The sequence below is a fragment of the Alteromonas sp. ABV4_150 genome, assembly GCF_056311745.1.
The window spans coordinates 3171418-3229088 of record NZ_CM149971.1 but is presented as its reverse complement, the minus strand read 5'-3'; the positions used below and the strand labels follow the sequence as shown (position 1 = coordinate 3229088).

At 44.3% G+C, this 57671-nt stretch carries 48 protein-coding genes, 9 tRNA genes and 1 pseudogene (2 of these 58 only partly in view); 32 read left to right on the top strand and 26 right to left on the bottom strand.

What is annotated here, in order from left to right; genetic code table 11:
• The 3 genes from ispE to ACYX4M_RS14045 all read left to right on the top strand — a co-directional run.
• Nucleotides 1–388: the end of a 4-(cytidine 5'-diphospho)-2-C-methyl-D-erythritol kinase gene (gene ispE, locus ACYX4M_RS14055; RefSeq protein WP_476080561.1), read on the top strand. 497 nt of this gene lie to the left of the window's left edge; only the last 388 of its 885 coding nucleotides appear in the window; its start codon lies off the left edge, out of view; it ends in the stop codon at nucleotides 386–388.
• Between the two features lie 33 nt (nucleotides 389–421).
• Nucleotides 422–497 (top strand) — tRNA-Gln (locus ACYX4M_RS14050).
• 33 nt (nucleotides 498–530) lie between these two features.
• Entirely contained in the window at nucleotides 531–1478 is a 948-nt protein-coding gene (locus ACYX4M_RS14045; protein ID WP_476080560.1) for a ribose-phosphate pyrophosphokinase, read from the top strand.
• Nucleotides 1479–1553: 75 nt separating this feature from the next.
• On the opposite strand, the gene ACYX4M_RS14040 is transcribed toward ACYX4M_RS14045, so the two are convergent.
• Nucleotides 1554–1862, bottom strand: a complete 309-nt coding sequence (locus ACYX4M_RS14040; protein ID WP_476080559.1) for a hypothetical protein — start codon at nucleotides 1860–1862, stop codon at nucleotides 1554–1556.
• Nucleotides 1863–2461: 599 nt separating this feature from the next.
• On the opposite strand from ACYX4M_RS14040, the gene ACYX4M_RS14035 reads away from it, so the two are divergent.
• From ACYX4M_RS14035 to ACYX4M_RS13965, 15 genes are all read left to right on the top strand, one after another.
• Nucleotides 2462–2917 carry a ribose-phosphate pyrophosphokinase gene (locus tag ACYX4M_RS14035; RefSeq protein ID WP_334059233.1) on the top strand — a complete coding sequence of 152 codons (456 nt, stop codon included), beginning with the start codon at nucleotides 2462–2464 and terminating at the stop codon, nucleotides 2915–2917.
• Between the two features lie 129 nt (nucleotides 2918–3046).
• A complete protein-coding gene (ahr, locus tag ACYX4M_RS14030; RefSeq protein ID WP_476080558.1) occupies nucleotides 3047–4048 on the top strand; it encodes an NADPH-dependent aldehyde reductase Ahr in 1002 nt (333 codons plus the stop codon).
• 333 nt (nucleotides 4049–4381) lie between these two features.
• On the top strand, nucleotides 4382–5014 hold the full coding sequence (locus ACYX4M_RS14025) for a 50S ribosomal protein L25/general stress protein Ctc (protein ID WP_476080557.1): 633 nt from the start codon (nucleotides 4382–4384) through the stop codon (nucleotides 5012–5014).
• Nucleotides 5015–5019: 5 nt separating this feature from the next.
• On the top strand, nucleotides 5020–5601 hold the full coding sequence (pth, locus tag ACYX4M_RS14020) for an aminoacyl-tRNA hydrolase (protein WP_025254772.1): 582 nt from the start codon (nucleotides 5020–5022) through the stop codon (nucleotides 5599–5601).
• A 41-nt stretch (nucleotides 5602–5642) separates the two neighbouring features.
• Nucleotides 5643–6734, top strand: coding sequence for a redox-regulated ATPase YchF (gene ychF / locus ACYX4M_RS14015; protein ID WP_118489665.1), 1092 nt, complete (start codon nucleotides 5643–5645; stop codon nucleotides 6732–6734).
• Between the two features lie 124 nt (nucleotides 6735–6858).
• Entirely contained in the window at nucleotides 6859–7872 is a 1014-nt protein-coding gene (locus tag ACYX4M_RS14010) for a peptidylprolyl isomerase (RefSeq protein ID WP_476080556.1), read from the top strand.
• 171 nt (nucleotides 7873–8043) lie between these two features.
• Nucleotides 8044–8120: transfer RNA gene (locus ACYX4M_RS14005), tRNA-Met, on the top strand.
• A gap of 35 nt (nucleotides 8121–8155) precedes the next feature.
• Nucleotides 8156–8240 (top strand) — tRNA-Leu (locus tag ACYX4M_RS14000).
• A gap of 4 nt (nucleotides 8241–8244) precedes the next feature.
• Nucleotides 8245–8320 (top strand) — tRNA-Gln (locus tag ACYX4M_RS13995).
• Between the two features lie 35 nt (nucleotides 8321–8355).
• Nucleotides 8356–8440: transfer RNA gene (locus tag ACYX4M_RS13990), tRNA-Leu, on the top strand.
• Nucleotides 8441–8442: 2 nt separating this feature from the next.
• A tRNA-Gln gene (locus ACYX4M_RS13985) sits at nucleotides 8443–8518 on the top strand.
• A gap of 52 nt (nucleotides 8519–8570) precedes the next feature.
• Nucleotides 8571–8647: transfer RNA gene (locus ACYX4M_RS13980), tRNA-Met, on the top strand.
• A gap of 32 nt (nucleotides 8648–8679) precedes the next feature.
• Nucleotides 8680–8764: transfer RNA gene (locus tag ACYX4M_RS13975), tRNA-Leu, on the top strand.
• A 4-nt stretch (nucleotides 8765–8768) separates the two neighbouring features.
• Nucleotides 8769–8844, top strand: a tRNA-Gln gene (locus ACYX4M_RS13970).
• A gap of 343 nt (nucleotides 8845–9187) precedes the next feature.
• The gene (locus ACYX4M_RS13965) at nucleotides 9188–10594 is read left to right on the top strand and encodes an alanine/glycine:cation symporter family protein (RefSeq protein WP_476080555.1); all 1407 of its coding nucleotides are present in this window, start codon (nucleotides 9188–9190) and stop codon (nucleotides 10592–10594) included.
• A 65-nt stretch (nucleotides 10595–10659) separates the two neighbouring features.
• On the opposite strand, the gene ACYX4M_RS13960 is transcribed toward ACYX4M_RS13965, so the two are convergent.
• From ACYX4M_RS13960 to ACYX4M_RS13950, 3 genes are all read right to left on the bottom strand, one after another.
• Entirely contained in the window at nucleotides 10660–13236 is a 2577-nt protein-coding gene (locus ACYX4M_RS13960; protein ID WP_476080554.1) for a hypothetical protein, read from the bottom strand.
• Between the two features lie 216 nt (nucleotides 13237–13452).
• Nucleotides 13453–14109 carry a cupin domain-containing protein gene (locus ACYX4M_RS13955; protein ID WP_476080553.1) on the bottom strand — a complete coding sequence of 219 codons (657 nt, stop codon included), beginning with the start codon at nucleotides 14107–14109 and terminating at the stop codon, nucleotides 13453–13455.
• 49 nt (nucleotides 14110–14158) lie between these two features.
• Nucleotides 14159–14779: a flavin reductase family protein gene (locus ACYX4M_RS13950; RefSeq protein ID WP_476080552.1), complete on the bottom strand. Its 621-nt coding sequence runs from the start codon at nucleotides 14777–14779 to the stop codon at nucleotides 14159–14161.
• Nucleotides 14780–14871: 92 nt separating this feature from the next.
• Between ACYX4M_RS13950 and ACYX4M_RS13945 the strand changes: the two genes are divergently transcribed.
• The gene (locus ACYX4M_RS13945; RefSeq protein WP_105932030.1) at nucleotides 14872–15465 is read left to right on the top strand and encodes an acyl-CoA thioesterase; all 594 of its coding nucleotides are present in this window, start codon (nucleotides 14872–14874) and stop codon (nucleotides 15463–15465) included.
• Between the two features lie 115 nt (nucleotides 15466–15580).
• Here the strand turns inward: ACYX4M_RS13945 and ACYX4M_RS13940 are convergent, their stop codons facing one another.
• Both ACYX4M_RS13940 and ACYX4M_RS13935 read right to left on the bottom strand, forming a co-directional pair.
• The gene (locus ACYX4M_RS13940) at nucleotides 15581–15892 is read right to left on the bottom strand and encodes an Lrp/AsnC ligand binding domain-containing protein (protein WP_476080551.1); all 312 of its coding nucleotides are present in this window, start codon (nucleotides 15890–15892) and stop codon (nucleotides 15581–15583) included.
• 39 nt (nucleotides 15893–15931) lie between these two features.
• A pseudogene (locus ACYX4M_RS13935) lies at nucleotides 15932–16063 on the bottom strand (Lrp/AsnC family transcriptional regulator); the annotation flags it as partial.
• A gap of 152 nt (nucleotides 16064–16215) precedes the next feature.
• Between ACYX4M_RS13935 and ACYX4M_RS13930 the strand changes: the two are divergent.
• The 3 genes from ACYX4M_RS13930 to ACYX4M_RS13920 all read left to right on the top strand — a co-directional run bounded on the left by ACYX4M_RS13930 (nucleotide 16216) and on the right by ACYX4M_RS13920 (nucleotide 20321).
• Nucleotides 16216–17559, top strand: coding sequence for a purine-cytosine permease family protein (locus ACYX4M_RS13930; RefSeq protein ID WP_476080550.1), 1344 nt, complete (start codon nucleotides 16216–16218; stop codon nucleotides 17557–17559).
• 73 nt (nucleotides 17560–17632) lie between these two features.
• Nucleotides 17633–19216, top strand: coding sequence for an ROK family protein (locus ACYX4M_RS13925; protein ID WP_476080549.1), 1584 nt, complete (start codon nucleotides 17633–17635; stop codon nucleotides 19214–19216).
• Nucleotide 19217: 1 nt separating this feature from the next.
• Nucleotides 19218–20321 carry a DUF917 domain-containing protein gene (locus ACYX4M_RS13920; RefSeq protein ID WP_476080548.1) on the top strand — a complete coding sequence of 368 codons (1104 nt, stop codon included), beginning with the start codon at nucleotides 19218–19220 and terminating at the stop codon, nucleotides 20319–20321.
• 100 nt (nucleotides 20322–20421) lie between these two features.
• On the opposite strand, the gene ACYX4M_RS13915 is transcribed toward ACYX4M_RS13920, so the two are convergent.
• A complete protein-coding gene (locus tag ACYX4M_RS13915) occupies nucleotides 20422–22983 on the bottom strand; it encodes a TonB-dependent receptor plug domain-containing protein (protein ID WP_476080547.1) in 2562 nt (853 codons plus the stop codon).
• Between the two features lie 494 nt (nucleotides 22984–23477).
• Complete coding sequence (locus tag ACYX4M_RS13910; protein WP_474872593.1) at nucleotides 23478–23648, bottom strand: hypothetical protein; 171 nt, start codon at nucleotides 23646–23648, stop codon at nucleotides 23478–23480.
• A 184-nt stretch (nucleotides 23649–23832) separates the two neighbouring features.
• Here ACYX4M_RS13910 and ACYX4M_RS13905 point away from each other — a divergent pair, with 184 nt between their 5' ends.
• Both ACYX4M_RS13905 and ACYX4M_RS13900 read left to right on the top strand, forming a co-directional pair.
• Nucleotides 23833–24015: a hypothetical protein gene (locus ACYX4M_RS13905; RefSeq protein ID WP_476080546.1), complete on the top strand. Its 183-nt coding sequence runs from the start codon at nucleotides 23833–23835 to the stop codon at nucleotides 24013–24015.
• A gap of 14 nt (nucleotides 24016–24029) precedes the next feature.
• Nucleotides 24030–24437, top strand: coding sequence for a hypothetical protein (locus ACYX4M_RS13900; protein ID WP_476080545.1), 408 nt, complete (start codon nucleotides 24030–24032; stop codon nucleotides 24435–24437).
• 182 nt (nucleotides 24438–24619) lie between these two features.
• On the opposite strand, the gene ACYX4M_RS13895 is transcribed toward ACYX4M_RS13900, so the two are convergent.
• The gene (locus ACYX4M_RS13895; RefSeq protein ID WP_476080544.1) at nucleotides 24620–25171 is read right to left on the bottom strand and encodes a carboxymuconolactone decarboxylase family protein; all 552 of its coding nucleotides are present in this window, start codon (nucleotides 25169–25171) and stop codon (nucleotides 24620–24622) included.
• A gap of 152 nt (nucleotides 25172–25323) precedes the next feature.
• Here ACYX4M_RS13895 and ACYX4M_RS13890 point away from each other — a divergent pair, with 152 nt between their 5' ends.
• On the top strand, nucleotides 25324–25914 hold the full coding sequence (locus ACYX4M_RS13890) for a TetR/AcrR family transcriptional regulator (protein WP_476080543.1): 591 nt from the start codon (nucleotides 25324–25326) through the stop codon (nucleotides 25912–25914).
• Between the two features lie 77 nt (nucleotides 25915–25991).
• Here the strand turns inward: ACYX4M_RS13890 and ACYX4M_RS13885 are convergent, their stop codons facing one another.
• The 3 genes from ACYX4M_RS13885 to ACYX4M_RS13875 form a co-directional block, all read right to left on the bottom strand.
• Entirely contained in the window at nucleotides 25992–26474 is a 483-nt protein-coding gene (locus ACYX4M_RS13885; RefSeq protein ID WP_476080542.1) for a hypothetical protein, read from the bottom strand.
• 81 nt (nucleotides 26475–26555) lie between these two features.
• Entirely contained in the window at nucleotides 26556–26732 is a 177-nt protein-coding gene (locus tag ACYX4M_RS13880; protein WP_014948996.1) for a hypothetical protein, read from the bottom strand.
• Entirely contained in the window at nucleotides 26732–27931 is a 1200-nt protein-coding gene (locus ACYX4M_RS13875; protein WP_476080541.1) for an FAD-dependent monooxygenase, read from the bottom strand. The genes ACYX4M_RS13880 and ACYX4M_RS13875 overlap by 1 nt, the downstream gene beginning before the upstream one ends.
• Nucleotides 27932–28236: 305 nt before the next feature.
• Here ACYX4M_RS13875 and miaB point away from each other — a divergent pair, with 305 nt between their 5' ends.
• The 5 genes from miaB to lnt all read left to right on the top strand — a co-directional run bounded on the left by miaB (nucleotide 28237) and on the right by lnt (nucleotide 33846).
• On the top strand, nucleotides 28237–29670 hold the full coding sequence (miaB, locus tag ACYX4M_RS13870) for a tRNA (N6-isopentenyl adenosine(37)-C2)-methylthiotransferase MiaB (protein ID WP_156078169.1): 1434 nt from the start codon (nucleotides 28237–28239) through the stop codon (nucleotides 29668–29670).
• A 29-nt stretch (nucleotides 29671–29699) separates the two neighbouring features.
• Nucleotides 29700–30782 carry a PhoH family protein gene (locus ACYX4M_RS13865; protein ID WP_476080540.1) on the top strand — a complete coding sequence of 361 codons (1083 nt, stop codon included), beginning with the start codon at nucleotides 29700–29702 and terminating at the stop codon, nucleotides 30780–30782.
• Nucleotides 30779–31255 (top strand): rRNA maturation RNase YbeY, encoded by a 477-nt coding sequence (ybeY, locus tag ACYX4M_RS13860; RefSeq protein WP_476080539.1) that lies wholly within the window; start codon nucleotides 30779–30781, stop codon nucleotides 31253–31255. The genes ACYX4M_RS13865 and ybeY overlap by 4 nt, the downstream gene beginning before the upstream one ends.
• Nucleotides 31256–31371: 116 nt before the next feature.
• Nucleotides 31372–32229, top strand: coding sequence for a CNNM family magnesium/cobalt transport protein CorC (gene corC / locus ACYX4M_RS13855; RefSeq protein WP_334059216.1), 858 nt, complete (start codon nucleotides 31372–31374; stop codon nucleotides 32227–32229).
• A gap of 102 nt (nucleotides 32230–32331) precedes the next feature.
• Nucleotides 32332–33846, top strand: coding sequence for an apolipoprotein N-acyltransferase (lnt, locus tag ACYX4M_RS13850; protein ID WP_476082884.1), 1515 nt, complete (start codon nucleotides 32332–32334; stop codon nucleotides 33844–33846).
• Nucleotides 33847–33922: 76 nt separating this feature from the next.
• Here the strand turns inward: lnt and pta are convergent, their stop codons facing one another.
• Both pta and ACYX4M_RS13840 read right to left on the bottom strand, forming a co-directional pair.
• A complete protein-coding gene (pta, locus tag ACYX4M_RS13845) occupies nucleotides 33923–36064 on the bottom strand; it encodes a phosphate acetyltransferase (RefSeq protein ID WP_476080538.1) in 2142 nt (713 codons plus the stop codon).
• A 50-nt stretch (nucleotides 36065–36114) separates the two neighbouring features.
• Entirely contained in the window at nucleotides 36115–37296 is a 1182-nt protein-coding gene (locus ACYX4M_RS13840; RefSeq protein WP_476080537.1) for an acetate kinase, read from the bottom strand.
• A 390-nt stretch (nucleotides 37297–37686) separates the two neighbouring features.
• Here ACYX4M_RS13840 and ACYX4M_RS13835 point away from each other — a divergent pair, with 390 nt between their 5' ends.
• Complete coding sequence (locus tag ACYX4M_RS13835) at nucleotides 37687–38136, top strand: Hsp20 family protein (protein WP_476080536.1); 450 nt, start codon at nucleotides 37687–37689, stop codon at nucleotides 38134–38136.
• A 127-nt stretch (nucleotides 38137–38263) separates the two neighbouring features.
• Here the strand turns inward: ACYX4M_RS13835 and ACYX4M_RS13830 are convergent, their stop codons facing one another.
• From ACYX4M_RS13830 to dapB, 7 genes are all read right to left on the bottom strand, one after another.
• Nucleotides 38264–38656: a DUF3224 domain-containing protein gene (locus tag ACYX4M_RS13830; protein ID WP_476080535.1), complete on the bottom strand. Its 393-nt coding sequence runs from the start codon at nucleotides 38654–38656 to the stop codon at nucleotides 38264–38266.
• 93 nt (nucleotides 38657–38749) lie between these two features.
• Nucleotides 38750–39289 (bottom strand): NUDIX domain-containing protein, encoded by a 540-nt coding sequence (locus ACYX4M_RS13825; protein WP_476080534.1) that lies wholly within the window; start codon nucleotides 39287–39289, stop codon nucleotides 38750–38752.
• 72 nt (nucleotides 39290–39361) lie between these two features.
• The gene (locus tag ACYX4M_RS13820) at nucleotides 39362–41347 is read right to left on the bottom strand and encodes a methyl-accepting chemotaxis protein (RefSeq protein ID WP_476080533.1); all 1986 of its coding nucleotides are present in this window, start codon (nucleotides 41345–41347) and stop codon (nucleotides 39362–39364) included.
• Between the two features lie 362 nt (nucleotides 41348–41709).
• Complete coding sequence (gene greA / locus ACYX4M_RS13815) at nucleotides 41710–42186, bottom strand: transcription elongation factor GreA (protein WP_014948981.1); 477 nt, start codon at nucleotides 42184–42186, stop codon at nucleotides 41710–41712.
• A gap of 117 nt (nucleotides 42187–42303) precedes the next feature.
• Nucleotides 42304–45525 (bottom strand): carbamoyl-phosphate synthase large subunit, encoded by a 3222-nt coding sequence (gene carB / locus ACYX4M_RS13810; protein ID WP_476080532.1) that lies wholly within the window; start codon nucleotides 45523–45525, stop codon nucleotides 42304–42306.
• Between the two features lie 13 nt (nucleotides 45526–45538).
• On the bottom strand, nucleotides 45539–46669 hold the full coding sequence (gene carA, locus ACYX4M_RS13805; RefSeq protein WP_039230462.1) for a glutamine-hydrolyzing carbamoyl-phosphate synthase small subunit: 1131 nt from the start codon (nucleotides 46667–46669) through the stop codon (nucleotides 45539–45541).
• A gap of 372 nt (nucleotides 46670–47041) precedes the next feature.
• Entirely contained in the window at nucleotides 47042–47845 is an 804-nt protein-coding gene (gene dapB / locus ACYX4M_RS13800; protein ID WP_476080531.1) for a 4-hydroxy-tetrahydrodipicolinate reductase, read from the bottom strand.
• Between the two features lie 392 nt (nucleotides 47846–48237).
• Here dapB and ACYX4M_RS13795 point away from each other — a divergent pair, with 392 nt between their 5' ends.
• Entirely contained in the window at nucleotides 48238–48933 is a 696-nt protein-coding gene (locus tag ACYX4M_RS13795; RefSeq protein WP_476082883.1) for a cytochrome b/b6 domain-containing protein, read from the top strand.
• A 148-nt stretch (nucleotides 48934–49081) separates the two neighbouring features.
• On the opposite strand, the gene ACYX4M_RS13790 is transcribed toward ACYX4M_RS13795, so the two are convergent.
• From ACYX4M_RS13790 to dnaK, 5 genes are all read right to left on the bottom strand, one after another.
• Nucleotides 49082–50986 (bottom strand): propionyl-CoA synthetase, encoded by a 1905-nt coding sequence (locus ACYX4M_RS13790; protein ID WP_476080530.1) that lies wholly within the window; start codon nucleotides 50984–50986, stop codon nucleotides 49082–49084.
• 207 nt (nucleotides 50987–51193) lie between these two features.
• A complete protein-coding gene (locus ACYX4M_RS13785; RefSeq protein WP_476080529.1) occupies nucleotides 51194–53194 on the bottom strand; it encodes a GGDEF domain-containing phosphodiesterase in 2001 nt (666 codons plus the stop codon).
• A gap of 1027 nt (nucleotides 53195–54221) precedes the next feature.
• A complete protein-coding gene (locus tag ACYX4M_RS13780; RefSeq protein WP_476080528.1) occupies nucleotides 54222–54704 on the bottom strand; it encodes a c-type cytochrome in 483 nt (160 codons plus the stop codon).
• A gap of 426 nt (nucleotides 54705–55130) precedes the next feature.
• Nucleotides 55131–56264, bottom strand: a complete 1134-nt coding sequence (gene dnaJ / locus ACYX4M_RS13775; protein ID WP_015066791.1) for a molecular chaperone DnaJ — start codon at nucleotides 56262–56264, stop codon at nucleotides 55131–55133.
• A gap of 219 nt (nucleotides 56265–56483) precedes the next feature.
• On the bottom strand, nucleotides 56484–57671 hold the 3' portion of the coding sequence (gene dnaK / locus ACYX4M_RS13770) for a molecular chaperone DnaK (RefSeq protein ID WP_461851163.1). It continues 741 nt past the right edge of the window; 1188 of the gene's 1929 nt are visible here — the last part of the coding sequence; its start codon lies off the right edge, out of view; its stop codon occupies nucleotides 56484–56486.

Below are 57671 nucleotides of genomic sequence, written 5' to 3'. Positions count from 1 at the left end.
GGACATAACCCCAGCTCCCCAAAAAGAACAGTACTTTCTTGTGGCAAACCCTAATGTTCATGTCAGCACAGCCGAAGTGTTTACTTCACCCGATTTGCCCAGAAATACACCTGCGATACGTTGGGAAGACTATAAATTTGAAAAAACTTGGAATGATTGTCAGCAATTAGTCGCGAATCGCTATCCTGAAGTTGCAAAATTATTACAGTGGTTGGTACACTACGCACCGTCGCGAATGACGGGCACAGGTGCTTGCGTATTTGCCACTTTTTCTGACTACACTTTAGCCGAACAGGTTAGGGCTAAAATGCCTGAAGCCTGGCAGAGTTTTGTCGCAAAAGGTGTGAATCGCTCACCACTATTAGACAAATTAGAACAACAAAAATAGCGTGTACGCCACATCGGACAAGAACTTAAAAATTGGGGTATAGCCAAGTTGGTAAGGCAGCGGGTTTTGATCCCGCCATTCGTAGGTTCGAGTCCTGCTACCCCAGCCAAACCTCTTTTATCAACGCACTGAGGAACCACTTGTGCCAGATATGAAGCTCTTTGCAGGTAATGCCGTACCAGAACTTGCCCAGAAAGTTGCCGATCGCCTCTACACCAAACTTGGAAATGCCAAAGTTGGCCGTTTCAGTGACGGTGAAATCAGCGTAGAAATTCATGAAAACGTCCGTGGCTCGGACGTTTTTATTATCCAGTCTACGTGCGCACCTACTAACGATAACCTTATGGAACTTATTGTGATGATCGACGCACTACGTCGCGCATCAGCTGGTCGTATTACAGCAGTAATTCCTTACTTTGGTTATGCACGCCAAGACCGTCGTGTTCGTTCAGCTAGGGTGCCAATTACTGCGAAAGTAGTGGCTGACTTCCTGTCTAACGTTGGTGTTGACCGCGTACTTACTATCGACCTACACGCCGAACAGATTCAAGGTTTCTTTGATGTTCCGGTGGATAACGCATTCGGTACTCCTATCCTTCTTGCTGACATGGTAAGACGTGATTTTGCCGACCCTGTCGTAGTTTCTCCCGACATTGGCGGTGTTGTACGTGCACGTGCTACTGCGAAACTACTTAACGACACCGACCTTGCGATTATCGATAAGCGTCGCCCTAAAGCGAATGTGGCTCAGGTAATGAACATCATTGGTGACGTGAAAGACAGAGATTGCATCATTGTCGATGACATGATTGACACAGGCGGTACACTTGCAAAAGCAGCAGAAGCGCTAAAAGCGCATGGCGCACGCCGTGTTTATGCTTACGCGACTCACGCCATCTTTTCAGGTAACGCTGCAAACAATCTTAAAGAGTCTGTTATTGACGAAATTATCGTTACCGACTCTATCCCATTAAGTGCAGAGATGAAGAAAATTGGAAAAGTAAAACAGCTTACTTTATCTGAGATGCTTGCTGAAACTATTCGTCGCATCAGCAACGAAGAGTCTATTTCAGCAATGTTTGAGTACTAGCTCGCACTAAAAAGCGAGTGAGACAATGTCTTTCAATAGCATTGTTTCACTCGCTTCTTTTATACGAAGTATTGATTAATTATCAATTTCGTCTTCTTCATCGTCTTCAGGCATGTCTACGTCAACTACAGGTACTTCGACTTCTTTAGTCTCTGTTTTTACGTCTACATCCATCGTATCGACGTCATACTCAGGCATTTTACCGCCTTCAACGTCAACGTCTGGCATTTGACCATCATCGGTTTTCTTTACTTCATATTCAGGAAGCTCGCCAGACTCAACGTCAACATCAGGCATTTCGCCATCTTCAGTTTTGTTCACGTCGCACGCACTTGCCGCTAGTGCCAGACTCGATACTGCAAAAATTTTAGTTAAGTGCTTCATTTTCTCTCCTTAAAAACGTTGCTTTTGATAATCCCCAATTAACGTAATGGAGATTATGCTAGCTGCGTAATACATTGCCTTTTGACTTAATCTCGGGCGCTGTTATTACATAAGTCAATGGTTATAAAGCAGGGTCTGTGCCAACCATCCTATAAAGTTCTGCACAGCAAAATGTCCGAACCTAAAATGCGGCCTATTTCGCTCTTAGTAATAAAAAGAAATCTATTATCCAGCTGCACGCTTAACCCTTAGGCGAATATTATCCGACACCCGTTAAACCGCGGCTTATGTCACTTTTTATAAACTTTTCGCAGATAAACTTAGACGAATAAGATAAAGCCTCGACTTCTCCCTGAAAACTTCTCGCTCTTTTTAAAAACGGACACACGATTCCCATAGACGGAGTGCGGTAATTTCTTTAATGATGTAAAAAATATGTATAGGTTTCTGCGTTTTTTGTAGAAATTACTTAAACACCATGGAAGACTGTTAAGCAAAGCTTTAATCGGTAGAAGCCAAAAATTATGCACTGCTGGACACTTGGCTCTAACTGGGCGCTAACCGCAAACCCTACTCTTGTTTAATAGAGGAACATAAGAATGAAAACACACCACCTTAAACTCGCACTCATAATTACTTCTGCGCTTGCACTTGTCGCTTGCTCTCAAGAAGAAAGTAATAAGGACGTCACTATGGTAGATAAAGAAAAGCAAATGGAAAGCAAGACGGAATCTATGCCCAAAGAGCTGGTTGCTGAACCTGTTACACAAGCTGAAGCCGTTGAAGATAGCGTAAAAGGTGAAGTCTCTATGAAAGGCAGCATTATATACAAAGACCTAGAAGGCGGTTTTTATGCATTTATTGCCGAAAACGGCGACCGTTATACCTTACATGGTCTAGACGAAACCTATCAAAAGAATGGACTTGTTGTTGAAGTTGAAGGCACACCTAAACCAGATATGATGACCTTCACCCAATTCGGTACTGTACTTCAAGTATCAAGTGTTAAGGTGCTTGATACCAGCAAAGTTATTGATAACCTTCAAACACAATGATCGTACCTTGTGCGAAATAAGTAGCAAATAACTTGTTTATATAACTTACATAATTAATGTTTTTAAACAGCGAATAACCTTTGCTCTCGTGCTAATAGTACATACCTACACTTAAAAGGATGACCATTGATGATTAATGCATATGCCGCTAAAGAAGCGGGCGCAAAACTGGAAAAGTTTCAGTACGACCCCGGCGAGCTTGCTTCGCATGACGTTGAAATAAATGTTGAAAGTTGTGGTATATGCCACAGTGACTTGAGCATGCTTGATAATGAATGGGGTATGACAGAGTACCCTTTTGTGCCAGGACACGAGGTGGTAGGTACTATCAGTCAAGTGGGCGAGCATGTAACCTCTCTTAAAGTTGGACAGCGTGTGGGACTCGGATGGCATTCATCCTATTGCAATAGCTGTAGAACTTGCGAGGAAGGCGATCACAACCTGTGTGCCGATGCTATTATGACTATCGGTGGTCGCCACGGCGGATTTGCAGATAAAGTACGCGCCCAGGCCCGCGCTGTTATTCCCCTTCCCGATTCTATCGACAGCACAAAAGCAGGCCCTTTGTTTTGCGGCGGCATCACTGTATTCAATCCTCTTGTCCAGTTTGGTATTAGCCCAGCAAGTGAAGTTGGAGTTATCGGCATTGGTGGTCTAGGGCACTTGGCATTGCAGTTTTTAAACGCGTGGGGATGTAAAGTAGTCGCGTTTACTTCAAGCGAATCTAAGCAAAAGGAAGCGTTAGAGCTAGGTGCATCAGATACTATTAATAGTCGTGATGAAAACGAGATAAAGAAAGCACGCGGTCGCTTCGACCTGATTATTTCGACGGTTAATGTAAAGCTAGACTGGAATCTGTATTTATCTACATTGGCGCCGAAGGGTCGACTTCACTTTGTTGGAGCTACCCTTGAGCCTCTTGATATAGGTGCGTTTAATTTAATTGGTGGTCAAAAAAGCGTATCAGGTTCACCTGTAGGTAGCCCAGCAACCATCAAAACCATGCTCGATTTCGCAGCCCAGCATAATATTGAACCCGTTACCGAAACTTTTAAGTTTGATGATGTAAATGACGCTATTGAACGGTTACGAGAAGGCAAAGCCCATTACAGGGTTGTGCTGACCAAATAAGCGATAACGCTTAAGACATCAACATCCAATAGTGAAACCAGAGTAGATAGCTCGGATGGAAATCTGTCTATACTTTTCTTGATTAAATTAAAAACGCGCTTTTGCGCGTTTTTAATTTTAGTTGTGCCAATTTTATATTTACTCTCTTCGATTTTAATCTGTGTTGGCAATTGTATGTTGTAGTAGGTGGTGTTAGAATTCGCCGCCCTTGAATTTTGGGCTGATGATTTATCGTGCGAAAGAATGTATTTTCAAACGCGATAAACATCAAATTACAGTGGGTTTTGGTCGCAAAAATCCACATCATTAGACTTATATTTTTGGAGACAGACAATGTCTGAAGCAAATTTCAAACTAGACGCTTCTGTTCGTACAGACCTAGGGAAAGGTGCGAGCCGCCGCCTACGTCGCGAAGATAAGCTTCCTGGTATCATCTACGGTGGTGAAGAAGCACCAGTTTCTATCACTCTAGATCACAACAAAGTAAACAACTCTGCTGACTTTGAAGCGTTTTACTCTCACGTTCTTGAGCTAAACCTAGACGGTAAAGTTGTTGAAGTTCTAGTTAAAGATATGCAGCGTCACCCGTACAAGCCGAAGATCATGCACATTGACTTCCAACGTGTTATCGCTGGCGAAGACGTTCACACTAACGTACCACTTCACTTCGTAAACGAAGAAGCTTCTGCTGCTGTAAAAGCTGGCGGTATTGCTGAGCACCACGTAACTGAAATTGAAGTTACTTGTCAGCCTAAAGATCTTCCTGAGTTCATCGAAGTAGACATGGCTGGTGTTGAAATGGGTCAAACGCTACACCTTTCTGACCTAACTCTTCCAGCTGGCGTTTCTTCAGTAGAACTTGCGAAGAACGACGAAGCTCACGACCTAGCGGTTGTAACTGTTAAGCCTGCTCCTAAAGCGGCTGAAGCAGAAGAAGACGGCGAAGAAGCGGCTTCAGAGGAATAATCCTCTTGGCTGATATCCGCCTAATCGTGGGTCTGGGTAATCCAGGCCCCGAATATGAAAATACCCGACACAATGCCGGTGAATGGTTTCTCAACCAACTTGCCGACACCTACAACGCCCCGCTAAAACCAGAAACTAAATTCTTCGGTAAGACTGCTCGCATTACCATTGCAGGCAAAGATGTCCGTTTGCTCTACCCCACTACGTTTATGAATAAAAGTGGGCAAGCCGTAGCAGCACTGGCTAATTTTTACCGCATAGAACCAGAACAAATATTAGTAGCGTTTGACGAATTAGATTTGCCCCCCGGCGTAGCAAAATACAAAGTGGGTGGAAGTTCTAGTCAAAACGGCGTACGTGACATTGTGGCTAAAATGGGTAACAACAAGAATTTTTTGCGTTTGCGCATAGGTATTGGTCATCCAGGTCATAAAAGCCGAGTAACCGGCCATGTTCTTGGTAAGCCACCAGCAGATGAAAAGGCAGCTATTGAAAGCGCCGTTGATGAAGCGGTACGCTGTACCGAAATTTTGCTGAAAGAAGACCTTAAGCAAGCACAGAACAGGTTGCACTCTCACAAAGGGTAAACCTAGCCAGTTTTCACTTTTCCAAACTAAGGATCCATGCCATGGGTTTTAAATGCGGTATTGTTGGCCTACCAAACGTAGGTAAATCAACACTTTTCAATGCATTAACAAAAGCAGGTATCGAAGCGGCCAACTTCCCTTTCTGTACCATCGAGCCAAACACAGGTGTAGTACCTGTGCCAGATCTTCGTTTGGACAAGTTGGCTGAAATCGTAAACCCACAGCGCGTTATTCCCACTACTATGGAATTCGTTGATATTGCGGGTTTGGTAGAAGGTGCCTCTAAAGGTGAAGGCTTAGGTAATAAATTCCTAGCAAACATCCGTGAAACCGACGCTATCGGTCACGTAGTACGCTGCTTCGACGATGAAAACATTGTTCACGTTGCAGGTCGCGTTAGCCCTAAAGATGACATTGACGTTATTAATACCGAGCTTGCGCTATCTGATTTAGAAACCACAGAAAAAGCACTTCACCGCGTAGCAAAACGCGCTAAAGGCGGCGACGCTGACGCTAAGTACGAAATGAAAGTGCTGGAGAAGATTAAGCCGCACCTAGATGAAGGCTTATTGCTTCGTTCACTTGAGCTTAGCAAAGAAGAACTGGCGGCAATCAGCTACATGAACATGCTTACTCTTAAGCCAACCATGTACATTGCTAACGTGAATGAAGACGGCTTTGAAAACAACCCGTACCTTGACCAGGTAAAAGAAATTGCAGCAGGCGAGAATGCTACGGTAGTAGCAGTTTGTGCATCTATTGAGTCTGATATTGCAGAGCTTGAAGATGACGAGCGCGAAGAATTCATGCAGGACATGGGCTTAGAAGAACCTGGTCTTAACCGCGTAATTCGTGCCGGTTATAACTTGCTAACGCTTCAAACCTACTTTACTGCCGGTGTTAAAGAAGTGCGCGCTTGGACCTTCCCTGAAGGTTCAACAGCACCGCAAGCCGCGGGTAAAATTCACACCGACTTCGAAAAAGGCTTTATTCGCGCCGAAATAGTCAGCTACGACCACTTTGTTGAATTCAACGGTGAGCAAGGTGCAAAAGACGCAGGTAAATGGCGTTTAGAAGGTAAAGACTACATTGTTAAAGATGGTGACGTTATTCACTTCCGCTTTAACGTATAATTGCTAATGTAGAAATAAGCACAGTTTACTAAAGCCACCGCAAGGTGGCTTTTTTGTTTGCGGTAAACAATTGTGAAGCGTTCATAGGGCTGATATAACAGATAAAAAACTAACGGCCCTTATAATGATTTTAAAACAGCTTAGCAATTCACAACCGTTCGCATTATTGCAAAGTAAGTCGCAGCGAGACATACAGCCTAAAAAACGACAATCCCTTTTTAAAGCCTCGGTTAGAACGTTATGTTTACTAAGCTTTGCTACTTTTTCCATTGCCAGTGAAACTTCGATTAAAGCGCAAAACACACAATCTAGCATCAGCGGCGGCGAAATAGCGCCAACGTTGGTAAGCAATGCCGACAGTTGGTATCAGGTACCCCAAGCTAATACGGTGACTTTTAAAACCGCACATGGCGACGTGGTTATTGCACTTCACCCTACCCTTGCGCCAAAACATGTGGCCAGGTTTAAAAGTTTAATAGATGCAGGCTTTTACAATGAACAAACGTTTTATCGTGTGGTAGACGGGTTTGTCGCACAGGCAGGCAGTAATGATACTCACGACGCAGCACAATTTCCGCCAACACTGCTGCAGCCTATTAACGCTGAGTTTACCCAACCTCTCAATACCAACGTAAATCTGGTTGAAACCAAGGATATGTTTGCTCCTAACACCGGCTTTCTAGACGGCTTTCCAGTAGGCGTTGATAAAAGCCGTAAAGAAATGTGGGGGCTTCACTGCCCTGGTGTTGTGGCGTTTGCTCGCAATAGCGAGAAAGATACCGCCAGCACCGAGTTTTATATCGTTATTGGGCAAGCACCACGACACTTAGACAGAAATATGTCGGTAGTTGGCCGCGTTGTGAAAGGTATGGAGCTACTTCAAAAATTGCCTAGAGGCAACAAGGACTCAGGCGGTGTACTAGATAACATAACCCAAGAGAGTAAAATAAAGCAGGCTTTTGTACATAATGGCAACTCAACGCCTTTCTTTTTACAAACGCCACATCATGAAGAATACAAAAAGCGGGCTAATACGGGAAGAAACCTAGATAACCCGTTTTTTCATGACAATACCTACGGCCCGCGCCCAATTGACGTGTGTTATTATCAAACAAAAGCCAGTAACAAAGCTTGGTAAATGCGTACTTTCCCCCTTGCAAGTTGTTCAAATTCACGGCTTTTTGTGCGTATTTCGCCCTAATGCGCACACTTAATGAGCATTTAAAAAAAGTTAGTAAAAAAGGGGTTGACGGTTGCCAGTCATATACGCATAATACGCGCCACTTCCTGAGAGGGAAGAGAATAGCAAGGCTACGTAGCTCAGTTGGTTAGAGCACATCACTCATAATGATGGGGTCGCAAGTTCGAATCTCGCCGTAGCCACCAATTCTCACATATCTCTTTTAGGAAAGTCTAGCTGCGCGGAAGTGGTGGAATTGGTAGACACGCTGGATTTAGGTTCCAGTGCTTCACGGCGTGAGAGTTCAAGTCTCTCCTTCCGCACCACGACTGGGGTATAGCCAAGTTGGTAAGGCAGCGGGTTTTGATCCCGCCATTCATAGGTTCGAGTCCTGTTACCCCAGCCATTCTTTTTTGAATGACTATTATAGCTAGCGTCTACGCGGAAGTGGTGGAATTGGTAGACACGCTGGATTTAGGTTCCAGTGCTTCACGGCGTGAGAGTTCAAGTCTCTCCTTCCGCACCATTTGGGGTATAGCCAAGTTGGTAAGGCAGCGGGTTTTGATCCCGCCATTCATAGGTTCGAGTCCTGTTACCCCAGCCAAATTCTTGAGAAGCCGCTCATCGAGCGGCTTTTTATTGAAGATAAAAGTTAAGGCTACGTAGCTCAGTTGGTTAGAGCACATCACTCATAATGATGGGGTCGCAAGTTCGAATCTCGCCGTAGCCACCAACTTTTACATTCCTTAATTGGAAGTCTACATTGCGGAAGTGGTGGAATTGGTAGACACGCTGGATTTAGGTTCCAGTGCTTCACGGCGTGAGAGTTCAAGTCTCTCCTTCCGCACCAATATTGGGGTATAGCCAAGTTGGTAAGGCAGCGGGTTTTGATCCCGCCATTCATAGGTTCGAGTCCTGTTACCCCAGCCATATTCTTGAAGAAGCCGCTCTATTGAGCGGTTTTTTTGTTTCTATTTTCCAATTTTAAAAAGTGCTGATAGATTTTAGTTTTAAACTCTACACCCTTCCCTCCCTAGATGAATAAATTTGCTATATGAGAGCATAAAACGTCATAGTTTCAGTACGTTTTCATTGTCCAATCATTTAATTGTCGTGCTAGTATTGGTTCTTTATCGATATAGCTCGGCTTATTCTAAGGTTTAGCAGATCTGTGTTTGCCCAAACCGAACCGTTTGTTCTGACAACGCACCTATCATGTTCAGTTCATTTTTACAGTCCGAGTAACTATTAAAACAATAACGAAGGAAAGTGCGTGATAAACGAATTCGTTTCATTAGTTAACAATATTCTTTGGGGAGGCGGCCAAGTACTCATTATCATGCTTTTGGCATGTGGTATTTGGTTTACCGTAAAACTAGGCGGTGTACAGCTTAGGCACTTCGGCCATATGTTCAGCTTGCTAAAAGGCAGTAACACCTCTAGTAAAGACGGGATAAGTTCATTCCAAGCTTTATGTACCAGCTTGTCCGCCCGTGTAGGTACAGGTAACTTAGCTGGCGTTGCGGTAGCTATATCACTAGGTGGTGCTGGCGCTATCTTTTGGATGTGGATGATTGCTCTTCTCGGTATGGCCACCGGCTTTGCGGAAAGTGTTTTGGGCCAGCTTTACAAAGTACGTGACGAGAATGGCGAATTTCGTGGCGGCCCTGCGTACTATATAAAGCAAGGTTTGAACAAAACTTGGCTAGCCGTTGCTTTCTCGCTGTGTTTGTTCTTTGGCTACGGTTTCGTTTTCAGTGCCGTTCAAGCTAATACCATTACCGATGCGTTAAACAATGCGTACTCTTTCCCTACTGAATATGTGGGCCTAGCCATTATTGCTCTGGCAGCTTTAATCGTAGTGGGAGGGCTTAAAAGCATTGCCCGCTTTGCCGAGTTTGTGGTTCCTTTCATGGGGATTGGCTACGTGCTAGTAGCGCTTGCCATTACCTTCATTAATATTTCAGAACTGCCAGCCATGCTGCTTGATATCGTGAAGTCGGCATTTGGTTTACAAGAAGCGGGGGCTGGTGCACTAGGTGCTGCCATTAAAAATGGTATTCAGCGTGGTCTTTATTCAAATGAAGCGGGCAGCGGCTCTGTACCGCACGCAGCAGCAAGCGCTGTTCCAAACCCTAACCATCCGGTATCGCAAGGTTACATTCAGATGCTCGGAGTTTTCTTAGATACACTAATACTGTGTACATCGACTGCGTTTATCATTTTACTTGCTGGCGGTTCAAGCTCTGACCAGATGGAAGGTATCCGCTTAACTCAAGATGCGATGAGCAGTCATCTAGGTGAAGGCGGTACAGACTTCGTGGCAGCCGCCATCAGCTTATTTGCGTTCACATCTGTAGTAGCAAACTACGCCTATGGAGAGAGTAACCTGCACATGTTCAAGCTAGATAATAAAATCGGCCGTGCAGTCTACACCATTGGCTACTTAGGCATGATTTACTGGGGCGCACAGGCAGCGCTACCTCAGGTATGGGCAATGGCCGATATGGCGTTAGGTTTAATGACAGTAATCAACATCATCGCTATTGTATGGATGACCCCTACCATTGTTTCTATCAGCAAAGACTACTTTAAGAAAAAAGACAGTGGCGCAAACATGGAATACAAAGCGGGCGACTGTGAAATACAGGGTAAGTCAGAAGATGGTATTTGGGATTAACCCAACATTTTAAGTTAAAAAAAAGGGGCATCATTGATGCCCCTTCTTGTTTCTATATAGCAATTTTAATGGGTTTGATAAAGTACCTTGCCGGTAGCAAAGGTTAACCTGACATTTCCTTCGCTATCTTCGTCACAGTAAATATTATTATTCAAACTAGCTTCTAATTCTGAGTCTGCCAGTAAGAAGTCAGACTCCCATATAAGTTCGCCTGAATGCATATCTAATGCGTACACTTTTGATTTAGCTTGGCTAGAATCATATTGCAAATCATCGGTTAAGTTAAACTCTGGGGAAATGACATATGTCACGCCGTGAGCTTTTGTATCAGAAAACTCGCTACAATAGTCAAGGCGATTTGCTGATGTCATTCTCGAGATTTCAATGCTTGAATCAGAGTAAACAGACACAAAGCTGTCATCGTTAACATTGTAAATGTGATTGAAAAGAAGCGCTTGTGGGTTGGTGCTGTTAACGTTAATTCTCTCCCTAACCATGATGGATACAATGGGGCTATCATCAACGTATGCGTTCACAATAGCTGGCTCATCGGAGATAAGATACACCTCTTGCTCCGTTGGGTATTTAACTTTTCTAAAGACTTCAAAGCTTTCAGGTGTCTTTTGTAAAATAACGAGATGATCGTCAACAACCATCGCAATATAATTGTGTTCCTGCCAAGTATAACCACTCAGCCCGCGGATTCGTCCGCTTCCTTCAAGGCCCCATAAAGTTAATTGCGCCACTTCCTGCATGCTGTCTTGTTCAACAATGAAGAGCTCTCTGTTCACTCTTACGAGGATATAGTCAATACCAGCCACGTTAACAAATTTAAATTCTGGAGGGCTACCATTCACATTAATCGCGTATTCTGACACTGCATTACTGTTAAAACTTTTTCTTACTAACGTAGAGTCAAATACCTCCCAACCGTAAATATCAAAAGAAGTGGTCGATAAAGAAACAAATGTAGGCTCTAGCTCGCCAGCCGCTTTTTCAGTAAATAACGTACTTCTATCTTCATTTAAACTAAACACCCCTTTCAAACTCCCCACCGCATAGCCGTCACTTGTGGCAGCAATATTTCCCAGAACCTCGTAATAGTCGGCGTCTGAAGTTAAATTCTCTACAACAGGGTCAGCTGTGCTGTTAGTAGCTACTGTAAGGGTGTGCTTGAGCCTTGTTGCATAATCGCGATTTCTCACTTCTATTTCAAAGTTAACGTCTAGCGGGTAGCCAAAATTAGGCACAAATGCTTCCCACTCAATGGTTCCGTCATCGGATATTTGCATATCTAGCGGCGAGGTAACTAACCTAAATTCGAAGGGTCCGTTCCCCTCTGGGTTTAATATCTCTATATTATTTGAATATACTTCACCCACCTGTAGGTCACTTGCTACGCTCGCGAGCTCTATTTGTGGCAGGCTTTGTTTAACATAAACCGACACCGTTACAGGGTCTGATTCTACCTTTCCATCAAAAGCGATAACTTGAAGCTGATATTGGCCAGACTGAGTAAAGCTTACGCGAGTATTGTTAAAGCCGTTATTTTGAAATGTAACGTTAGCACCTTCAGGGGCCGATAGAACGCTCCACTGGAAAGTAAGAAGGTCGTTATCAGCATCACTACTTTCGCTTGTATCTAATAACACAAACTCGTTGCGGTCAGCTTCAAGTGACGTAGAAGCCACATTAACAAGTGGCGCAGTATTCTCAGCACCTAAATAATCTTGGTTGCCGATAAAAGAAAAGGGAATAACAAGTGTAGGCTCTTCAGCATTATTGATATCGCTGAAAAGGCCAACAGAGACAAGCCCTTCTTCTTTTTCTTTGATTATAAGTGTGCTTGAGCCCGTTATAGCGAGGGCAAGAGACGGTGAAGTGAATGAGCCAGGTTGCATAGTCATAATATCAACGTAACCATAAGGAGAAACGTAGATTCTGCCTTCAGGCACTAGCACTGGGTTATTTTCGGAAATCGTCGTGTCGATATCTACGTCATCAATGAACACCATAACGCCTGATGACGCGTATGTAAGCAGTCCGTTTACAGTGGCTGACTCTGTGTATTGTTCACCAACAGATGCTTCAATCGTACCCTCGAAGTCTGCAACCATTCGTGAATTGTCGATGGTGAGGCTATCAAATGACAGGGTCCCCTCAAACGACTCGCCATTAGAAGACACCGAAGATACAGACAACGCACCTTTACCATTGAAGGTATAAGGCCCCAAAGCGCAGTTTATGTATTCAACCTCAGAGGTGTCATTTTTTAATTCGCCAACAATTAACTCTCCCGACTCACAGTCTAACCCAGACGGTTGCTCGTGATCTGTTAACACTCGGTCAAAACGAGCATAAGGAAATTCGTCTGAATGCACTAACATTACAGACGTATCTAAAGCCGATGTTACATAATAGGCAATATCATAAGCAGAAGTGCTGTCGACTACTGCTTCGTTCTTAAGCCCCTCATACTTGCTAAAAAGTCCACTTGGAGGAGAGGTGGGGTTAGTAGGTGTTACAGGGGTAGGTGAAGGGGATGAAGAGTCTCCACCACCTCCTCCTCCGCATGCTGCTAATACCGATAAAGCGACGACGGCAACCGCACTATGTTTGATAAGGCTAACTATGCTGTTCATATTACACTCGTAATTATGAGCATGCTTTATAAGAACATCGGAAAAATAGAAGAGGCAATGCTTTAGAGAGGTAAACTTACTTAACTTTATCCAAAACGCGACAACTAAAACTATCCATGTTTTTAAACGGTAAGAATGCTCGATTTTTCTGCTGATAATCAACGCGAAATTTAAACAGTAATCCCCCTCTTTTCAAGTTCTATTTTATCATTGTACTTACAAGGCTACGGGCAAATGCCCTGTCTTAACCCATATTATTGTATCCTCATCAACGTAAGGGTGGTGCTGGCTCATGTGGGGGCTCCTAATCCATGTACCTTTGGGGTACTCACCATGCTCGTCTTTAAACGTTCCCGACAGTACAAAAATCTCTTCACCACCAAAATGCTTATGAGGCTTAAATACCTCACCCACTGGCCATTTAACTAGCGCTACGTGTTCATGCTCAAAGTTGTGTAGCGGCATCACTTGTAAACCGCCCTGCCCTTGCAGCCACTCTGCAGTATTAGTGTTCACCCTAACCTCAGTCGAATCCCGCTTATCAAACTGATTTAGCTTAACCAAAATCACGCAGCCTTCTTTGCTAAACGGGCTGTGTTTGCTGCCCGGCGGATTACGCATGTATGTGCCTGCGGGGTAATCTCCGTGCTCGTCGGAAAATACACCTTCAAGTACAAGAATTTCTTCTCCATACGGATGGCTATGCTGCTTAAAGCTAGCGCCAGGCTCATACTTCACTATGCTAGTTGTGTGGCCCGACTCTTTCGCTTCACGCTCTAACGGCTTTCGCCATACCGTAGACGATGGTGATGCTTGCCACTCTTGCAACTGCGTATTTATAGCCAAGCGTTCATCAAAGTTCATATTTAACATCTAGGTCACCAATGAGGATTAAGTTTTGCCGATACTCTATTAAAGACCGTTACTCAGGTCTTAGCATTTCGAAAAAATTCTCATGGGATATAGTGTAGTAATCACCACGTCCTCCGCCACGTGAAACTGGCGCACTTTTTAGCGTGCTATAAACACCGTTTTCAATAAGCGACTTATCGATATGTACGCCCACCACTTCGCCCATAATAAACCAACTATTCACCTCATCGCCTGAGGCAGACTTAAGCTGCACGACGTCGGTAAGCTTACACTCCATGCTGACCTTGCTCGCTTTTACGCGGGGTACACTTACTACTTCACTTTCTACAGTTTGTAGACCAGCATGATCAAATTCACTTTCTTCAGGTGCTAAAGGTTTGCTTGTCGTGTTCATCGCATCAACCAAATCTTGCGATACAAGATTCCAGCAAAACTCGCCCGTTTCCTGCACGTTTACCAATGAGTCTTTCTTACTGCCAACTACAGAGAAGCCGATAATTGGCGGCGTATAATTTAAGGCATTGAAAAAGCTATACGGGGCAAGGTTTAGCACTCCCGCTTTCGATTTTGTAGAAATCCATCCAATAGGACGTGGCGCGATAATCGCGTTAAAAGGATCGTGAGAAAGGCCATGACCTTCTTTTGGTTGATAAAAATGCGTTTGTGACAAAGCCATTCCTCAAAAGTGTGTTAGTGTAAAATCTAGCGTTGATATAGCTACGTTACCTACCGTTTTCAAGACTAATAAAAATAAGGTTGTTTATGACTGCACGAAGTGTCGCATTTTCAAGAACAAGACTGACTGAATTAATGGTACCTTCATTCGCTAATTTTGGCGGAAAGGTGCATGGAGGCGTTATCTTATCCCTAATGGATAAAGTCGCTTATGCCTGCGCGAGCAAGCATGCAGGTGCGTATTGCGTTACGGTAACTGTGGATGGCGTTGAATTTTTACAACCCGTGGAGGTTGGCGATTTACTTCATCTAGATGCAACGGTTCATTACGTGGGCAATACATCGTTGGTTGTGGGGATAAAAGTCACCACGGAAAATATTAAAACGAATGAAGTTAAGCACACCAACAATAGCTTTTTTACCATGGTAGCTAAAGATGACAGCGGCACGCCGGTTACTGTGCCTGAACTGGAGCTCACGAACCACCACGAAATGCGAAACTTTGTGACCGCTATCCGTCGCAGTAAAATTCGCAAGGAAGCACAAGTTAAGCTTCAACGCGATTACGACGCTTTCATTCCCAAAGAGGATTTTGCGCTTATCGATGCCCACCGATGTACAATTAGTTTTGAAAGAGATAGCGCTTTTGATAAAACTAATTCTCAATGTGATGGAAAGTAGAGAGATAACTTGGGCGCCCGTTTATGTCAGTTACATAGCCGTTAAACGGCATATGAGAACACGGGCGAGTTACTACTTAGGCATTAATAGCGTTATATCTTGCGGGCGGAAATCGTTAGTCAATCCATTTCAGTTTTTCCAGAGGGTACCCTAAGTACCACTTCGTGCGCTCCAACACTGGACGGATAACAATTCGGTTTATCCCCAAATTTGGATCGTCAGATAAACTGTCGCACATTTGCTTAAGTGCGTTGTAGTTAGGGAAACAGGTGAATGAAATATAATCAACATCACCGCTCATTCTTAAGCAATCCATAAACTCGGGGATGTCTTGCAATGCGTTTTCAAACTGTCGCCGCTGCTGCGCTGTATTGCTTTTAAGATAAAACTCTACGTATGCCAATACATGCTCACAGATACGATCCAAATCCATCTCAGTATGAAAATTAAAAAAGTATCCTGCTTCCTGCAGTGCTTTCTTTCGTTGAAAGCATGCGCTTGCCGACAAGCCAACACGATCTGCTAATTCTTGATTAGAAATATCTGCGTATTTATGAATGGTAGCTAGAATTTTTTTATTGTACTCATCTAGCTTAATGGTCTTTTTGGCGATGCGATGTCTCCTACCAAATTTATCTTTTGTTTTGCGACTGTACTTAAAAAGAAAGTTTTTGAAAAGCGCTAAACATCCGTCAGAAATTCACCGTTAACTCACTTACACTAGGTTTTCTTTTCATCAGAGCAGAAGATATGGAACCACCATACGACACATCACAACAAGACATTGAAGACGGCGCATTAGTTTCATGGCCAAGAGTTGCTGCGGTGTCAGCAATGGTGTCATTTTCAATACCGACATTTATGACTGGCATAGAGTTATTCGCATTACTTTCTTGGCAACAAACTGTAATAACACTGCTTATAGGAGGTATGCTGCTCACCCTTGTTGGCGGGTTAATGGGTTCTATCGGCGTTATAACGCGTAAAAACTCTTACATGCTCGTTCGGGTAGCCTTTGGTAGTTTGGGGGCTCAAATCCTCAATTTACTTTTTGCCGTTTCATTGGTGGGCTGGTTTGGCTTAAATTTAGACTTATTTTCATCGTCTGTTGCCGCCATTTTAAATCACGACACTTCAGAGCTACCCCTTACCATAGGCATAGAAGCTATTGTGGGCATACTGATGATACTTACCACCATGTATGGATTTAACGTCATCAACCGTTTGTCGGTAGTTCTGGTGCCTATCATGATGACCGTAAGTGCCGTTCTTTTGTATCAGTCTCTTACAATCACCTCTTTTGAACACTTTACCAATGACATGAGCCAAGCCCAAAGCTCTATTAGTCAAGGGGTCAGTCTTATTGTCGGAGTGATTATTATTGGTGCCATTATATTGCCTGATATTACTCGCTTTAGTCGTCAGCGTAGAGGCGGTGTATATACCGCATTTTGGTCATATTTAATTGCTCAAAGCGCCGTAATTGTTATTGCCGGTTTCGCCGCTTATGCGCTTGAAGCGAACAATATACTTGATGTATTACTGGCTCTAGGAATAGGCAGCTGGTCACTGCTTATCATTGTCGCAGGCAGCTGGATTTTAAATGCGCTGAACCTTTACAGCGCCGAGCTTGCGGTCAATGCAAGCTTGCCCCGCTTAAAACAAAATCTTGTGGCTATTGGTTTAGGTGTGGTGGGCATGTTCGCCGCTTTTGCTAATATTCTCGAAATATTCGTGTTGTTCTTATCCGTTCTAACAGCCGTGTTTATTCCTGTGGCCGGTATAATCGCCGTAGACTTTTTTGTGCTAAATAAAAGCGCGTATTTTGTGAAACTAAATTCTGAGTCACACCATTCTACCTCTCTTTCTTCTGAACAAATGTCATCCGATGCGCAAAACCTTAACCATTCCAGCCACAAAAGCGCGTTAATAGCTTGGGCAGTAGGTGCGGGAATTGCCGGCTATGACTTGTTCGAGCCGATCTCCCTTGTTACAGGGGTTGCCGCGTTAGACGCAATTTTAGTCAGTGCGATACTACATTTTGTTGTTTGTTCAGCCTTACGCTTGCTTGTAGTTAGACGAGTTTCACTATGAATTTAGATGATATAACACGACCTGTAATTATCTGCTTTCTTACTACTTCATCTTACCATTTTGAGGCACACTTATGCGTATAGGCATTGATGTTGGCGGTACACATACTGATGCTGTACTACTCGACAATGAGACGATTTTAGCCACTAACAAGTCATTAACGACTGCAGACGTGGCAAGCGGAATTATAGATAGCCTTAACGCCCTCCTTAACAAGGCATCGGTATCTGCAAACAATATTAATGCGGTAATGATTGGTACAACGCAATTTACTAACGCTATTGTAGAGCGTCGCCAGTTATCTAACATTGCTGTTATTCGCTTAGCCCTTCCTAGCGGAAAAGGCTGCCCTCCTATGATTGAGTGGCCTGAAGATTTGGTCAACGCCATAAACCCCAGTATTTACGAATGTCATGGTGGCTACTTGTACGATGGCTACCCTGTTGCGGATATCGATATTCAAGAAATAGAAGCCGTCATTGCTGATATTAAACAAAAAGAGATAAAGTCGGTTGCAATTGCGTCAGCATTTTCGACAATGAACGCTGAACCAGAATTGCTGGTAGCTAAACTTATACGTACAGCAATTCCCGATTGTGAAATCACCTTGTCGCACCAAATTGGGAGTATCGGCCTGCTTGAACGAGAAAATGCCGCCATCTTAAATGCGACGTTACGCCCATTTGCTCAATCTGTGGTTAATGCATTTGAAAACGCGTTGACGAAGCATGCCTTTAACTGCCCATTTTTTATTAGCCAGAACGACGGAACACTCATGAATGCCGACTTCGTGCGAGCGTATCCGGCCCTTACTTTTGCATCTGGGCCCACAAACTCACTCAGAGGCGCCTACAAACTTACCGGCAAAGAAAACGCTATCGTCGTAGATATTGGCGGCACCACATCAGATATTGGTGTTCTACAAAACGGGTTCCCGAGGGAGTCAAACCGAATTATAAAAGTGGGCGGGGTGCGAACGAATTTTCGCATGCCTGATATTAATGCTGTTGGACTTGGTGGTGGGAGTATTGTACGAGATGAAGGCAAGCGCATTGGTCCAGATTCCTGTGGGCACAAGTTGGTAGACGAGGCATTGATATTTAACGGCAACACCTTAACTACCACAGACATTATTGTTGCCAGTGGCCATGCAGACATTGGTGATAGTGAGAAAGTGAAGCATGTATCCAGTGACGTCATCCAAAGCGCCATAACAACCATGCGTGATACCTTGAATTACCACATTGAAATGATGAAGCCCGACGACAAACCAGTACCGGTAATTTTAGTGGGTGGAGGAGCCGTGTTGATACAAGGCGACTTACCGGCTGCCAGCGACGTTATTCGGCCCGTAAACGCTGGTGTAGCTAATGCCATCGGCGCTGCTATTGCGCAGATTGGCGGGGAAGCTGAAAGCATGTTGTCGTACCGTGCAATGTCACGCAACGACGCAATAAAAGGTGTAACTCAGCTTGCCATAGACAAGGCCGTAGCTGCTGGCGCCGACAAAACTACAGTACGCACTATTGATATTGAAGAAATAGAGGTGCCTTACATGGAAGGTGATATGCGACGTGTAAGAGTGAAAGTTGTAGGTGATATCGCCACTGTTAACCCAAGTAACAAAACCTCTGAACACCACACTGGAGCCTTCTAACATGCAGCGCAATTCATACGTAACTATAGACGATTTAGACGCGCTAAGTATGGGCTCAGTTTTTCTGGCAACGGGTGGCGGTGGTGACCCCTACTTGCCCATGCTCTTAGCTAAGCAAGCTTTATTAGAATACGGCCCGGTGTCCCTTGTCGCGCCTGATGAGTTAAACAGCGAAGACTACGTGGTAGCACTTGGCGCTGTTGGTGCGCCCACGGTCAGCCTAGAACTGCTGCCCTCTATTGATGAGGCTGGAGACACACTTCGTGCATTTGAAAAGCATACCAGCAAAAAAGTAAATGCCATTGCATCGTTTGAAATTGGTGGAGGAAACTCACTGTTGCCGCTTGTGGCCGCCGCCGGTGCCGGCATTCCCATGATAGATGGTGATGGTATGGGCCGCGCTTTACCCGAAGCGCAAATGATGACCTATGCTATTGCTGGCGCAAAGCCGACCCCCGCGGTAGCACGAGATTACGCAGGAAACACAGCTGCGTTTTCGACATCAGATACAACAACTTATGAGCGCCATATTAGAAGCTTTTCTATGGCGGCTGGCGGTATGATAACCGCGGCAGAGCACCCTATGTCAGGCGCGTTTGTTAAAACAGCGATTATTCCTCACACTGTTTCGTTCGCCATAAATTTGGGCAAGGTGCTGATAAAGCATCGAGGTCACGTTCAACAAATGATGCCACATTTGAAAGCGTGCTTTAAGAAATCAGTTTACGGGCAGTGCAAACTGCTATTTGAAGGTAAGATCACCGATAAAAGTGTAGCTATTGTTGGAGGGTACGACGTTGGTGAGCTTACTGTAGCGGGCTTTAATGGCGAACCTCCCGTGACCGTAAACATCAAAAATGAATATCTGATTGCAAAACAAAACGACAAGGTGTTAGCAAGTGTTCCCGACTTGATCGTACTTGTAGATATTGAAACTAGCGAACCTATCAATGCTGAACGCATAAAATACGGACAACGGGTAGCAATTATTGCCGTGGAATGCCCAGCGTTTTACAAATCGAAACGAGCCCTTGCGGCGGTTTCGCCCAGAGCCTTCGGCTTTGATTTTGACTATGTTGCGCTGTCTGAAAAAAAAACATTTTAAGTATTAATACAAAAAGCCCCTGATAAATGATGTATTCACCTACTAGGGGCTTTTTCATTGAAGTTTACTTCTTTTTTCAAGCCGTATTATTACGCCTTAATTAAAAGCTATAAGACACTTTTCCGTAAACAAAACGGCCAGTAAAACCGTAAGGCGAGAAGCCAGAATATGAGAATAAGCGAGAGAATGTAGTTACATCATCCACCAAATCTCGCGTTGGCTCTGGGTATACATCAAAGATATTGTTAGCACCTACCGAAACCGTTAGCCCATCTGTTAACGCAACACGAACATCCAAGTCGGTTATCCATTCAGATGGAATGATCTCATTTCGTGCATCAACCGAAGATGGATCTTCCACTTCACCGTAACGGGTTGTGCGTAACGTGGTGGTGTAACGGTCATAATTCCACGTAACACCTAAGTTCAGCTTGCTGTCTGGTGACGCTGTTTCAAAACGACGAAGCTCGACATCGCTGAACAGGTTGTCTTGGTCGAACCCAGCATTTTGCAGCACGTCAGGAGCATCTAGAATGTCTGTCACTTCGTTGTCATTAAAGTTCGCACCCGCATTAAAGTTAAACGCACCGTAATCTGCCGTGTTCAAGGTGTAAGTAGACACGATGTCGACACCTTCGGTGCGAGAGTTGATAGCGTTTAAGAAGAAGCGAGCACGGTTTGCTCCAGTACCCTCTAGCAAGGCCTCAATCGCGTCACCAGATAGGTTATTCGACAACACAATACGATCGTCGATATCAATGCGGTAGAAATCTACGGTCAAGTTGAAGTCGGCATTTGGTGAGTAGGTAAAACCTGCGCTGTAGTTATTAGACTCTTCCGCATCTAGCCCTGGGCTACCTAATGCTTGCGCTACATCACTTGATGGAGCAAAAGTGCCAGTCTCAGTTGGCTCGCCATCAACAAAAACAGTGGCAATAGAGGTAAAGAACTGCTGCTGAAGAGACGGCGCTCTAAAGCCTGTTGATACCGACGCACGAAGGGCAAAAGCATCGCTTAGCGTCACACGGTGCGACATTTTCCAGTTAAACGTGCTGCCAAAGTCAGAATAATCTTCAAAGCGCCCAGCCACCGCTACATTCCAGTTCTCAACCACATCAGCTTCTAAATCAACATAAAAGCTGTAGTTGTGACGGCTATTGTCACCTGCAGATTCTGGTGTAAAACCTGGGAACACTTGCGAGCCAGCGGCACCAAACGGGCCGTTAACTGGATCAGTTACCACACCACCTGGGCCAAAGGTACCTTGGATATAAGAGTTTTCTTCACCCGCAGTAATTTCATATCCCTCGTGGCGATATTCTGCGCCCATTGCAAAGTTCATTTCGCTGTAAAACAGCCCTGTTTCGACAAGACGAGACGCGTCTGCGTTGATGATAGTCGTATCGTATTCAAGGGTCCCCGCGTCGAATTCGGTCTGGCTTGTTGGGCCAAGTGACGTATTTAGTGTGTTAACTACGCCGTATTCTAGTTCGTTACCACCGTGCGTTAACGATAAGTCGTAATTCCAGACATCCCCATAGCCTTTAATGCCAGCGATAAGCGACATGTCGGTAATATCGGTTTGAATAGAAGGTAAGAAGCCATCTTCATAAATTTCAACGATATTGCGTGAGTCTTGTGCACGGCGATAAAAACCACTACCAAGAGAGTCTCGCGTGCTATAACCTGCAGTAGTATAAAACTCAACGCTGTCAGTTAGCGCTTTACCTGCATTTATAAATAATGCGTAGTCTTCTACTTCACCGTTGCCGTAAACGTGATTGTAACGGTTAACGGTAAGTTCACGAGGATCTAAGTTACCGTCTGCGTCCCGTGCATAGTTTTCTCGCTGGTCGTAGTCTGCACGATTTGCTTGGCCGCGGTCGCGATATTCACCAGAAACATTTATAAAACCATCATCGCCCCACTCAAAGCCCATGTTGCCGCGAAGGGTAAGAGTTTGACCATCGGTTAACTCTCTGTCACTGCCCTCTTCAAATGCTAAATTACCATCGGTACCAATGCCTACGCTCTCAAGATTTGGTACACCGTCCATGGTAGTAACGTTGGCACCGTACGTTGCCGATACTTCACCGCCTTCTGCCGCGTCTTTCAACACAATATTGATAACGCCAGCGATAGCGTCTGAACCGTATTGCGCTGCAGCACCGTCTCGCAAAACTTCAATACGTTTAATCGCATTTGCTGGAATTGCATTTAAATCTACTGCAGAAGAGCCGCGCCCTACTGAACCGTTAAGGTTAAGTAGGGCCGAAGTATGACGACGCTTTCCGTTTACCAGCACCAGCGTGTGATCTGGCGCTAAACCGCGAAGTTGGGCCGGACGAACGTGGTCTGTACCGTCAGTAATCGAAGGCTGTGGGAAGTTAAAGCTAGGCAGTAACTGATTTAAAATCATGTTGGTTTCAGTAAGGCCCGTCGCTTCAATAGAAGAAGCGTCGATAATATCGATAGGTACTGGAGAATCATTGATAGTGCGGCCTACACGTCGAGAACCTACGATTTGAATTTGTTCAACATCCTGCTCATCAACTGTAGTTTGTTCTTGTGCAAGTGTTGAAGTAGAAAATTGCATGCCTGCTATTGCAGAAGCGATTAAGGAAAGCTTAAAAACAGAAGCGTTAAATTTTGCCTGTTGCATTGTGATGTTCCTGAATTTTATGTGTTTAATGCATTGAAAACTGTGCTTCTTACTCTACCGAGTAGAAAAAAGACCTACAGATACATTTTCTTTTTCTGTTGTTGGGGTACTGCTAAACGCCGAATTGTCTGACTAGACTTATAATTATTAGAAGTGGTAAGCAAATATGCTGTGGGGTGAGTAAATCACAAAAATATTCCACCGCACAATACTAAAGTTGTAATAATTTAGAAATATCGATGACAGGTGGGATTTAAGGGACAAAATATTGAACAAGGTTTTTCTGCTTTCGCAATGAAAAAAGGTGGCCGTAGCCACCTTCTTAAACATTACATAGCGTTATGCTTTTTTAAGCTTTTTCTTTAGCTTTTTTAGTTTGCTTTCTTGCTTCGCAATTTTTGCCTTTGCTACTTTCATCTCTTTTTTGATTTCTTTTTTCTTAGCCATTTTTATATCCTCAATATCTTCTGTAGTGTATTGCTGTTTATCAGCATTTACTCTTCATTGTGTTGTTCAATGAATTCACGAATGAAGCGTCTTACTTCGCGAGCCGCAGACGTATCCAAAGAATCGCAAAGCGCGATAAACTGCGCTCTTTCTTCGTCATTAATACGAATAATCATCTGACTATTCTTTTTCTTCTTTTTATTGCTTTTTTCAGACATCTCGACCGCTTTTATGAGTAAGAAGCACCAAATCGAACTATTAACGTATATTCAATGTATATACATTTCAAGGTTGATATTGAACTTTTATTGATTTTTTTCATAAAAAAGTCACATAAACGTCACATGAGTGACTTCAGTATTCGACAAAGTTGTTCCGTCAACGCAACAAAATGAGAAGTATATGACACAGGCACAATCAACAACCCACCTATCTTGTTTCATTGAAGCTATAGCGCTTGCCAAGCGCACAAAATGTGCATCACGAAATGATTTAAAAATTCTGCTGCAGCAAAAAGGTTATGAAGAAATTGTTGCGCTCAATACTGCTGAAGAGCTTGAGCCTCAGCTACCAATCGCCTCATAAATCAGCTGGTTAAAATGACCCGTTTCATACCCCATGGCGAAGTGTATGTTCACCGGGAAGATCGCATACTTATTCTTGAAGGACACGGACCTTGGAATGTAGAAGCGCTTCAACATTCAACCGACCAGGCTAAGTCGATACTAGAAGGGCTAAGAGGCGCACCTTGGGGAGTAATGGTAACCATTTATGGCGAGCCGATTCACGTACCTGACGCAGAAACGCACCTCATTCAGCTTGTAAAAAAAGATATAGAGAATGGCAGAGTCGGTACCGCATTGCTTGTAGAAAAATCAAATTCGCCCAGTTTCGCCACGCAGCATTTCGGCAGTATCTATCAACGAGCCGGAGATAAAATTGAAGTGTTTAACAACAAAGCGGCCGCTAAACGTTGGCTATTGGAAACCATTCAGTTAGCGCAGTGAAGCTAGTAAAAATAAAGTTGAGGAAAAGTAATGCTGTCTGCGATTCTAATTTATATATTTTTTAGTGCGGGACTACTTGCGGTTCTACAATGCCTGTATTTATACAAAAAGCCGTTTGTCGGTAAATAGGTGAGTAGGTGAGGGAAACAAAAGCTGAGCTTTTATTTCCCCGATAAAAACTCTTATTTAGGTGACCACTCGAACTTTTTAAATGGCTCATCTACCGGAGTCTCGGCCAAGTGGTTGGTATAGTTACTCATCACTTTTTGCGCCAGAATAAGAATAATTTCAAGTAGTTGCTGATGTTGGTAGCCAGCACTGTAGAATGCATCTAGCTGCGCACTGTCAACATTGCCGCGTCCGCGAGTTACAGCAAGTACGGTTTCTTTTAGCGTATTCAATTTACTATCAGACAATGTTTCATCATTGCGTAGCTCTTCAATCAAGTCATCACTTACTTTCATGCTTTTAGCAATGCCCGTATGCGCAGGTACGCAGTAATGACATGCGTGTTCTACGTTTACTGCCTGCCAAACTACCGTTAGTTCTTCTGCGCTGAACGAGGTTTCTTGGGCTAGCTTGTGTAGCACTTGATAGCCTTCAAGAAGCGTAGGCGCTTCAGCCATTACTGCGTGAAGGTTAGGCAGCATGCCAAATGCGCTTACCGAATTATCAATTAGTGGCTTTGCCGCTTCTGGCGCTGTGTCTTTTGTATGTAATTTAAAATCGCTCATATCACTCTCCTGTCGATGTGACTAGAAACTAAAGTAACCACCTTGATTACCCTTATCCTTCTAATGTGAGAGTAATAATATGTTTACTTGAACGATCGTTCAAGTAATAATTGAACACATGTTCAAAACATTCACGCATAAGGTATGCAGCTATGAAATATGACCACGATGATATTATTGAAAAAGCCACTGCGCTTTTTTGGCAACGAGGCTTTCATGCTGCGGGTATGCGCGATATTCAACAAGCGTTAGATATGCGCCCCGGCAGTATCTACGCTCGCTTTCAAAGTAAAGAGGGTTTATTTAAGCTTGTTATTGAACAGTATGCGCAAAATAGCGCAGAACGGTTAAAACAAGTAGCAAAAGCCGAGTCGCCTTTAAATGCGCTTTATAGCTTTTTTGAAACAGCATTAACTGGCCCCGACGAGCAACGCTACATGCGCCAGTGCTTGTTGGTTAAGTCTATTGCAGAATTAGAACTCATTGGTGATATTGCCAAAAAAGCTGTACTTGAGAGCATGCAAACCCTTAAGGCTGGTTTTAGAAATATTATTGAAGCCTGTATCGAAAAAGGTGAATTGCCTGAACATACGCCAACGTCAACAGCCGCAGAGTGGCTTCAAAATCAGTTCGTTGGCTTACGAGCGTTTGCCTTACTGCAAGACGATAATCAAACAACTATTAAGATGATAGACAAAGTCATTATCGATTTGAAAGGACAATGGCCACAACAAACACATTAATGTAGATAAAGGCATACAAAAACTGAAGCAGCGCATTTCATGAAAATTGCCGTGAAACCAGTTGGATGGGCCCTGGTTTACTTAAATAAGCGGTTCGGAATAAACCGTTTAAACCAAGTGGAAAAACCATTTTTGTCCGTTTTCACGTTAACGTAGGCTCGCTTTACCTCAACCCACTGTTCCTGGTCAACAGTCACTTTACCATCAACAAACGGTACATATAGCTGATCGCCTTCAAAGTGGGTTCTAAATTCTAAGTAAAAGTCGCCGTGTAACTCCTCAAGTAAGGCATCGGACTTCCCTAACCCGTTGGGGAGGAAGTAATGAAACCGAGTGAGAATAAGGCTTCCTTCAGCACTTAACTGGTAACTGCCTGCATAGCCATCCCAGCAGGCAGACATCACCTCAACCTTTTCGGGGTCAGGTTTACTCTTCAACTGATAAAAGAGTTTTTCACCTTCGTCTGCTGGATGCCCTTGCCAAATATAATAAAGGCCATAGCCTTTTAGATTAACCCACGGACATTGATTGGAGAACCCTTGCGAAAATTGTACGGTCATTCCTTTGAACCTTTGAAAAAGTGAATTGATTTGAGTTCGGCAAGTGGCTAGATTTTGTGGCTTTTTAAACCTAAGCAGCAGCTAAGAGAACAGTAACCGCAACAACTGGGCGATAAGCAAAATCCCCATTAAGGGCCAAATCCACTTAGCCCATTTCGCAGCATCCTCATTACTGATTCGCATTTTAGAGCGTTCTATTAGCGGTATAATCAATGCTAGCGCACCAAATAACACCGCCAGTAAAATTAACACTTCCATTATCGTAACCCTATCGCATATTTGAGCACTTCTTGTTTAGCAGGCTCTATGCGCTGCGCCACAGAAAGCAACTGGTTTCTTATCCATTTTATGGGGGCAACGTCATTGCTAAACAAGGTATAAAACCCATCCATTGCCGTCATCATCACCAAATTATCTCGCTTTCGTGGCTTTTCATAATTGCTGATAAGCCTTTGAGAAAATACTTTATCGGTTAGCGACAATGCGTTGTCGCTACCGAATGGCTTGAATTCAGCACACACAGAAAGAAAGCTTTCTACATCTTTAAAACCTAAATTAACACCCTGTCCAGCAAGGGGGTTGATGGTGTGTGCTGCATCACCAATTAACACGCAACAGCCTTTCACATAGTGATTAACATGAGCACGCGTGAGGGGAAAAATCGCTTTATCAATAACTGAAAAGCTATTGCCATTTCTGGTTAATTCGTCTGGAAACGTTTTAAGAATTTCACTTTCAAGTTGGCTCGCTTTTAAACTTCTAATCCGTTTGAGTTCGTCAGGCGAGTCATACCAAACTAGCGAAGCGTAGTTATCAAACATAGGTAAAAAGGCTTTCGGGCCGCTCGATGTAAATTGCTGCCATGTTATAGGTTCAACGGCGTTCTCCATTTTAATGGTGATACCCATCGCCTGCTGTGCATATTGCCAACCCGTTGTGCCTATTCCTGCAGCTTTTCTTACCTGAGAGTTTGCGCCATCAGCACCAATAAGCCACTTAGCTTCAATAGTTCTGCCGCTAGATAATTTAACGTTTGCAGTATTCGCTAGCCGAATGTCCTGCACCGTTTGACCAGTGATAAGCTCAACATTCTCATACTGTTTTAGCGCTTCATGACAACCTAACTGCAACAATCGATTTTCCACAAAGTAGCCTAATTGGGGCATGTCGATACTGTGTGCGGTAAAATCTGTTCGATGGGAAGGATCGTCCCATACACTAAGGCCGGTGTAAGGTTTAACACGCATGGCGGCAATGTGTTCCCAAGCACCAAGGGCTTTTAACAGCGTCACCGATGCTTCGCTGATAGCTGAAACCCTTAAGTCCGGGCCATCCTCAGGCTTAAAAGGTGCCGGTAAATAAGGCTCAGTGACGGCGACCTTGAATTGCTGCTGAGCAAGCCCCAGCGCTAATGTAGCCCCCACCATTCCGCCGCCATTTATACAAAAATCGAACATTTATTCTCCTTAAAACACGCACTTGCATTATGTCTTAAAATGCGAAGCGCTGTGAAGTAAAACGTAGAACTGGCTTGCCCTAGATCAATTCTTAACGAATCGTCTCAAGATACTGGGAATATGCTTACATAACAGGTAAAATATGCGGCTATTTTGAACATCTTCCTGTAACTGACATTATCAGTGTTTTTTACGTGGTGATTTAAGCGCCTCACGTAAAACAACATTCTGGCAGCCACCTTTTCTAAACAACGGTGATACTGCATTCACTTACAGGAACATTAACAGGTTATCGAATAGTTGTTATGACTAAAAAGCTGTATATCAAAACCTGGGGCTGCCAAATGAACGAGTACGACTCGGAGAAAATGGCAGACTTACTAGACTCAACGCATGGCTACAGTGCTGCTGAAAGTGCTGAAGAAGCCGATGTCATCTTGCTTAACACTTGCTCTATTCGTGAAAAAGCACAGGAAAAGGTGTTTCACCAGCTAGGCCGTTGGAAAACTCTTAAGCAAGATAAACCTGAACTTATTATCGGTGTGGGCGGCTGTGTGGCTTCACAAGAGGGTGACACCATACGCCAGCGCGCACCTTTTGTAGACTTGGTATTTGGCCCACAAACACTGCACCGTTTGCCTGAAATGATCAACGAACTTCAGGGCGGCGCAAAGTCAGTGATTGACGTGAGCTTCCCGGAAATTGAAAAGTTTGATCGCCTGCCTGAGCCACGTGCTGAAGGTCCAACGGCGTTTGTTTCAATCATGGAAGGCTGTTCAAAATACTGTACGTTCTGCGTAGTACCTTACACCCGTGGTGAAGAAGTAAGCCGCCCTGTTGACGACGTGTTGCTTGAAATCGCTCAGCTTGCAGGTCAAGGCGTCCGTGAAGTAAATCTTCTAGGTCAAAACGTTAACGCGTATCGCGGTGAAAATTACGACGGTACAATTTGTCGTTTCTCTGAGCTGCTTGAATTGGTAGCGGCCATCGACGGTATCGACCGTATTCGTTACACCACATCTCACCCGGTTGAATTTACTGACGACATTATCGAAGCATACGCGTCTATCCCTGAGTTGGTTGACCACCTGCACTTGCCTGTTCAAAGTGGATCTGACCGCATTCTTAACCTGATGAAGCGTGGCCATACGGCAATTGAATACAAATCGAAAATGCGTAAGCTGAAGAAAATTCGCCCGAACATTAGCTTGTCGAGTGACTTCATTATTGGTTTCCCAGGTGAAACAGATGCCGATTTTGAAGCTACCATGGATTTGATTCAGGCTGTGGATTACGACCTTAGCTTCAGCTTTATTTACAGTGCTCGCCCGGGTACACCTGCTGCCGACGCAGTAGATGACGTAAGTGAAGAAACTAAGAAGCAACGTCTTCACCTACTACAACAGCGTATTACGCAACAGGCCCTTCGTATTGCTCGTCACATGGTTGGCACAGAGCAGCGAATTTTGGTTGAAGGTCCGTCAAAGAAAAACCCAATGGAACTTTCGGGACGTACTGAAAATAACCGTGTAGTGAACTTCGAAGGCACACCAGACATGATTGGCGAATTCGTTGATGTAAACATCACTGACGTATTCACTAACTCATTACGTGGTGAAGTTGTGCGCAGAGAGAGCGAAATGGGCTTGCGTGTTGCCGTTTCGCCCCAATCTATCATGGCAAAGCATCAGGCAGATTTGCCCGATGAGCTTGGCGTGGGTCAATTTAACCCAGCCTAAATACATTTTATAGCGAGGAAAAAAGTAGCTTGAGTACATTGGTTAGTAACGAATTTGAATTAGAACCGGCAGATAGCAAACGTTTGTCGAGTTTATGTGGCCCCTTTGATGACAACATTAAACAAATTGAGCGCAGGTTAGGCGTAGAGATTACCTACCGAAATAACGCATTCAAGGTGTTGGGTGAACCGCAGCAAATAAAAAGTGCCAGCGAATTACTTAAGCTTCTTTACATAGAAACACAGCCTATTAAGGGCCGTATTCCCGAGCTAGAAGCAGAACAAGTGCATCTCGCCATTCAAGAAGCCCGCGTTATTGAAAAAGACGCAACTGGCGGCTATGGCAAAGAAGTGAATATTAAAACCAAGCGCGGTGTTATTAAGCCGCGTAACCCTAACCAAGCGCAATATGTGGCGAACATTGTAAACCACGATATTACCTTTGGTATTGGACCTGCCGGTACGGGTAAAACCTACCTCGCCGTCGCTGCTGCTGTCGATGCACTAGAGCGACAAGAAATTCGCCGTATCTTGCTTACCCGCCCAGCGGTAGAAGCTGGTGAAAAACTCGGCTTCTTGCCCGGCGACCTTTCACAAAAAGTTGATCCATACTTGCGACCGCTTTACGACGCCCTGTTTGAAATGTTGGGCTTTGAAAAAGTAGAAAAGCTTATGGAGCGCAACGTGATAGAGGTTGCGCCGCTTGCCTATATGCGTGGTCGAACACTGAACGACGCCTTTATCATTTTAGATGAGAGCCAAAACACGACGGTAGAACAAATGAAAATGTTCTTAACCCGTATTGGCTTTAATTCGAAAGCGGTGATAACGGGTGACATCACGCAGGTAGACTTACCTCGCGGTGCAAAATCAGGTCTACGACACGCTATTGAAGTGTTGAGCGAAGTGGATGACATTTCTTTCAACTTCTTTAACGCTGAAGACGTGGTTCGCCACCCTGTGGTTGCGCGTATTGTCAGAGCCTATGAAGTGCACGACGCTGAACAAGAGCGCCTTCGCAAAGAACGTAAAGAAGAAGCGTTGCGACTTCAACGTGAACAAGCTTCTAAAGACGATAGCGCGACACAAACGAAAGACGACAACGCATCGTGACCGCCATTATTGATGTACAGCAAGCATTTGAAGGTGACGAAGCTATTTTGTCGGCCATTCCCTCACCTTCAGAGCTTGAGCGTTGGTCTAATGCTGTGCTCAAGTATGAAGACTTAAGTGATCAAGAAGTGACTATCCGCTTTACTGACGAAGCCGAAAGTCAAAGCCTTAACCACGAGTACAGAGGGAAAGATAAGCCAACCAATGTGCTGTCTTTTCCTTTCGAAGCGCCTCCCGGGATTGAAATCAACTTATTAGGCGACCTCGTTATTTGTGCCCCGGTTATAAGCCGCGAAGCTGAAGAGCAACGAAAACAAGTGAGCGATCACTATGCCCACATGACGGTTCACGGGCTATTGCATTTAATGGGTTATGACCATATTGACGATGCAGACGCCGAGGAAATGGAAAGCAAAGAGATTGATATTCTTGCAAGTCTTGGCATTATCAACCCCTACGAAATCAGTGACTAACAAACAATCATAAACTGTTGTTATAAAAGCACTTTGACACTTAATAACAATAAAACATTGACGACCAGCACGAACCATTTTAACGTTGGCGTTGACCTAACAATTAAACGGACATTATGAGCGACGATAATCCTCACTCTACCAACGGCTCCTCAGGCAAGAGTTGGTTAGATAAACTAAAAAATTCGATTTCTGGCGAGCCGAAAAGTAAAGAAGAGTTAGTATCGGTTATTACTGATGCTGAACAAAACGAAATTATTGACCCACAAACCCGAGAAATGATTGAAGGGGTTATTGGGGTAAATGAAATGCGAGTGAGAGATATTATGATCCCTCGCGCTCAAATGACCACTATCGATGTAGAGAAGAAAGTAGAAGAATTTCTACCTTTAATGCTTGAATCTGCTCACTCCCGTTTCCCCGTTATTAGTGAAGATAAAGACCATATCGAAGGTATTTTGCTCGCAAAAGACCTTCTTGCATTTGCTTTTAACGCAGAAAAAGAATTCAATTTAAAAGATATCCTGCGCCCTGCGGTTATTGTTCCAGAGAGCAAACGGGTTGACGTTCTGCTTAAAGAATTCCGCCAACAGCGCTACCACATGGCTATTGTTGTAGACGAATACGGCGGCGTGTCCGGTTTGGTGACTATCGAAGATATTCTTGAGATTATCGTGGGCGAAATTGAAGATGAGTACGATACCGAAGAAGACGGAACCGATGATATTCGCCCATTAAATAAATCAACATACTCGGTTAAAGCATTAACCCCAGTGGACGATTTTAACGAGTTTTTTGAAACCAAGTTCAGCGAAGAAGAAGCCGATACCATTGGTGGCATTGTGCTAAAAGCCTTTGGCCATATGCCTGAAACTAATGATGAAATCACCATCGGCGATGTTCAGTTTAAAGTGACTAACTCTGATAAACGTCGGCTTATACAACTCAAGGTTTCAGTGCCTTCACTGGAATAGCGAAGTCACCAAAATAACACTTATTTCAGCACGGGGTAGCACAAACTTATAAGTGCTTACCCTGTGAATATAAATTCTATCAACCACCATCAGATGACTTCTATGCTGAAACGGTTTATCCCCCACTTTCTTCTTGTGTTAAGCGGTGCAAGTTTAACGCTCGCTTTTGCCCCATTTAACATGTGGCTTTTAACTATTCCTGCCCTCGCACTTGCTATACGTCAAGTTATCAAGCTGAAGCATCGCCCGTTTTTAGCCGGGTGGTTATTTGGTGCAGGTTGGTTTGGGGCTGGAATAAGCTGGGTACACGTAAGTATCGCCGACTTTGGTGGACTACCGCTTATCGGCTCTATCGCCTTAATGTCATTACTTTGTAGTTACTTAGCGCTATATCCAGCGCTTGCCACCAAGTTTACTGCAAAATATTTTTCGCCACAGCTTTGGCCTATGGCACTTCCCTTTTTCTGGATTGTAGCTGAATGGCTTAGAAGCTGGATGTTAAGTGGTTTTCCATGGCTATCGTTAGGCTACAGCCAGTTAGAAAGCCCGCTGTCTGGCTTTGCACCTATTATTGGCGAAACGGGAATAAGCGCGCTTATCGTTATTAGCGCTACCCTATTTGCTTTAATACATAATAAGCGAACTTTCGCTAATGCCACATTGGTGGCGCTGTGTTTGTTTACCAGTGGTTACCTGCTTAAACAGCATAGTTGGGTTGAGCCAAAAAAGACCTACTCGGTAGGTATGGCTCAAGGTAATATTGCGCAAAGTTTGCGATGGGTGCCAGAGCAAGATGGCCCTACTATGGACACCTATTGGAAACTAACCGAAAGCTTATGGGATAACGACTTAATTATATGGCCAGAAGCGGCCGTTCCCAAGCTTGAGCCATTGGCCCAGCCTTACCTTGCTAAAGTTAATGAAAGAGCCTTTCTAGAAGACACGGCACTTATAACTGGTATTGTAAATTATAATTGGGAAACAGACGATGCGTGGAATAACCTTATCGTGCTTGGTAAACGCACGCCAGATGCTACATACCCTGATTACCAATATTTCCACAATAACCGCTTTTCGAAACATCACCTCTTACCCGTAGGTGAATTTGTACCTTTTGAAGACTGGCTACGCCCGCTCGCTCCCCTGTTCGACTTACCAATGTCGTCATTTTCTCGTGGTGACTATCAGCAGGCTAATCTTGAAGCTAATGGCATTCACTTAGCGCCCGCTATCTGTTTTGAAATTGCGTTTCCTCACCAAGTAATGGCAAATGTGTATGAAGATACGGACATGATAATCACCGTAAGTAACGACGCGTGGTTTGGGCACTCCCACGGCCCAGCTCAGCATTTGCAAATAGCGCAAATGCGAGCTCTTGAGTTGGGGCGCCCTGTTGTTAGAGCGACCAACAATGGTATTACTGCTTTTATCGATCATAAAGGTCAAATTACAGCGCAGTTGCCACAATTCATTACCGCAAACATTACGGCCCCCGTGGTCGCAACTCGCGGATTCACTCCTTATTACCACATTCAAGAATTTGGCGTTTGGTCTTTAGTAATTATACTTTTGCTCGGCGCAATGAAGCTTAAACGGCGTCAATCACTGCATCAATAAAAATGCTTCAAACAGACGATAAACAAAAACGGCGCGTTAAGCGCCGTTTTAATTTATCTATGGACGTATTTTTACGTTAATGAGTACCCGCCGCCTGAATAGCGGTAAGGGCAATGGTAAAGACAATATCATCAACCAGCGCACCGCGACTCAAATCGTTTACCGGTTTTCTCATTCCCTGAAGCATAGGGCCAATACACACTAAGTCGAAGCTACGCTGCACCGCTTTATAAGTGGTGTTACCTGTGTTTAGGTCTGGGAAAACAAACACGTTTGCTTTACCGGCAACCGGGCTGTTTGGTGCCTTGCTCTTACCTACACTTTCAATGGCTGCAGCATCGTATTGAAGCGGGCCGTCGATAAGTAAATCGGGGCGTAGCTCTTGCGCAATTTTAGTAGCCTCACGCACTTTCTCTACATCGCTACCAGCACCTGAAGAGCCTGTACTGTAGCTGATCATAGCTACTCGTGGTTCAATACCAAACATCTGCGCCGATTCAGCAGACTGAATTGCTATGTCGGCTAGTTGCTGTGCGTTGGGGTCAGGGTTAATAGCACAGTCGCCGTAAACCAAAACTTGATCAGGCAACAGCATGAAAAATACTGACGATACTAAAGAGGCGTTTTCAGCTGTTTTAATTAACTGAAGCGCTGGGCGAATAGTGTTCGCAGTAGTGTTTACCGCGCCAGAGACTAGGCCATCCACATCGTCTTGCTGAAGCATCATTGTGCCTAAAGTCACGTTGTCTTCCAGTAACTCTTTAGCAACTACTTCAGTAACGCCTTTATGACCGCGCAGTGCCACTAAACCTTCGACATAGTCATCTTTTATCTCTCTAGGAGAAAGTATTTCTACGCCGTCGCTCAGTACTACACCTTGCTGCTCTGCTACACGGCGAATCTCTGTTTCATCACCAATAAGTACCGGGCGCGCTAAACCACGCTTAGCACAGATAGAAGCCGCAACAACGGTTCTTGGCTCGTTACCTTCAGGTAGCACAATGCGTTTGTTTACCTGCCTTGCACGGTTGGTAAGATAGAAACGGAATGCTGATGGCGAAAGCTTTTTCTGGCGAGATACTTTTTGGGTTAGTGAATTCACCCAGCTTGCATCTAAGCTTTCTGCCGTATGCACCATCACCTTTTCGATACGTTGGCTGTCATCAACCGGCACTTCTTGGTTAAAAGCGTGAAGTGCCTGCGCTGTTTGCCATGTATTTGAATTTACCAACATTACTGGTAGGCCCGTTTCCATGGCTTGACTACATAATGCCATAATATTTTCATCGGGCTGGTAGCCGCCTGTAAGTAATAGCGCGCCCAGCTTGGTCCCGTTTAGCGCAGCCAAACAGCAAGACACAAATACATCACCGCGGTCGCCTGACATCACTAGTAACGCTCCCGGTTTAAGGGTATGCGTCATATTGTGAATTTCTCGGGCGCAGAATGTAACGCTGCTTAATCTGCGTTCTGCCAGCTCCCCCTCGTTAAGCAATGTCGCATTAAGGTGCTCCGCAACGTCTGTTGCACGTGGCGAAACGAGGTCAGCACTCCAATCAATAGTACCAAGAAGGCTCAACCCTCTCTTGAAAATAGGCAAATCACGCAGGGCCTGCGTACGCTCTTCATCGTGCTCAGGCGCCTCTATTGCACCGATATCTGCACGAAGTCGTCCGTGTTCATCAAAAGGCGCGTTAACCTTGTTGAAGATACAACCAACCACCTTTTGACTTTTATGACCGCCATAGGTATCGACAACGATTTCAAGGCGGTGATTAATATCCGTCGTTGACTCGTTGCCAGGCACCGCCACAAAAACAATATCGGCATCAAGAGCACGGCTAATTTCTAAATTTAAACGCTCCGCATAGGGATGATGACGGGTTGTCACCAGCCCTTCTATAACGGTTACTGCATCTTGAACGCTCTTTTCTTCAAATCGCTCAATAATTTCTTCTAAAAGCTCATCAGTATTATCACTGCTGATCATTCGCTCAACGTATTCAAGTTCGAACGGCTCTATTGGCGACACACTGGCATGATGCGCAATAATAGCTGTAGATCGCTCTTCCCCATTGTCGCCCTTTCTAGGTTGGGCAACGGGTTTGAAAAAATTAAGCTTTATACCTTGCTCCTCGATGGCACGAACAAGGCCCATGCTGACCGTAGTGAGGCCCACACTGGTACCTACGGGGATCAACATAATTTTGCGAGACATAGTTACTCCTGCTATTGCCAACACTTACGCGTTGGCATTGCTAATTGAATTTACGCGAAGGTTGCAGCTTCAGCCGCTATTACCCATTCTTCATTAGTTGGTACAACATAAACGGCGGTTGACGCTGAATCTGTAGTTATTTTTCCACCTTGACCAAAACGTGCGTCGCTATTTCTCTTCTCATCAAGGCTGATACCAAAATGTGCGAAATAGCCCATGGTTGTTTCTCGAATGAGCGACGAGTTTTCTCCGATACCACCTGTGAAAACAATAGCGTCTAACGTTGGCACAGCTACCATGTAGCCTGCTATGTATTTAGCTAGGCGATAGCAAAAAATTTCTATTGCCAATAGTGCGCCTTCGTGACCTTCAAGTGCAGCATCTTCGAGGGTTCTGCAGTCGTTGCTAAGCTCTGAAATGCCTAGCAAACCTGATTGCTTGTTTAATAAGTCGCCAATTTCATCTGCGGTTTTACCAAGCTTTTTCTGTAGCGTACCGGGCAAGCTAGGATCTAAGTCACCACAGCGCGTGCCCATTACTAGCCCTTCTAAAGGAATGAAGCCAAGGCTGGTGTCTACTGCCTGACCTTTTTCAATTGCTGACACGCTACAGCCGTTGCCTAAGTGCGCACTGATTATGCTGGTGTCTGAAACTGGCTTTTCAAGAGTCTTCGCCATGCTATCAAGTATAAACTTGTGGCTAGTTCCGTGGAAGCCATAGCGCCGAATACCGTGTTCACGATAAAGCGACATCGGTAGTGCATAAATAAAGGCTTTTTGCGGAAGTGTTTGAAAAAATGAAGTATCGAATACCACAACATGTGGCAAATCTGGATACGCAGCTTGAGCGGTTACAATGCCTTTTAGATTAGCCATATTATGAAGCGGTGCCATGCTCGCATACTCTTCGATTGCTTCAAGTACGCTATTATCTACAAGGGCAGCACCTTTAAACTTTTCTCCACCGTGTACAACACGGTGACCAATGGCGATAGGCTTCACGCCTGTGCTTGCAATAATTTCAGAGATAGCGTTTAACGCTTCTGTATGCCCTGCTTTTTCTGGCAATGCTCGCTTCTCTTTTTTTCCGTTTAGCTTAAAGGATAAGCTCGCATCGCTATTTCCCAATGCCTCTGCAATACCAGACAGGCCCGCTTCGCCAGTATCAGCGTCGATAATGGCAAACTTTACTGAAGAGCTGCCACAGTTTAAAACAATAACTTCTTTTTTCATTCTTGTAATTTCAATTAAAATGGTAAGACATTCTGTTTAACCAATTGTAGCATTTCTAAACAACTAGAGGGGTTAAACAAATGCTAAATGTTTTATAAAAATTATCGCATAATTCAATATGATATTTGGGTGTTAAACAGTATCCCTTCAACTAAGAATGCGAAAACCCATTCATGAGGCGAGTTTCGCAAAAAATAAATGATATACTTTCAATCACTTAGTGAAATTTCGTTATTATTTTCAAAGAAATTCAATTTTCTTTCTTGAAAAGTATTTGGGCCATTCCTATATATGATTTGTCGGCGCTGAAGAGTCAGGTCGACAAAACCGCCGCCGCAAAGTCGGGGCACTTTATTTTTAAACATATTGCTTAATTTTGAGGATATGACTATGCGTACTATCGATCTATCTCCACTTTACCGTTCATTCATTGGTTCTGACCACCTAGCATCTCTTATTGATGCAGCATCTCGCGCAGAGAAACAGAGCACTTATCCGCCGTACAACATCGAGTTACTTGGCGATGACAAGTATCGCGTGACTATGGCAATTGCGGGCTTCAGTAAAGACGATGTGTCAATTCAGGTTGAAGAGAATACATTAACTATTACTGGAACTAAGAAAACGGAAGCGGAAAGCAAAGACAGTAAAGAACGTAAGTTCTTACATAAAGGCATCTCAGAGCGTAACTTTGAGCGTAAATTCCAACTTGGCGATCATGTAAAAGTGTTAGCTGCAGATATGGAAAATGGTCTATTACATATCGATATGGAGCGAGTCATTCCTGAAGCCAAGAAGCCACGCCAAATAGAAATTGGTTCTCGTTTGCTTGAGAGTTAATACATAGTTTCTTGGTTTGTTTCCCAACTTTTAGCGGCGCCTCTCGGCGCCGTTTTTTTTGCTTTAATAAGCTGCAATAATACACGTTGCTTGCTTAACCAAATATCGCTACTTAGCCATATACGGCTTAGACATCATCAACGTCAAGTGTGTAATCAGCTTTACCCGACTCACCGGACTTAAAGCTACCTCGGAAGGTCTTTCCTGTAAGTTCTCCTGTTGCACTATCTTCAATAGATACAAATTCGCTACTGGCGATACCGTTTTCAAATTTACCATTATGCTGAAGAGTAACAGTACCACGCAATCCCTTTATCACGCCGACAAAGGTTTCGAAGCCCGTAAATTGAGCTGACGTTTGCGATTGATAAGACATCAAAAACTCAACACTCGACTCGCCGCTCATATCACCTGTATAGACCTGCTTAATACTGGCATGAGATATCTTTATTCCCTCTGGCCTTTCACTCAGTGTGTCTTCGTCCCATTGTGCAATGGAAAAATTTCCTTCTATTGCCATAAATATCTCTTTTACTATTAGTCTCTTGGTAAGGTTTCCATAAACTAACTTCTAAAGCTGCAAGAAGGCAACCTGAAAATTGTAACTGTTGGTTTAAATAATCCCCTTAAGCATGGCCAAACCTAAAGCATTGCAGGTACTAGCATCTTTTATCTCTCCATTGATGACTTTTTCCTTCAAGGCAATTAAGGGAAGCGGAACAACCTGCAAGTCTTCTTCTTCAACATCTAGTTTTTGTTCGCCTTGAGTCAAACCTTTAGCCACGTAAATATGGTACCCCTGATTGCAAAAGCCGTATGCAAGATATTGAAAGCCTACATATTCCATTGATTCAGCAGTTAAGCCTGTCTCTTCTTTAAGCTCACCTTTTGCAAGCTCTACTGGATCAGCGTCGGGGTTGCTCTCCCATGCCCCTTGGGGGAGCTCAAGCTGTCGCTCTTTAATGGTATAGCGGTATTGCTCAACCATATACACGGTATCGCCCTCAATCGGTAAGATAATGGCAAAATCAGGCTTTTCCACAACGCCGTATATGCCTTCACTCCCGCTACTTCGCCGTATTTTGTCCTCTTTTACGCGTAGCCATTTGTTTTCGTAGACTACTTTTGAACTGAGCGTTTGAATTTCTGACATCGTATTCCTCGTCACTTCGCGCACGTATTTTAATAAAGTTACTTGACCAAAATAGTGGGCAATGAAAACAACTCAGTCAATTGTGAAATTAGCGATAGTCCGACTGAGAACCAGATTATTCTCTTTCATTGAATTGGACAGTTCTGATAATGCTCGTGCTAACTCAACTTCGTGGTTTGCGGCAGTTTCAACGTCAACAATATCTTTTGCTACTTCTTGTGTTGTGACTGACTGCTGCTCTGCCGCCGCAGACATATTGTTGGCCATAAGCTCGACGTTAGATGCGGCATCTTTTACTTTTTCAGCTGTCTCCCGTCCCCTTCCAGTAATATCAACCGATTTCTTTACTGCCGAAGCGCTTTTGTTAACGTCTTGGACAACCACTAAACTTGCTTGTTGAAGCGACGCGAGCAGTGTAGCTATTTGAGCTGAAGCGTCTCGACTATTCTGTGCTAGTTTGCGAACCTCATCGGCAACAACCGCAAACCCTCTACCATGCTCTCCAGCACGTGCCGCCTCTATTGCAGCATTCAGAGCCAATAGATTCGTCTGATCTGAGAGAGTGTTAATAGTTTCGAGTATGCTACTAATGTCAGTCACTTGCTTTTCCATAGCCGCAGCATTCACCTCAACGTGTGTCATGTCATCTTCTAAGAGCTTCATCGCCATTCTAATTGATTCATTAATATCAAAAGCCTCTATTGCTAATTCATCTAACGATTTACTCGCAGCTAATGTGTCAAAGGCTGACTTCGCAATATCGGTACTGGTTACCGATATTTCTTCTAGCGCTGACGCGATATTAAGTGACCGTTGTTGCGTTTTACCTGCATCGTGTACCATTTCAGTGCAGGATGTTTCTAATTCCGATGATAGACGCGAGCTTGCTTCAATTGATTGCTCTAATCCTTTGATTACATCTTTTAGTGCCAATATCGTAGTATTAATTGCTACGGAAACCCTTCCCAACTCATTTTGCATCGGCATCTCTACATCAATTGTTAAATCCCCATTTTCGGCAATTTTCGCAAGATTTTGAGTGAGGCGCGTTAGTTGAGTATTGAGAATGTACAGCAGCGTACGGTAGATAATTGCAATGATCACAATGCCAACAGAAATAATGATGAGCGTTAGCACTAGGCTTAACATGGCGTTCCTGTGCATTCGTTCCGCGTTCTCGTTTACTTTTTCCCAGATATTATCAAGTATCGCTTTTACGTCTTTAATTTGTGACGTTGCAGCGCCAAACCAATCGCTGCTTGTTGGAAGGGAGTTAAAGTCAACTACTCCCGAACTAAGCTTTTGTAAAGTACGCTCAATCGTTTTTGCATTATTCGATGTCATAGCTTTTGTGAACTCAATATCGCTCTCATGAGGCAAACTATTTTCTAGCTTTCCTGCAAGGTATTGCGCCTCTTGTTGATAACCCCGTAGTTCACTTATTACAATGTCACTGGCTTCACGTTTCGCTATCGCACCATTAACTTTCCCTCGCAATTGCCCTAACCGCTCTTTTAATTGGGCTAAAAGAATAGCATTAGACAGCTGTTCTTTTGACGCTAAGCTATTGACATATATAGTTAATGAAGTAGCAGCGTTCAGCGCAGATGCGTTAAGTGAACTGTAGAAGGCGAAGGCTCGAGCACCGTTTTGACTATCTACCTCTTTCCTTAAGGCGTCTTTTTCACGTAAGTAACTGATGAGCGGATTAACGATTTTAACTACTCGTTCGCTGTAGACATCAGTATTTTGAAGTAACGATATCACCTTTGAGGCAGCGTCATCTGCATGTTGACGCTGCGTATACACTTTTTCTTTCCCCTGTACCGTTGGGTTACCTAAGTAACCTGCTGTCAAGCCGCGCTCTACCGCATGATGATGGGCCACTGATTCTACAGCAGCAATCAGCGTTATAAGATCAATATCAGTTGCGGCCGCATTGGTAACATCTAATGAACGCTTAATATCTTTGAAGGATAGGTATGAAACACTTAATAAGAGAATGCCCGCACCCAACACAGACAGTTGTAGTATAGAAAATCGTTGTAACAAGCGCACCGATAGAGCTCCATGTATTCCGTACTGCTCAATGGATAGAATGAGGAAAAATAAACCTCCTAAACCTGACTAATAAATAGACAGACCATCTCAGTATAGAAAACAATGAAATAAGCGCAAACCGGCCACATACCCAATGCCTTGTTCAGCAATTTGATACTGCCTAGGGATCGCGGTATAAACTAAACCAATCTCGAAGTTTCGATTAGCTCTGTAAAAGTTTTTATTTATCTGCACTCAAAATATCTATACGGACTAGCACTGTCATATCGTGTGGGAAACATGGAGGTACAGACCGAGTTTCACATTACAAACAAAAACGCCGAGCAAATGCTCGGCGCTTTTTAGTAATGTCAGTGTCTTTAGATATACTCAACTTCGATAATTTCTACTTCAACTGCACCCGCTGGCGTTTGAATCGTTACCATATCATCAAGCTCTTTACCGATTAGGCCACGAGCAATAGGAGAGTTAACTGAAATCAAGTTATTCTTAATATCAGCTTCGTCGTCACCAACGATGCGGTACGTTGTTTCTTCATCGGTATCAACGTTTAAAATGGTAACCGTAGTACCGAAAATTACCTTACCGGTATTTTCCATTTTAGTAACGTCGATGATCTGTGCGTTTGAAAGCTTGCCTTCAATATCTTGAATGCGGCCTTCACAGAAGCTTTGCTGTTCACGGGCAGCGTGATATTCAGCGTTTTCTTTCAAATCACCGTGCTCACGTGCTTCGGCAATAGACTCGATAATACGTGGGCGTGTTTTTGTTTTTAGCTCATTTAATTCGTCACGCAGCATTTGAGCGCCGCGCGCTGTCATTGGATACTGACTCATGAATACCGTCTCACTTAGCTAGTAATTTAAACAGAAAAGTGCGCCGCGAAGGCGCACTTTTTATTCGTTCACACAAATGTAATATTGCTAGGATACCTCGTATCCTAGTGTATGTCATTAGTGTTTAAGTCTAGCGTGTAGTTCTTGAACTGACGCCACTTTATTGCGGTCATCGGCAGACTTAGCACGGATAGTTGCGAACGCAGCGTTCATCGTTGTAGTGTAGGTTACCTTGTTTACCAAGGCTTCACGACGAATGTACACTGAGTCGGTGATGGCTTGACGACCTTCTGTTGTGTTAACCAAATACGCGTACTCGCCGTTCTTGATAGCATCAACAATATTAGGGCGGCCCTCAGACATCTTGTTCACTACTGTGCTCATGATGCCTGCATCGTAAAGTTCGGTAGCCGTACCGCGGGTAGCTTCAATGCTAAAACCGGCTTCTACCAAGGCTTTTGCCAGAGCAATCATACGAGGTTTATCGGTATCGCGTACTGAAATAAGCGCTTTACCTTGCTTAGGCAGTGGCGCACCCGCACCTAAGTTAGCCTTCGCATAGGCTTCTTCGAAGGTATCACCAACGCCCATGACTTCACCCGTAGAGCGCATTTCTGGGCCTAACAGTGGGTCAACACCTTGGAACTTAGCAAAAGGAAGCACCACTTCTTTCACAGAGTAGAACGGAGGAATAACTTCTTCTGTTACCCCCTGTTCGGCTAGGCTGACGCCAGCCATAGCGCGTGCTGCTACTTTAGCAAGTGGAATACCCGTTGCTTTAGATACAAACGGCACGGTACGTGCTGCACGAGGGTTGACCTCGATGAGGTATACTTCACCGTCTTTAATCGCAAACTGTGTATTCATTAGACCGACTACGCCAAGCTCAAGCGCCATGGCTTTAACTTGCTCGCGCATGACATCCTGAATCTCTTTAGATAGCGAGTGCGGAGGCAATGAACACGCAGAGTCACCAGAGTGAACACCCGCTTGCTCGATGTGTTCCATGATGCCGCCAATGACTACGTCTTTGCCATCGCAGATAGCGTCGATATCAACTTCAATAGCATCGTCTAGGAAACGGTCTAGCAGTACTGGCGCGTCGTTAGACACTTTAACCGCTTCGTTTAGGTAACGCTTAAGGTCTTTGATGTCATACACGATTTCCATCGCACGACCACCTAGCACGTAGCTTGGGCGAACCACTAGCGGGAAGCCAATCTCTTCAGCCATAGTTAGCGCTTGCTCAACGTTAGTTACCGTGGCATTTGCAGGCTGCTTAAGGTTAAGCTTGTTCACCATTTGCTGGAAGCGCTCACGGTCTTCGGCACGGTCAATCGCTTCTGGTGAGGTACCGATTACCGGAACACCTGCTGCCTCTAGTGCACGCGCAAGTTTAAGTGGAGTTTGGCCACCATACTGCACGATAACGCCTTTCGGCTGCTCTTTAGCAACGATTTCAAGTACATCTTCCAGTGTTACTGGCTCGAAGTACAGACGGTCTGATGTGTCATAGTCGGTAGACACCGTCTCAGGGTTACAGTTAACCATAATGGTCTCGTAACCGTCTTCGCGCATTGAAAGGGCCGCGTGAACACAGCAGTAGTCAAACTCGATACCTTGACCAATTCGGTTTGGACCGCCGCCCAATACCATAATCTTGTCTTTGTCTGTTGGCGCTGCTTCACACTCTTCGTCATACGTTGAGTACATGTAAGCCGTGCTGGTAGAGAATTCTGCTGCACAGGTATCTACACGCTTGTAGACAGGAGAAATACCAAAACCGCGACGAGTTTCACGAATATCGCTTTCTGCCACTTTGGTTAGTTCAGCAAGACGCGCATCAGAGAAACCTTTACGCTTAAGTGCACGCATAAAGTCAGCATCAATACCTGGTAAACCAAGCTCAGCCACTTTTGCTTCAAGAAGAATAAGGTCCTCAAGCTGTACAAGGTACCAGCGGTCGATATTAGTAAGGTTAAACACCTCTTCAACCGTCATACCCATACGGAATGCATCACCAATGTACCAAATACGCTCTGCACCAGGCTGGCGAAGTTCGTAAACCACTTTGTTGCGTGATTCAGGGTCTTCAAGGTCGACCATAGGGTTCAAACCTGAAGCGCCTACTTCAAGACCGCGAAGGGCTTTTTGAAGTGATTCCTGCTGGTTACGGCCAATAGCCATTACCTCACCCACCGACTTCATTTGGGTAGTTAGGCGGTCATTAGCACCGGCAAACTTTTCGAAGTTAAAGCGTGGGATCTTAGTGACTACGTAGTCGATTGACGGCTCGAAAGAGGCTGGCGTTAGGCCACCTGTAATATCATTTGCTAATTCGTCTAGCGTGTAACCTACCGCAAGCTTTGCAGCCACTTTCGCAATCGGGAAGCCCGTTGCTTTAGACGCAAGTGCTGATGAACGCGATACGCGAGGATTCATTTCGATGATTACTACACGACCTGTTTTCGGGTCTACACCGAACTGTACGTTTGAACCTCCGGTTTCAACACCAATCTCACGCAGTACAGCCATTGCTGCATTACGCATTAGCTGGAATTCTTTGTCAGTCAGGGTTTGTGCTGGAGCAACTGTGATTGAGTCGCCGGTATGCACGCCCATTGGGTCGAAGTTTTCGATAGTACATACGATGATGCAGTTATCTGCTTTATCGCGTACTACTTCCATCTCATATTCTTTCCAACCTAGAAGCGACTCGTCGATAAGTAGCTCGTTGGTAGGAGAAAGGTCAAGCCCGCGATGACAAATTTCGTTAAATTCATCAATGTTGTACGCGATACCGCCGCCAGTTCCACCCATGGTGAAAGACGGACGAATAATACAAGGGAAGCCGATACGGCTTAACACATCGTGCGCTTCATCCATGGTGTGCGCAATTTCCGCACGTGGGCATTCTAGACCGATATTCTTCATCGCTTTATCAAAGCGTTCGCGGTTTTCTGCTTTATCGATAGCATCTGCCGTAGCACCGATAAGCTCACAGCCGAACTCTTCTAGTACGCCATGCTTATCTAGCTCCAGCGCACAGTTAAGTGCAGTTTGACCACCCATTGTAGGTAAGATGGCATCTGGACGTTCTTTTTCGATAATCTTACGAACTACTTCCCAGTGGATAGGCTCGATGTAAGTTGCATCTGCCATTTCTGGGTCGGTCATGATGGTTGCTGGGTTAGAGTTAACCAAAATAACACGGTAGCCTTCTTCGCGAAGGGCTTTACACGCTTGCGCGCCTGAATAGTCGAATTCACAAGCCTGGCCAATAACAATAGGGCCAGCACCAATGATAAGAATACTTTTTATGTCGGTACGTTTTGGCATAGTTGGCTAATTCCTACTGCTTGTGTTGTTCAATAAGTTCGATGAAGTGGTCGAATAACGGCGCCGCTTCATGAGGACCTGGACTGGCTTCAGGGTGACCCTGGAAGCTAAACGCAGGCTTGTCGGTGCGATGAATACCTTGCAACGACTTGTCGAACAACGAAATGTGAGTTACTTCTAGGTTATCTGGCAAGCTAGACTCATCAACAGCAAAACCGTGGTTTTGGCTAGTGATCATAACTACATTGCGCTTAAGGTCTTTAACCGGGTGGTTTGCCCCGTGGTGACCAAACTTCATCTTCACTGTCTTAGCACCACTTGCGATAGCAAGCAGCTGGTGACCAAGACAAATACCAAATACTGGCGTACCGGTCTCGACGATAGTTTTAATTGCGGTTACTGCATAATCGCATGGCTCTGGGTCGCCCGGGCCATTTGACAAAAATACACCGTCAGGATTCATGGCAAGCACATCTTCAGCGGGGGTTTGCGCTGGTACCAGAGTTACTTTACAACCGCGGTCAGCTAGCATGCGAAGAATGTTGTTTTTAACACCGTAGTCGTAAGCAACAACGTGATATTTGAACTCACTTGGTGTTACATAGCCTTTGCCAAGTTCCCAACTGCCTTCTGTCCATGTTTTTGGCTCAGTAATACTTACTACTTTTGCCAAATCCATGCCTTTAAGGCCAGGGAAAGCTTTTGCTTGCGCTAGTGCGCTAGACTCGTCTAATTCATCAGAGCAAATAATGCAGCCGTTTTGTGCACCTTTGTCTCGCAAGATACGCGTTAAGCGACGTGTATCAATGTCGGCAATACCCACAACGCCTTTCGCTTTAAGGTATTCAGACAAAGTTTGCTGTTGACGAAAGTTACTAGCAACAAGAGGTAGGTCACGGATGATTAGACCTTTCGACCAGATTTTATCTGCTTCGACGTCTTCTTCGTTAGTGCCGGTGTTGCCAATGTGTGGATAAGTAAGGGTGATGAGTTGTTCAGCGTAGGATGGGTCGGTGAGAATTTCTTGATAGCCGGTCATGGAAGTATTAAAAACAACTTCCCCAACGGCGGAGCCTGTAGCGCCTATCGCCGTACCTTTAAAAACAGAACCATCCTCTAACACCAAAAGGGCAGAATTAGCCAAGTCAACCTCCAGATTAAGGATAACTATGTGTTTGTGCAGTTTTCTGCACAAACCCCACAAAAAACGGGAGTTATTGAAAACAATACATCCCGTTTTACGATCTTTGCAGCTAATAAAACCGCACTCTTCAGCCATTTTAATGGCTTCAGAATACGAAATTCTGGCAAATTCCGGCGAGTATACATCACTGACCGAAAATGGCAAATTTATTTGTAATAATTTACTAAAATAACGCTTATACCACCATTTTTGCGCAGAACCACCGAAAGTACGGCTTATTGCTCATTTAAAGTGCAACTTTAGTTTAACACTTTGATAACGCCTTGGAGTTTGCATGCTTTTAAGCCATGGCACGCTAGTATCCAAAAACGCCTACAGCTTTAAATCAAGTACATCAACCATGGAGTATAGACCAGGTTGTTTTCCACACAACCACTTTGCTGCATGCACAGCGCCTTTTGCGAAAGTTAGACGGCTTGATGCTTTGTGCGTAATCTCTAAGCGCTCACCAATATCTGCAAATAAGGCTGTGTGTTCACCGACAATGTCTCCGGCGCGAACTGTGGCAAAACCAATGGTACCTTGGTCGCGCTCAGGCTCTTTTCCTTCTCTGCCGTACACTGCACAGGTTTTTAAGTCGCGACCCAACTCATCGGCAATGGCTTCACCAATAGCTATAGCCGTACCTGAAGGCGCATCTTGCTTAAACCTGTGGTGTGCTTCGGTAATTTCGATATCTGCCGTTTCACCTAATACGTTGGCCGCTTGTCGAACTAGTGAAAGCATTAAGTTAACGCCCACACTGTAATTAGCTGCAAACACGATAGGAATATGCTTTGCGGCTGCATCTAACGCTGCTAACTGCGCATCGTTCAAACCGGTTGTACCGATTACAACAGGCATATTATTTTTCACGCACCACGCTAGGTTACTTTCAATGACCGAAGGCAAAGTAAAGTCGATCATCACATCTGCATCGTTACCGCTCAAGTTAGAAAGCGCAGTGCAATCGACATCTTTTTTACCAATACCGGCCAGTTCACCTACGTTTAGGCCAACCCAAGGTGAATCGTCGCGCACTGTAGCGACGCTTAGTTCAGCGTCTTCACTTAAATCCAACGCTTCGACTAACACACGCCCCATGCGCCCGTTAGCGCCAAATATTCCTACTTTCATTTTATCGCTTTACACTTTTATTAACCTTCAACTGTCAGGCATTTTGCCAAATGCAGGTACTATTGCAATGTGAGATTCATATTAAATACGAATAATTAGAAACTAAGTGCGCCCTAAACCCTATTGCTTTATTTGTCTACGCAAAGTACGTGCACTAAAAATGTCTTTTAAACCTTCAATAGACCGACATAAGCTAAATATTTTGAGGTTTATGAACGGCCGGTTTTTAAGATAAAACATAGTATTATATGGTTAGGCTTTCTTGTGTTAACCAGCAAATTGGGAGACGCTATGGCTTAGATTTAATGACCTAGGTCTATTTATCGTTTTTCACGCTATTTAACGTGTGTTTAAGCTAGATAGACCACCACAAAACGTGAAATACAATGACGATGCAGAAAACCCTTGTGTGGGACTTACCTACCCGACTATTTCATTGGCTGATTGTCGCGAGCCTATTAGCCCAATATGCCACCGTTGAATGGCTTGAAAACAAAGTCCAATGGCACTTCTATATAGGTTATTTCACCTTATTTCTTATTGTGTTCCGCCTTATTTGGGGAATGGTTGGTACACGGCACGCTAGGTTCAATAACTTCGTCACTGGCCCTAAGAAGGTTTTTAGCTATGTAAAGACGCTTTTTAACAGGCAGTCAGAACCCGCTATTGGGCACAACCCGCTAGGCGGCTGGTTTGTTATTGTTATGCTGGTGCTATTGGCCATACAAGCCGTATCTGGGCTATTTATGACAGACGATATTTTCTTAGACGGTCCTTATCGACAGTTAGCCAGTGAAGAAACATTAGATTTGATGAACAATCTGCACCACCTTGCATTTGATGCGTTGCTTTATGTCATTGCATTACACATAGGCGCGGTTATTTTTTACAGCGTATATAAAAAGCAGAAATTGGTTCCCGCCATGGTGCACGGTAGTAAAGGCTCGATAAAAGAATCAAGAGCCGCAGGTATCGCGGACTCTCGACTGTTACGCGCACTTATTGTGGCGCTTATCGCTGCGGCGTTCGTTTATGTGGCAATTGAAGTGTATCCACCAGAACCACAAGTAGACGAATATTACTATTGATCTGCACGACAACCTTTTGTCATTCACTAACAGCATAACGTCATTTCAATAATAAAGGGGCGAGAAGCCCCTTTATTGACTAAAGAAAAAATCGTTGGAAAGTACGCTTAGCTATCTCGCTTTTACCTATTTGCCGCTCATAGTTTCATTATATGGCGGCTGGTTCACGAACTAGTCCTTTATCTCGCATTATCGATTCTATTTCTTCTACGCTTGACGGATCATCGATAGTCGAAGGGACGGCGACCGTTTCGTTAGCAGCAATTTGGCGTAGTAGCTTGCGAAGTATTTTACCTGACCGGGTTTTCGGTAGACGATTCACCACAATCGCTCGCTTAAAGCAGGCTACTGGGCCAATTTTATCGCGAACTCGCTGAACCAAATCCTGTTCTAACGTTTTCTCGTCCACACTCACACCATCTTTTAGAAGAACAAGCCCAACCGGTAGTTGTCCTTTCAATGCATCATTAATTCCTATCACGCTGCACTCGGCAATATCTGGATGTGCCGCAAGCACTTCTTCCATTTCACCGGTAGACAAGCGGTGACCGGCAACATTTATAACATCATCGGTGCGCCCCATAATAAATACGTAGCCGTCTTGATCCACATATCCGTTGTCTCCAGTACTGTAGTACCCTTCGAATTCGCGTAAGTAGCCATCGACAAACCGCTGATGATCTTGCCAAATCGTTGTTAAGCAACCTGGAGGAAGGGGTAATTGAATCGCAATGGCCCCCTTCTCTCCCGTAACTTGAGGCGCTTCCCCCCCCTTTAAGACCTTAACGTTGAAGCCTGGTGTTGGCACACTGGAAGAACCCGGTTTAGTTTGCATTGGTTCAAGGCCCACTGGATTGGAGCAAATAGGCCAACCAGTCTCGGTTTGCCACCAATGGTCGATAATGGGCACGCCTACCTTCTCACTTGTCCAATAGTATGTTGGTGGGTCAAGCCGCTCGCCTGCCATAAACAAAGTACGCAAACTCGATGTATCGTACTTTGATAAATGCTCGGCATTCGGATCGGCCTTTCGAATTGCTCGAAAGGCTGTAGGTGCAGCAAAAAGTACATTCACTTTGTGAGTTTCTATCATGCGCCAAAACGCCCCTGCGTCAGGGGTGCCAACGGGTTTACCTTCGTATAATACAGTGGTTGCACCTCTTATAAGCGGTGCATAGACAATGTAAGAGTGGCCAACTACCCAACCCACATCTGATGCAGCCCAGAATACGTCGTCTTCACTCGTGCCGTACACCGCGCTCATTGAGTAGTTTAATGCAACTGCATGACCACCGTTATCTCGAACCACGCCTTTGGGCTTTCCTGTGGTGCCTGATGTATAAAGAATATAAAGAGGATCTGTTGCATCAACGGCGACGGGAGAAGCTGGCTCACTATTTTCAACCAGAGTGTGCCAGTCGTAGTCAGTTTCTTTATTTAACTCTACAGTTAGCTGCTCTCGCTGAAACAAAACGCATGCTTTTGGCTTGTGCTCTGCTATTTTGACCGCCTCATCTACAAGAGGCTTATACGGTAAAACTTTGTTTCCCTCTATGCCACAGGACGCAGTAACTATTGCCACTGGCTTCGCATCATCTATACGTACAGCAAGTTCATTTGCTGCAAAACCGCCAAATACCACTGAATGCACCGCTCCCAATCGTGCACATGCAAGCATTGCGATTGCCGCCTGAGGGATCATCGGCATATAGATAATAACGCGGTCGCCTTTTTTAACACCTAGGCGAGATAGCCCTCCGGCAAATTGCGCTACCTCAGCAAGTAGTTCCTTGTAGGTAAAATGTTGGTCAGTTTGTGTTACCGGTGAGTCGTATATCAGTGCGGTTTTATCACCACGACCATTATTAACGTGGTGATCTAGCGCTAGGTAACTTGTGTTTAGCTGCCCTCCTCTGAACCAGTCATAGTAACCGTTGTCTGTTTTTTGGCATCCATTCTCTGGAGGTTGAAACCACGCTATCTTGCGTGCTTGTTCTAACCAAAACTTATCGGGGTGCTGGGTAGAGGCAATATATTCATTTTTATAAGTCATATCCATTTCCTGAATAGGGTTTATCTTTACCCTACTTCAACTCAACCCAACCTGCTTATAAGACTTAGGGCGTAGGTTCGCTAACGGCATGATTTACAAAATATTAAAATTCCTGCAACACCTATAAATGCTTAAAAATTTGGAGAAACCTAACAAAACAAGTATTTATTCGTGCTTGGCAACTGTGGGACAGACCCACTTAAATAGCTAATTTTGCCCGTTTATTACCTTTTCACGCCAATCACTTATGCTCATTGGCTTGTCTAAGTAATAACCTTGAAACACGCTGCAGCCACACGCCTTTGCTTCGATTAGCTGTCCTGTAGTTTCTATCCCTTCAGCTACAGTATCAAGATTGAGTGCCCGCGCCATATTACAAATATTAGTGACAAAAACGTGTTTTTCTTTTGATCCTTCTATTGCTTCAATAAAAACTCTATTCACTTTCAGTTCGTTTATTGGAAGCTCTTGAAGCGAGTTAAGATTTGAATCTCCAGCACCAAAATCATCAATAGATAAACTAAAACCTTGCTGCGCTAAATCTCGAACTCGGTGCTGTATAATATTCACACCTTTTATTAAGGCCCCTTCTGTCAGTTCAAGTTTTAAACATTTATGTGCCACACTCCATTTATTCACTATTTCTACGAATTTACTGACAAAGTCAGCCCGGGCCAAGTGCTTCGCACTTATATTTAACGATAGCTTAGTGTCAATGTTATTCACATTGCATTCGCTCAATAATTTACAGGCTTCATTACAGACCCATAATCCAACATCAGCAATAAAATCGTTCTGCTCGGCAATCGGAATAAACTCTTTAGGCGTGACAACTCCAAGATAAGGGTGATTCCATCTAAGCAATACTTCAGAGCTTACAAGGTTTCCACTGCTACAATACTGAGGCTGCAATTCTAAAAACAACTCATGGTTAGCGATTGCTCGATTTAACGAGTTTTTTATGTAGTTATAACGATCTATATCACTGCCGCTGATATTTAAATAAGCGTGTTGCCTCTCGTCGTCCAAGTATGCAATATCTTCATTGACGACCTTTTTAAATATAAGCTCTTTTATTTTTTTGTAGGACAAATGCTTTGGGGGGACAGCACAGCTAACTGTCTTTGTTTCTGTAGCCAAAGCTCTATTATGCAGGGTGATCGGTACTAAAACGTTGTCTCGAAGGCAATGAATACACTTTAGTGCCGCGTTTTTCGCCGTGGAATCATCTTCGTAACGAGTTCCAAAGTGGAGAATAAAGCTACCGCGATCGTATTTGAATACTTTTGCATTGAACTCTTCATTGGTTTCAAAAACACGAACGAAGCGGCTGGCCAATATACGTAGAATGTAGTCAACGGTCGGTTCTCCAAACGCATCTTCATACTCAGCAACGTTGACAAGGCTAATCCTAATAAACACAGAGAGCGCCTTATCTGACGTTGTTAAAGCAGCTTCATCTAAAAGATATTGCTTGAAATGATGAATATTTGAAAGTCCGGTTAAAGGATCTGTCAATGCTAATTGTTTGAAGCGAGCTACTTCAAAGTTCAATTTTGAAACCGTGCGAATACTTGCAATGACAAGCTCTTGGTTATGTACCTTGCATGTTTTTAAACTAACATCACACGCTATTCGTTTTCCGTTTTTATGGCGTAGGCATTCGTTTGCTGTCGCAAACTTTGAACAGTGCGTTACTCCTTCGGCTAAATTTAGCAGGTAAGAAGGCTCAACACTCTTTTGAACCTTTGTCGCTAGTAACTTAACGTCTTGACCTATTAGCTCTTCTGGCTCAAACCCCAACACAGAAGCAACATATTCGTTTGCCGATAGTATGGTGCCATTCTTGTCAATGCTGAGCACAGCACTATCAACGCCATTCAAAATACTTGTTAGATAGTCTGTGTAATTGTGTTGTGAATCAGACAGTCGCTGAGTTTCCGTTTCATCCTGGACGACACCGTACAAGCGAGTAAGTTTTAAGCCTAAATTAGCATGGCGCCCCACCTGCAAAAATACGGTTAGTTTTATATTTTTAGTTCGCCCTTGCTTGTCGGTAATAGTGAGATACGTCGTAAAGTGCCTTTGCTTCTTTATCGCTTTGAGAATTTGTTGTTTAAGGTCGTCTCTATCTTCAAAGGGAATAACTTCAAGCGCATCTTGTAGGTTAACGCTTTTTGAATGTAGTAACCCTAACAAGCTTTTCATGGTTTGGGTTGAAGAAAACGCGCCTGTGAATCTGTCTATTTGCCACGCTCCTACTTTTGAAATAGCACTTACTTCTTCAAGGAGTGACAGCTGTTCAGATAACTTATCTGAATACGGATGCCTGACAAGCTCATACTGGTAATTTAACTCTACTTTTTGGCGCAGGATATCTATGTAAGTATGTTGATGTGCGCTTAAATTGCTTTGTTTTACAAACGTAAGTACAACCCCCAGCACGTCGTTTTGCATATCCCTTACAGCTGCCACAACAACATAGTATTCACGAAAGTTTTCTAATGGTTGGGGTAAAGTGAAATCACTCACAGGTAACGGTGCACTCATTGGCGTTAAAGGGAGCATGAGTAACATATGAGGAGGGAAAACAACGAGATGTGACTCGGTCTGTAAGTGTTCGCTATCACTTGCGATTATTGTGGCGCGACCGGTATTTGGGTTTAATGAAACCAACAATATGCAAGGCGACTCTATATTATGCCTACTTTCAGTAAGTAACGCAGAAATACTATTCTGGGTTACCCGTATTGTGGAAAGCATGCGTTCACTGCGTAAATCCATCTAAGCAAGTCCTCAAAAACAAAAAAACTCAGCGAATATAAAGCGCAGCCAATTTACCTACACCAAAAACATTTGGAGGATTGCCGGACGCTAAAACGCTTAGTTATTTTTCAACAGTGACACGTTACCTTACAAAAAACACCCATCTCGGTACCTTTATAGGTAAGCTATTTATCGTTATTAGATTTATTTATACGTTCGTTAATTCTTTAAACATAAACAAAATCTGTTCATATTTCCAGCAGATTATAAACAATAGATAGGCACGCTCGATAAAGTCAAAGAGTTTGATGAAATAGAGAGAAAATAAGCCTTGATTGCTTGCCACTGTCTTATAAAACAAGAATCTTAGTATTACCACGCCTCGAAATGCCCACTGAAAGTGATAGGCGCTGAAAGAATGGGTGCTGCTGAAAAGTGGTGGAGCACTGACCTCAACAGCACCTAGAAATTAGTCTTTTTTGTAGTCATCGTGGCAAGACTTACAGCTTGCCCCTATTTTACCAATAGCACCGCGATACGCGCTCTTGTCACCCGCATCCACTGCAGCTTGAAGACCTTGTGCGGCCGTTTTAAGCGCCATCACTTTCTTTTCTACATCTGAGAAGTCTTCCCATATTTCATCCTTTGCACCAGTTTCTACGTCAAACTTACGTGTGTCGACGGCTAGATAGTCACCCATCATGTCGGCAAGCTGCTCAAGACGTACAGCGTTGGTTTGCATTACGCTTTCATTGAACGGAAGCGCGCCTTTGGCCATACCACCCAACGGGCCCATGTTGCTTCGAACTAATTGAAAAACAGCTTGGCGGTACTGAGTTGCTGCTTTAGCGTGTTTTTCAGATGAAGCTTCCATAACTTCAGCTGTCGCTGAGCCTGAAATCACTGCTCCAACGGTTACTGCTACGAACATTGCTTTATTAAATAGTCTCATGCCTGTTCCCTTTTTTAATTACTGGTTATCTGCTACTACGTTTGCAGATATTTTATCTTTTACTTGTGAGTCTATCGTGACGAATAGTTCGTTTTAGCGCAAGAAATTTAACGGTGAACAAGCGTATTCAAGGGATTAGCCGCACCAAGCCCACTATCAACTAATATCCTAATGAAAAGGGACACCCACTTACTTCACCTTTACAAAGTACAGTTTCGGACAGACACTCACCCTACTCTCACAAAGTACAGTTTCGGACAGACACTCACCCTACTCTCACAAAGTACAGTTTCGAACAGATACTCAATATTATCTCGTTTAAAGATTAAAGCCATCCGAACAAACTGTAGGTTCGGGGAAAGAGGCACTCAGATACAAAAACGCCCTCATAAATGAGGGCGTTTGAAACTAGATAGGAGCAAAAAACTAGTTAGTTAAGTCGTCAAAGAATTTCTTCACACCGTCGAAGAAACCTTGCGCTTTCGGGCTGTGCTTGCTCGACGCTTTGCCCATTGACTCTTCTAGCTCTTGCAGAAGCTCTTTTTGACGTGATGACAAGTTAACTGGTGTTTCAACCACAACCTTGCACATCAAGTCGCCCATAGCGCCACTTCGCACTGACTTCACGCCTTTACCACGTAAACGGAACATGCGGCCAGTCTGCGTTTCGGCGCTAATTTTCAGCTTAACTTTACCGTCTAAAGTAGGTACTTCAAGTTCGCCGCCGAGTGCTGCTGTAGTAAAGCTTAGCGGTACTTCACAATACAGGTTGTTGCCGTCCCGTTGGAAGATGTCGTGTTCACGAACGTGTACTTGTACGTACAGGTCACCCGCTGGAGCACCATTCTCGCCCGCTTCGCCTTCGCCAGAAAGACGAATACGGTCTCCTGTGTCTACGCCTGCAGGGATCTTAACATTAAGAGTCTTAGTCTTTTCTTTGCGACCATGACCGTGACAGCTGTTACAAGGATCTTCAATAATCTTGCCCTTGCCTGAACAAGTCGGACAGGTTTGCTGTACAGCAAAGAAACCTTGGCGCATTTGAACCTGACCGTTGCCGTGGCAGGTTGGACAGGTTTTAGGTGAAGAACCTTTTTTCGCGCCTGAGCCGTCGCACACGTCACATTCGACCAGCGTAGGTACGCGAATATCAACGCTCTTACCGCGAACTGCTTCTTCTAAACTTAGCTCTAGGTTGTAACGTAAGTCTGAACCTTGACGAGCACGCGACTGACGTCCACCGCGACCACCGCCGCCAAAGATATCACCAAAAACATCGCCAAAGATATCGCCGAAGTCGGCACCACCACCGAAGCCGCCGCCACCGCGGTTTGGATCTACACCTGCGTGGCCGTATTGGTCGTATGCTGCACGCTTCTGCGAATCTGACAGAATTTCGTAGGCTTCCTGGATTTCTTTAAACTTATCTTCCAGGCCTTTATCGCCTTGCGTACGGTCAGGGTGATACTTCATCGCAAGCTTTTTGTACGCTTTTTTAATTTCACGTTCGCCCGCGCTTTTATCTACCCCGAGTACTTCGTAGTAGTCTCGTTTCGACATATCGTTTACATATCCTACTTTTTTGTCGACAAGCATGTAATGCTCGTCGAATCTACATCTGACTGTTGTGAAAATAACCTGACTAGGTTTTTAATAACGCTAGGTCATTTAAACCAAGCTATTTGCACCAAGTTATTTACACAACAAAGGCGCAACAAGAATATCCTGTTGCGCCTGAACTGCTTACACAGCCCGGCGCGCCGGGCTAATCACAACAGTTTACTTCTTGTCGTCGTCTTTCACTTCTTCAAATTCTGCGTCAACAACGTCATCGTTTGCTTGACCAGAAGAAGCTTGCTGCTCAGCGCCTTCTGCGCCACCAGCTGCTGCTTGTTGAGCTTGCGCCGCTTCCATCAGCTTGCTAGACGCCTGAATAAGTTCTTGCGTTTTCGCTTCGATTTCCGCTTTGTCTTCGCCTTTAGACGCTGTTTCTAGCGCAGTAAGGGCTTCTTCAATTGGCGCTTTGTCTTCTGCACTTAGTGCATCGCCAACTTCTTCAAGCTGCTTACGTGTAGCGTGGATCATACCATCAGCTTGGTTACGCGCTTGAATTAGCTCTTCGAACTTCGCATCCGCTTCTTTGTTCGCTTCTGCATCCGCTACCATTTTTTCTACTTCTTCATCGCTTAGGCCTGAAGAGGCTTTAATGGTGATCTTCTGCTCTTTACCTGTGTCTTTATCTTTCGCAGACACGTGTAGGATACCGTCAGCATCTAGGTCGAAAGTAACTTCGATTTGCGGCACACCGCGCGCTGCTGGACGAATGCCTTCAAGGTTGAACTGACCAAGAGACTTGTTGCCGCTTGATTGCTTACGCTCACCTTGTAGTACGTGTACTGTTACCGCAGACTGGTTGTCTTCCGCTGTAGAGAACGTTTGCGACTTCTTAGTAGGGATAGTCGTGTTTTTCTCGATAAGCGCAGTCATTACACCACCCATTGTCTCGATACCTAGAGACAAAGGTGTTACGTCTAGAAGTAGTACGTCTTTAACGTCACCAGAAAGTACACCACCTTGAATTGCCGCACCTACCGCTACTGCTTCATCAGGGTTTACGTCTTTACGTGGCTCTTTGCCGAAGAACTCAGTTACATACTTCTGTACTAGCGGCATACGCGTTTGACCACCGACAAGGATGATGTCGTTGATGTCGCCTACAGATAGGTCTGAATCAGCTAGTGCTTGCTTCAGCGGATTAAGCGAGTTTTTCACTAGGTCTTCAACCAAAGACTCAAGTTTTGCACGAGTAAGCTTAATCGCTAAGTGCTTAGGACCAGTCGCATCAGCCGTGATGTATGGCAGGTTTACTTCTGTCTGTTGTGAAGAAGAAAGCTCGATTTTCGCCTTTTCGCCTGCTTCTTTAAGACGCTGCATTGCAAGCGGATCTTTACGAAGATCGATGCCTTG

What these genes read in the sequence shown, in the direction of transcription:
- ACYX4M_RS14040 (WP_476080559.1), bottom strand. Translation starts at nt 1,862, where the DNA reads ATGAAGCACTTAACTAAAATTTTTGCAGTATCGAGTCTGGCACTAGCG.
- ACYX4M_RS14035 (WP_334059233.1), top strand. Translation starts at nt 2,462, where the DNA reads ATGAAAACACACCACCTTAAACTCGCACTCATAATTACTTCTGCGCTT.
- ahr (WP_476080558.1), top strand. Translation starts at nt 3,047, where the DNA reads ATGATTAATGCATATGCCGCTAAAGAAGCGGGCGCAAAACTGGAAAAG.
- ACYX4M_RS14025 (WP_476080557.1), top strand. Translation starts at nt 4,382, where the DNA reads ATGTCTGAAGCAAATTTCAAACTAGACGCTTCTGTTCGTACAGACCTA.
- ychF (WP_118489665.1), top strand. Translation starts at nt 5,643, where the DNA reads ATGGGTTTTAAATGCGGTATTGTTGGCCTACCAAACGTAGGTAAATCA.
- ACYX4M_RS14010 (WP_476080556.1), top strand. Translation starts at nt 6,859, where the DNA reads ATGATTTTAAAACAGCTTAGCAATTCACAACCGTTCGCATTATTGCAA.
- ACYX4M_RS13960 (WP_476080554.1), bottom strand. Translation starts at nt 13,236, where the DNA reads ATGAACAGCATAGTTAGCCTTATCAAACATAGTGCGGTTGCCGTCGTC.
- ACYX4M_RS13955 (WP_476080553.1), bottom strand. Translation starts at nt 14,109, where the DNA reads ATGTTAAATATGAACTTTGATGAACGCTTGGCTATAAATACGCAGTTG.
- ACYX4M_RS13945 (WP_105932030.1), top strand. Translation starts at nt 14,872, where the DNA reads ATGACTGCACGAAGTGTCGCATTTTCAAGAACAAGACTGACTGAATTA.
- ACYX4M_RS13930 (WP_476080550.1), top strand. Translation starts at nt 16,216, where the DNA reads ATGGAACCACCATACGACACATCACAACAAGACATTGAAGACGGCGCA.
- ACYX4M_RS13925 (WP_476080549.1), top strand. Translation starts at nt 17,633, where the DNA reads ATGCGTATAGGCATTGATGTTGGCGGTACACATACTGATGCTGTACTA.
- ACYX4M_RS13920 (WP_476080548.1), top strand. Translation starts at nt 19,218, where the DNA reads ATGCAGCGCAATTCATACGTAACTATAGACGATTTAGACGCGCTAAGT.
- ACYX4M_RS13915 (WP_476080547.1), bottom strand. Translation starts at nt 22,983, where the DNA reads ATGCAACAGGCAAAATTTAACGCTTCTGTTTTTAAGCTTTCCTTAATC.
- ACYX4M_RS13910 (WP_474872593.1), bottom strand. Translation starts at nt 23,648, where the DNA reads ATGTCTGAAAAAAGCAATAAAAAGAAGAAAAAGAATAGTCAGATGATT.
- ACYX4M_RS13905 (WP_476080546.1), top strand. Translation starts at nt 23,833, where the DNA reads ATGACACAGGCACAATCAACAACCCACCTATCTTGTTTCATTGAAGCT.
- ACYX4M_RS13900 (WP_476080545.1), top strand. Translation starts at nt 24,030, where the DNA reads ATGACCCGTTTCATACCCCATGGCGAAGTGTATGTTCACCGGGAAGAT.
- ACYX4M_RS13895 (WP_476080544.1), bottom strand. Translation starts at nt 25,171, where the DNA reads ATGAGCGATTTTAAATTACATACAAAAGACACAGCGCCAGAAGCGGCA.
- ACYX4M_RS13890 (WP_476080543.1), top strand. Translation starts at nt 25,324, where the DNA reads ATGAAATATGACCACGATGATATTATTGAAAAAGCCACTGCGCTTTTT.
- ACYX4M_RS13885 (WP_476080542.1), bottom strand. Translation starts at nt 26,474, where the DNA reads ATGACCGTACAATTTTCGCAAGGGTTCTCCAATCAATGTCCGTGGGTT.
- ACYX4M_RS13880 (WP_014948996.1), bottom strand. Translation starts at nt 26,732, where the DNA reads ATGGAAGTGTTAATTTTACTGGCGGTGTTATTTGGTGCGCTAGCATTG.
- ACYX4M_RS13875 (WP_476080541.1), bottom strand. Translation starts at nt 27,931, where the DNA reads ATGTTCGATTTTTGTATAAATGGCGGCGGAATGGTGGGGGCTACATTA.
- miaB (WP_156078169.1), top strand. Translation starts at nt 28,237, where the DNA reads ATGACTAAAAAGCTGTATATCAAAACCTGGGGCTGCCAAATGAACGAG.
- corC (WP_334059216.1), top strand. Translation starts at nt 31,372, where the DNA reads ATGAGCGACGATAATCCTCACTCTACCAACGGCTCCTCAGGCAAGAGT.
- lnt (WP_476082884.1), top strand. Translation starts at nt 32,332, where the DNA reads ATGCTGAAACGGTTTATCCCCCACTTTCTTCTTGTGTTAAGCGGTGCA.
- pta (WP_476080538.1), bottom strand. Translation starts at nt 36,064, where the DNA reads ATGTCTCGCAAAATTATGTTGATCCCCGTAGGTACCAGTGTGGGCCTC.
- ACYX4M_RS13840 (WP_476080537.1), bottom strand. Translation starts at nt 37,296, where the DNA reads ATGAAAAAAGAAGTTATTGTTTTAAACTGTGGCAGCTCTTCAGTAAAG.
- ACYX4M_RS13835 (WP_476080536.1), top strand. Translation starts at nt 37,687, where the DNA reads ATGCGTACTATCGATCTATCTCCACTTTACCGTTCATTCATTGGTTCT.
- ACYX4M_RS13830 (WP_476080535.1), bottom strand. Translation starts at nt 38,656, where the DNA reads ATGGCAATAGAAGGAAATTTTTCCATTGCACAATGGGACGAAGACACA.
- ACYX4M_RS13825 (WP_476080534.1), bottom strand. Translation starts at nt 39,289, where the DNA reads ATGTCAGAAATTCAAACGCTCAGTTCAAAAGTAGTCTACGAAAACAAA.
- greA (WP_014948981.1), bottom strand. Translation starts at nt 42,186, where the DNA reads ATGAGTCAGTATCCAATGACAGCGCGCGGCGCTCAAATGCTGCGTGAC.
- carB (WP_476080532.1), bottom strand. Translation starts at nt 45,525, where the DNA reads ATGCCAAAACGTACCGACATAAAAAGTATTCTTATCATTGGTGCTGGC.
- dapB (WP_476080531.1), bottom strand. Translation starts at nt 47,845, where the DNA reads ATGAAAGTAGGAATATTTGGCGCTAACGGGCGCATGGGGCGTGTGTTA.
- ACYX4M_RS13795 (WP_476082883.1), top strand. Translation starts at nt 48,238, where the DNA reads ATGCAGAAAACCCTTGTGTGGGACTTACCTACCCGACTATTTCATTGG.
- ACYX4M_RS13790 (WP_476080530.1), bottom strand. Translation starts at nt 50,986, where the DNA reads ATGACTTATAAAAATGAATATATTGCCTCTACCCAGCACCCCGATAAG.
- ACYX4M_RS13785 (WP_476080529.1), bottom strand. Translation starts at nt 53,194, where the DNA reads ATGAAAAGCTTGTTAGGGTTACTACATTCAAAAAGCGTTAACCTACAA.
- ACYX4M_RS13780 (WP_476080528.1), bottom strand. Translation starts at nt 54,704, where the DNA reads ATGAGACTATTTAATAAAGCAATGTTCGTAGCAGTAACCGTTGGAGCA.
- dnaJ (WP_015066791.1), bottom strand. Translation starts at nt 56,264, where the DNA reads ATGTCGAAACGAGACTACTACGAAGTACTCGGGGTAGATAAAAGCGCG.